This window comes from Pseudoalteromonas sp. P1-9 (assembly GCF_001399975.1).
In the GTDB taxonomy this organism is placed as follows: Bacteria; Pseudomonadota; Gammaproteobacteria; order Enterobacterales; family Alteromonadaceae; genus Pseudoalteromonas.
This window is the reverse complement of record NZ_LKBD01000021.1, coordinates 1-57,671: the sequence shown is the minus strand read 5'-3', so window position 1 is coordinate 57,671 and position 57,671 is coordinate 1. Positions and strand designations below refer to the sequence as shown.

General features: G+C 41.1%; 48 protein-coding genes. 27 read left to right on the top strand and 21 right to left on the bottom strand.

Annotated elements, in window-relative coordinates:
• Positions 1-490 precede the first annotated feature (490 nt).
• The 4 genes from AN214_RS13530 (at position 491) to AN214_RS13515 (ending at position 4,893) form a co-directional block, all read left to right on the top strand.
• Complete coding sequence (locus AN214_RS13530; RefSeq protein WP_054980197.1) at positions 491-2,626, top strand: TonB-dependent siderophore receptor; 2,136 nt, start codon at positions 491-493, stop codon at positions 2,624-2,626.
• 69 nt (positions 2,627-2,695) lie between these two features.
• Entirely contained in the window at positions 2,696-3,799 is a 1,104-nt protein-coding gene (locus AN214_RS13525) for a PepSY domain-containing protein (protein WP_054980196.1), read from the top strand.
• Positions 3,800-3,977: 178 nt separating this feature from the next.
• On the top strand, positions 3,978-4,253 hold the full coding sequence (locus AN214_RS13520; RefSeq protein WP_054980195.1) for a hypothetical protein: 276 nt from the start codon (positions 3,978-3,980) through the stop codon (positions 4,251-4,253).
• A 49-nt stretch (positions 4,254-4,302) separates the two neighbouring features.
• Positions 4,303-4,893: a CBS domain-containing protein gene (locus AN214_RS13515; RefSeq protein ID WP_054980194.1), complete on the top strand. Its 591-nt coding sequence runs from the start codon at positions 4,303-4,305 to the stop codon at positions 4,891-4,893.
• Positions 4,894-4,970: 77 nt separating this feature from the next.
• Here the strand turns inward: AN214_RS13515 and AN214_RS13510 are convergent, their stop codons facing one another.
• The 9 genes from AN214_RS13510 to AN214_RS13470 form a co-directional block, all read right to left on the bottom strand.
• Entirely contained in the window at positions 4,971-5,186 is a 216-nt protein-coding gene (locus AN214_RS13510; protein WP_054980193.1) for a DUF3955 domain-containing protein, read from the bottom strand.
• An 83-nt stretch (positions 5,187-5,269) separates the two neighbouring features.
• Positions 5,270-6,178 carry an SMP-30/gluconolactonase/LRE family protein gene (locus AN214_RS13505; protein WP_054980192.1) on the bottom strand — a complete coding sequence of 303 codons (909 nt, stop codon included), beginning with the start codon at positions 6,176-6,178 and terminating at the stop codon, positions 5,270-5,272.
• Positions 6,179-6,187: 9 nt separating this feature from the next.
• Positions 6,188-8,596 carry a beta-N-acetylhexosaminidase gene (locus tag AN214_RS13500; RefSeq protein WP_054980191.1) on the bottom strand — a complete coding sequence of 803 codons (2,409 nt, stop codon included), beginning with the start codon at positions 8,594-8,596 and terminating at the stop codon, positions 6,188-6,190.
• Positions 8,577-9,518 (bottom strand): sugar kinase, encoded by a 942-nt coding sequence (locus AN214_RS13495; RefSeq protein ID WP_235576757.1) that lies wholly within the window; start codon positions 9,516-9,518, stop codon positions 8,577-8,579. The genes AN214_RS13500 and AN214_RS13495 overlap by 20 nt, the downstream gene beginning before the upstream one ends.
• A 41-nt stretch (positions 9,519-9,559) precedes the next feature.
• Entirely contained in the window at positions 9,560-11,011 is a 1,452-nt protein-coding gene (locus AN214_RS13490) for a sodium:solute symporter family protein (RefSeq protein ID WP_054980189.1), read from the bottom strand.
• A gap of 43 nt (positions 11,012-11,054) precedes the next feature.
• Complete coding sequence (locus AN214_RS13485) at positions 11,055-11,441, bottom strand: RidA family protein (protein ID WP_054980188.1); 387 nt, start codon at positions 11,439-11,441, stop codon at positions 11,055-11,057.
• A 74-nt stretch (positions 11,442-11,515) separates the two neighbouring features.
• A complete protein-coding gene (locus AN214_RS13480) occupies positions 11,516-12,976 on the bottom strand; it encodes an amidohydrolase family protein (RefSeq protein ID WP_054980187.1) in 1,461 nt (486 codons plus the stop codon).
• Position 12,977: 1 nt separating this feature from the next.
• A complete protein-coding gene (locus tag AN214_RS13475) occupies positions 12,978-13,850 on the bottom strand; it encodes a MurR/RpiR family transcriptional regulator (RefSeq protein ID WP_054980186.1) in 873 nt (290 codons plus the stop codon).
• Positions 13,851-13,867: 17 nt separating this feature from the next.
• Positions 13,868-15,094 (bottom strand): amino acid deaminase, encoded by a 1,227-nt coding sequence (locus tag AN214_RS13470; RefSeq protein ID WP_054980185.1) that lies wholly within the window; start codon positions 15,092-15,094, stop codon positions 13,868-13,870.
• Positions 15,095-15,508: 414 nt separating this feature from the next.
• Between AN214_RS13470 and AN214_RS13465 the strand changes: the two genes are divergently transcribed.
• From AN214_RS13465 to AN214_RS13420, 10 genes are all read left to right on the top strand, one after another.
• Complete coding sequence (locus AN214_RS13465; protein WP_054980184.1) at positions 15,509-18,541, top strand: TonB-dependent receptor; 3,033 nt, start codon at positions 15,509-15,511, stop codon at positions 18,539-18,541.
• Between the two features lie 189 nt (positions 18,542-18,730).
• Positions 18,731-20,269: a tryptophan halogenase family protein gene (locus AN214_RS13460; RefSeq protein WP_054980183.1), complete on the top strand. Its 1,539-nt coding sequence runs from the start codon at positions 18,731-18,733 to the stop codon at positions 20,267-20,269.
• Positions 20,260-21,783 (top strand): tryptophan halogenase family protein, encoded by a 1,524-nt coding sequence (locus AN214_RS13455; RefSeq protein WP_054980182.1) that lies wholly within the window; start codon positions 20,260-20,262, stop codon positions 21,781-21,783. Before AN214_RS13460 ends, AN214_RS13455 begins: the two co-directional genes overlap by 10 nt.
• A gap of 136 nt (positions 21,784-21,919) precedes the next feature.
• Complete coding sequence (locus tag AN214_RS13450) at positions 21,920-22,330, top strand: DUF2170 family protein (protein WP_054980181.1); 411 nt, start codon at positions 21,920-21,922, stop codon at positions 22,328-22,330.
• Between the two features lie 18 nt (positions 22,331-22,348).
• Complete coding sequence (locus AN214_RS13445; RefSeq protein WP_054980180.1) at positions 22,349-23,038, top strand: PspA/IM30 family protein; 690 nt, start codon at positions 22,349-22,351, stop codon at positions 23,036-23,038.
• 177 nt (positions 23,039-23,215) lie between these two features.
• Complete coding sequence (locus tag AN214_RS13440) at positions 23,216-23,533, top strand: hypothetical protein (protein ID WP_054980220.1); 318 nt, start codon at positions 23,216-23,218, stop codon at positions 23,531-23,533.
• Between the two features lie 27 nt (positions 23,534-23,560).
• Positions 23,561-24,184, top strand: coding sequence for an OB-fold-containig protein (locus AN214_RS13435; protein ID WP_054980179.1), 624 nt, complete (start codon positions 23,561-23,563; stop codon positions 24,182-24,184).
• Between the two features lie 38 nt (positions 24,185-24,222).
• The gene (locus AN214_RS13430) at positions 24,223-26,313 is read left to right on the top strand and encodes a flotillin family protein (RefSeq protein ID WP_054980178.1); all 2,091 of its coding nucleotides are present in this window, start codon (positions 24,223-24,225) and stop codon (positions 26,311-26,313) included.
• Positions 26,314-26,386: 73 nt separating this feature from the next.
• The gene (locus AN214_RS13425) at positions 26,387-32,482 is read left to right on the top strand and encodes a DNA repair ATPase (RefSeq protein ID WP_082428574.1); all 6,096 of its coding nucleotides are present in this window, start codon (positions 26,387-26,389) and stop codon (positions 32,480-32,482) included.
• 56 nt (positions 32,483-32,538) lie between these two features.
• Positions 32,539-33,000: a histidine phosphatase family protein gene (locus AN214_RS13420; protein WP_082428573.1), complete on the top strand. Its 462-nt coding sequence runs from the start codon at positions 32,539-32,541 to the stop codon at positions 32,998-33,000.
• A 157-nt stretch (positions 33,001-33,157) separates the two neighbouring features.
• On the opposite strand, the gene AN214_RS13415 is transcribed toward AN214_RS13420, so the two are convergent.
• From AN214_RS13415 to AN214_RS13400, 4 genes are all read right to left on the bottom strand, one after another.
• Entirely contained in the window at positions 33,158-33,769 is a 612-nt protein-coding gene (locus tag AN214_RS13415; protein ID WP_054980177.1) for a DsbA family protein, read from the bottom strand.
• A gap of 9 nt (positions 33,770-33,778) precedes the next feature.
• Positions 33,779-34,399, bottom strand: coding sequence for a hypothetical protein (locus tag AN214_RS13410; protein ID WP_054980176.1), 621 nt, complete (start codon positions 34,397-34,399; stop codon positions 33,779-33,781).
• Positions 34,392-34,949, bottom strand: a complete 558-nt coding sequence (locus tag AN214_RS13405; RefSeq protein WP_235576755.1) for a sigma-70 family RNA polymerase sigma factor — start codon at positions 34,947-34,949, stop codon at positions 34,392-34,394. Before AN214_RS13405 ends, AN214_RS13410 begins: the two co-directional genes overlap by 8 nt.
• Before the next feature lie 155 nt (positions 34,950-35,104).
• Positions 35,105-35,746: an energy transducer TonB gene (locus AN214_RS13400; protein WP_054980175.1), complete on the bottom strand. Its 642-nt coding sequence runs from the start codon at positions 35,744-35,746 to the stop codon at positions 35,105-35,107.
• Positions 35,747-36,021: 275 nt separating this feature from the next.
• Between AN214_RS13400 and AN214_RS22720 the strand changes: the two genes are divergently transcribed.
• On the top strand, positions 36,022-36,162 hold the full coding sequence (locus tag AN214_RS22720; protein ID WP_161805685.1) for a hypothetical protein: 141 nt from the start codon (positions 36,022-36,024) through the stop codon (positions 36,160-36,162).
• Between the two features lie 189 nt (positions 36,163-36,351).
• Here AN214_RS22720 and AN214_RS13395 read toward each other — a convergent pair whose 3' ends face one another.
• The gene (locus AN214_RS13395) at positions 36,352-37,812 is read right to left on the bottom strand and encodes an aerolysin family beta-barrel pore-forming toxin (RefSeq protein ID WP_054980174.1); all 1,461 of its coding nucleotides are present in this window, start codon (positions 37,810-37,812) and stop codon (positions 36,352-36,354) included.
• A 187-nt stretch (positions 37,813-37,999) separates the two neighbouring features.
• The gene (locus AN214_RS13390) at positions 38,000-38,881 is read right to left on the bottom strand and encodes a LysR family transcriptional regulator (RefSeq protein ID WP_054980173.1); all 882 of its coding nucleotides are present in this window, start codon (positions 38,879-38,881) and stop codon (positions 38,000-38,002) included.
• A 622-nt stretch (positions 38,882-39,503) separates the two neighbouring features.
• On the opposite strand from AN214_RS13390, the gene AN214_RS13385 reads away from it, so the two are divergent.
• Together AN214_RS13385 and AN214_RS13380 are read left to right on the top strand one after the other, a co-directional pair.
• Positions 39,504-40,568 carry a hypothetical protein gene (locus tag AN214_RS13385; protein ID WP_054980217.1) on the top strand — a complete coding sequence of 355 codons (1,065 nt, stop codon included), beginning with the start codon at positions 39,504-39,506 and terminating at the stop codon, positions 40,566-40,568.
• Between the two features lie 55 nt (positions 40,569-40,623).
• Positions 40,624-41,682: a hypothetical protein gene (locus tag AN214_RS13380; protein WP_054980172.1), complete on the top strand. Its 1,059-nt coding sequence runs from the start codon at positions 40,624-40,626 to the stop codon at positions 41,680-41,682.
• 81 nt (positions 41,683-41,763) lie between these two features.
• Here the strand turns inward: AN214_RS13380 and AN214_RS13375 are convergent, their stop codons facing one another.
• Both AN214_RS13375 and AN214_RS13370 read right to left on the bottom strand, forming a co-directional pair.
• Positions 41,764-43,506 (bottom strand): amidohydrolase, encoded by a 1,743-nt coding sequence (locus AN214_RS13375; RefSeq protein WP_054980171.1) that lies wholly within the window; start codon positions 43,504-43,506, stop codon positions 41,764-41,766.
• 143 nt (positions 43,507-43,649) lie between these two features.
• A complete protein-coding gene (locus AN214_RS13370; RefSeq protein WP_054980170.1) occupies positions 43,650-44,543 on the bottom strand; it encodes a LysR family transcriptional regulator in 894 nt (297 codons plus the stop codon).
• Between the two features lie 112 nt (positions 44,544-44,655).
• On the opposite strand from AN214_RS13370, the gene AN214_RS13365 reads away from it, so the two are divergent.
• The 7 genes from AN214_RS13365 (at position 44,656) to AN214_RS13335 (ending at position 48,944) form a co-directional block, all read left to right on the top strand.
• Positions 44,656-45,177, top strand: a complete 522-nt coding sequence (locus AN214_RS13365) for an NADPH-dependent FMN reductase (RefSeq protein WP_054980169.1) — start codon at positions 44,656-44,658, stop codon at positions 45,175-45,177.
• Positions 45,178-45,441: 264 nt separating this feature from the next.
• The gene (locus tag AN214_RS13360; RefSeq protein WP_010558865.1) at positions 45,442-45,777 is read left to right on the top strand and encodes a PadR family transcriptional regulator; all 336 of its coding nucleotides are present in this window, start codon (positions 45,442-45,444) and stop codon (positions 45,775-45,777) included.
• Positions 45,778-45,789: 12 nt separating this feature from the next.
• The gene (locus AN214_RS13355) at positions 45,790-46,524 is read left to right on the top strand and encodes a hypothetical protein (RefSeq protein WP_054980168.1); all 735 of its coding nucleotides are present in this window, start codon (positions 45,790-45,792) and stop codon (positions 46,522-46,524) included.
• A gap of 20 nt (positions 46,525-46,544) precedes the next feature.
• Positions 46,545-47,369: a flagellar motor protein MotB gene (locus AN214_RS13350; protein WP_054980216.1), complete on the top strand. Its 825-nt coding sequence runs from the start codon at positions 46,545-46,547 to the stop codon at positions 47,367-47,369.
• An 8-nt stretch (positions 47,370-47,377) separates the two neighbouring features.
• Positions 47,378-48,166, top strand: a complete 789-nt coding sequence (locus AN214_RS13345) for a motility protein A (RefSeq protein WP_054980167.1) — start codon at positions 47,378-47,380, stop codon at positions 48,164-48,166.
• A gap of 54 nt (positions 48,167-48,220) precedes the next feature.
• Entirely contained in the window at positions 48,221-48,619 is a 399-nt protein-coding gene (gene fos, locus AN214_RS13340) for a fosfomycin resistance glutathione transferase (protein WP_054980166.1), read from the top strand.
• A gap of 25 nt (positions 48,620-48,644) precedes the next feature.
• Entirely contained in the window at positions 48,645-48,944 is a 300-nt protein-coding gene (locus tag AN214_RS13335) for a DUF3088 family protein (protein ID WP_054980165.1), read from the top strand.
• Between the two features lie 68 nt (positions 48,945-49,012).
• On the opposite strand, the gene AN214_RS13330 is transcribed toward AN214_RS13335, so the two are convergent.
• From AN214_RS13330 to AN214_RS13320, 3 genes are all read right to left on the bottom strand, one after another.
• Positions 49,013-49,363 carry a VOC family protein gene (locus AN214_RS13330; protein ID WP_054980164.1) on the bottom strand — a complete coding sequence of 117 codons (351 nt, stop codon included), beginning with the start codon at positions 49,361-49,363 and terminating at the stop codon, positions 49,013-49,015.
• A 131-nt stretch (positions 49,364-49,494) separates the two neighbouring features.
• Complete coding sequence (locus AN214_RS13325; RefSeq protein ID WP_054980163.1) at positions 49,495-50,853, bottom strand: Na+/H+ antiporter NhaC family protein; 1,359 nt, start codon at positions 50,851-50,853, stop codon at positions 49,495-49,497.
• 67 nt (positions 50,854-50,920) lie between these two features.
• Entirely contained in the window at positions 50,921-51,964 is a 1,044-nt protein-coding gene (locus tag AN214_RS13320; protein ID WP_152960768.1) for a PLP-dependent cysteine synthase family protein, read from the bottom strand.
• A gap of 132 nt (positions 51,965-52,096) precedes the next feature.
• Here AN214_RS13320 and AN214_RS13315 point away from each other — a divergent pair, with 132 nt between their 5' ends.
• Complete coding sequence (locus AN214_RS13315) at positions 52,097-52,660, top strand: DUF4136 domain-containing protein (protein WP_054980161.1); 564 nt, start codon at positions 52,097-52,099, stop codon at positions 52,658-52,660.
• 75 nt (positions 52,661-52,735) lie between these two features.
• On the opposite strand, the gene AN214_RS13310 is transcribed toward AN214_RS13315, so the two are convergent.
• Complete coding sequence (locus AN214_RS13310) at positions 52,736-53,026, bottom strand: YkgJ family cysteine cluster protein (protein ID WP_200911133.1); 291 nt, start codon at positions 53,024-53,026, stop codon at positions 52,736-52,738.
• A gap of 237 nt (positions 53,027-53,263) precedes the next feature.
• Between AN214_RS13310 and AN214_RS13305 the strand changes: the two genes are divergently transcribed.
• Both AN214_RS13305 and AN214_RS13300 read left to right on the top strand, forming a co-directional pair.
• Positions 53,264-54,463, top strand: coding sequence for an efflux RND transporter periplasmic adaptor subunit (locus AN214_RS13305; RefSeq protein ID WP_054980160.1), 1,200 nt, complete (start codon positions 53,264-53,266; stop codon positions 54,461-54,463).
• Between the two features lie 3 nt (positions 54,464-54,466).
• Positions 54,467-57,625, top strand: coding sequence for an efflux RND transporter permease subunit (locus AN214_RS13300; RefSeq protein WP_054980159.1), 3,159 nt, complete (start codon positions 54,467-54,469; stop codon positions 57,623-57,625).
• Positions 57,626-57,671 lie beyond the last annotated feature (46 nt).

Genomic DNA, 57,671 nt, shown 5'->3' with positions numbered 1-57,671 from the left:
ATTTTATTGTTTAAACTTTCTAGCTTGATAGTTTTTCTTAGTGCACGGCAAGTTTGAGCGCCAATAACTCGTCTATTGCAAACTAATTTAACGCAGTAATAAGTTAAAGTTGCAGCTAGAAAATAATTTATTATTCCGAATTCAGGTTATATACATACCCATGTTTAATTTCACTTCTAAATATGGGTAATAAATTATTATTCGCCATCTAACGATTGTTCAAAATGTGCTGACAACAAGCAAAAGTTTCCAGCACTCTACTCGACGATGTTACACCCCATTTCTAATTTCCCTGCTGGTGTAAAGACCCGCTCATAACAACGCTGCCTACCTTCCAACATCTGGATAATATCTTTTCTGTTTCGATAAAAACCAATTTAACAGTGTAAAAGCTACAAATGAAAAAAACACAACAATCTTATTGAGATCGATTATTATTTGGATTACGATACGCAACAACTTTAATTACTTGTGAATTTAGGTCCCTGTTATGAAATCGCGTGCTTTTAAACTAAGTACTTTATTTGTTGCCACTTCTTCAGTATTCGCCACCCCGCTTTTTGCTAACGATGAAACGGATAAAAGCATCGAAAAAATTGAGGTGTTAGGAAAGAACCATTCAAACTACCTTGCCGTTGAAGCAGAAACCGCTTCAAAACTTGGTATTTCGATTAAGGAAACGCCACAATCGGTACGCGTAATTACTCGTGCCCTTATGAACGACTTTTCACTTGATGATGTAAATCAAGTACTTGAAACAACTCCGGGCGTTTCGGTTGAAAAAATTGAAACCGATCGCACATACTACAAGGCACGCGGTTTTGATATCACCAACTTTCAAGTAGACGGGTTAGGCTTACCACAAGAAAGTGGCGCACTGCAAGGCACACTTGATACAGCCATTTATCAACGAATTGAAGTTGTTATGGGTGCAAACGGCATGATGACAGGTGCCGGCAACCCATCAGCTACGGTTAACTTTATTCGTAAGCGTCCAACCGATGATTTACGCGCCAATGTATCAATTACTGCAGGTTCTTGGTCAAATATGCGTTTGGATGCAGATGTATCAGGCCGCTTAAATGAATACGCAGCAGGACGTGCTGTAGTTGTTAAACAAAAACGTGATTCATACCTTGATCGCTACAGCGTTGAACGTGACGTATTTTATGGTATTACCGAGTTAAATCTAACTGATAGCACCACATTAACAACAAGCCTTACCTACCAGCAAAACGATGCTGATAGCCCACTTTGGGGTGCACTTGCATTATTTGATTCAGAGGGTAACCCTACAGATTACGATACCTCTACCTCTACTGCTGCTGACTGGGCGTACTGGAATAACACGTCAAAACAAGCTTTTGTAGAATTAGAACAACTTGTGGGTGATAACTGGAGTGTGATCGCACGTTATGCGCATACTCAAACCGAGCAAGATTCAAATCTATTTTATGTTTATGGTACGCCAGATGCGCAAACAGGTTTAGGTTTAACCGGTTATGCCAGCGATTATCAACTAACCGACCGCCTAAACTTATTTGATGTGTATGCCAAAGGAAGCTTTGAATTATTCGGACAAGAGCACTTAATTGCAGCGGGTGCGAGTGTTGCTGATATGGCGTATCAAGATAGCTCGCTGTACGATTACACGACCGGAAATGGTTTCCCAGCGATGCCAAATCTAAATGAATGGGATGGCGTAGCACCAGTACCGGTATTAAAAGACAGCTTAAATGGTTCTCATGTAGACAGTGAACAAGTTTCAGAATACGTATCTGCGCGTTTCTCGATTACAGATGATTTAAAACTACTTGCAGGTATTCGCCACACCGCTTGGGAAACTAACGGTTTGTCATACGGTAAAAACAAATCTCGTGATGTGAGCGACACGACATCTCACCTAGGCACTGTGTATCAAATCAACGACGATATTAATGTTTACGCATCGTACAGCGAAACCTTTGCTCCGCAAGCAGAACAAGATATTAACGGCCAAACGCTCGACCCAATTAGCGGCGATACAAAAGAAATTGGTATTAAAACAGAGTTATTTAACGATTTAATGATGTTAAATGTAGCGATTTTTGATGCTGAGCAAGAAAACATTGCTGTTGCTGATACTGCTAATTCAACCCCTGATAATACAGTGTATAGAGCTGCACCTGGTATTCAATCGCAAGGTTTTGAACTTGAATTAAGTGGTGAAGTTGGCTTTGGTGTGAGTGCAAACTTAGGCTACACCTACACTGATATTGACGTATCGGATACCTTTAATTCAGGTAATAAAGACGCGCAATTAGTAAAAGACTATACGCCAAAACAAGTTTTTAAACTAGCTGCTAAATACGATGCGACTTTTGCTGATGGCTTATCATTTGGCATGAACATGCGTTGGCAAGACGATATTAGCCGTGTGCAAAACGATACCCCACTTATTATTACAAAACAAAACGCCTACGCACTTGTGAATATGATGGCAAGCTACGAAATTAATTCGCAAGTAAGTGTTACAGCTAACGTAAACAACGTATTTGATAAAAAGTACGTGAATTCACTTTACTGGGCACAAGGTTTTTATGGTGCACCGCGTAACTACGCACTGTCACTTAACTGGTCACTATAACAAAACTCAAAACGTAAAGGTCGCGCTATGCGGCCTTTTGTTGTTTTTATAAACGGACGTCACCGAATTATGAAAAAGAAACTCCATCTTTGGCACCGCTACTGCGGTTTAGTCATTGCCCTGCCGCTTATTATAATTTCGCTTACGGGCAGTATTTTAGTTTTTAAAGAAGAAATTGATCACTTAATTATGCCCGAACTGGCAAGTGTGAATGCTTCACCTGGAACTCGGCTTAGCTACGATAACTTGCACACAACCATCAAACACAATTTGCCTAACTATGAAATTGGCAGCTGGGAAATATTTGATGATGGGCAAACCGCTGATCGGGTATACGTACTCAAGCACGGTACAGATGAGTGGTTTAAAGTCTATTTAGATCAATACCAAGGCATTGTTCGTTCAACGCCACAAGCGGTCGACCATTACCTTACAGACTGGCTGTTAGACCTACATTACAAATTTTTGATTGGCGAAACTGGCCTTTGGTTTACTGGCACTATTTCGCTTATTTTAATGTTTATGGGCATTTCAGGCTTTACTATTTACCGCCAGTTTTGGAAGAAATTTTTTACCTTACGCTTAAAAGTTAAGCGCATCGCTTTTTTTAGCGATCTACATAAACTAGTCGGAATTTGGTCTGCGCCAGTGCTGCTTATTTTAGGTTTTACAGGCGTATACTGGAATATTTCTGAAATTATTCATCATGAATTTGAGCACGCTGATGAGCCACCACATTTAGTTAAAGGCCCACTATACAACCACCAGCTTTCACTCGATAACTTAATGGTAACCGCAAAAACACAAATGGGCGGCTTTAGGGCGACTTATTTAATGTTTCCTTTTGAGCCCGATTTACCGATAACGTTTTTTGGCGATGTGGCAAATACCAGTTTTGTAACGAGTGAATACGCGTCAACGGTGAGCTTTGATAAAGAGACAGGTAAACAACTTCCCAATTACGATATTCGTGAAGCACCGTTCTTTTTAGTTGCGGTAGATAGCTTTCGCAAGCTACATTTTGGCTATTTTGCGGGGTTACCGAGCCGCATAATTTGGTGTTTAATCGGTTTAACACCGCTTATATTTGCGATTACCGGATGCTATTTGTGGCTTAAACGCAGAAAGCCTTCACGACGCAAGCAAACTAGAAGTGAATTTGCATCTACCTAACCAAGTATTTTTGCCGAATATAAATATATTCGGCAAAAATTAGTCTTAAAGAAACATAAAGTTAGAATCTTCCAACATTTAAAATTAAAAATAAAATAAATTTTTATTAAAATAAATATTGAATTATCTACCGAACAGACCCACTATTAAATTAACAGTAATTTTTAAGTTGTAAATTATGCTTCGTTGGTTGTTTGTCGTTACAGTAGTTGTTTTGGCGCTTAGCTTAAGCACCACGACAGCTATAGCAAGCGACAGCCAAGCAACCGTTATTTGCGTTGATAACGCTGAAGACTTAAACCCAAACCAACTTTATTTTGACGATGTCGCGTTAGACGTCAGCTCAAAAAACGCAATAGCGTTAAGTTTTTACCAACCCAACCAACTATCACAACCTACGATTCAATCACGCATCGCGATTAAACTAATAAGAGCACCACCTACAAGCTGTTAGCTTTTCATATTTATCTTAATTCTAACAGTTAATAAAAAAGGTGGTCGTTATGAACCAATTCACTTCATTTTCAACAAAACCGCTTCTAGAAGGCGCAAGCTTATTTGCACAAGTTCATGTAGACACTAGCGTGTCACTTTCAAGCCCTGCTTCATTTGTAATGCATGGCTTTCACCTTGAGCCTTTGCAGTATATTGATATCGATACTAATTTAGACGATGCAAACCGCATTTTGGAAAAAACCCATATGCGCACCAGCTTTGTGGTCGACGGGCAAAACCAACTTAAAGGCGTGATTTCAAAGGCGCGATTAGCAAGCAGTTATGTACTTAAAATAGCAAGTAAAAAAGGCTTAACACGAGCACAACTTACGATTGGTGACATCATGGTCAAATTAGAAGAGATTGATACTGTATCGGAAACAACACTTGCCAATGCCAAAGTAGGCGATGTGTTAAAAACCATGGAGAAAGCGAGCTACGAATATCTCCTGGTAACCGGTGCTAATCAAAACGAATTGCGCGGCTACGTTGATTTAATTGATATTGCAAAAATCACTAGCTATTCACTTAATCAGGCAAAAAGTGCCAAAACTTTCAGTCAATTAGTTGATTCGCTAGTCAATCACAGCGAAATTTAGATCAACAATCGCCCAGTATTTGCTGGGCGATAACTCAACGATTTTAACAACAAGGCGGCGGTTTACAATCAGCTAAGTTATGAACGTCTACCCGCTTTTATTTTTAAGGCAATAAAAACCACAAGTAATACACTGCCTAACATAAACAAGCTCAATGAAATGGGAATAAGAAAAAATGCCTCCCTTAAAAACCCATTTTCATCAACCGTAACTCCTGTAAATTGATAAGCAAAATACGCGATTAATGAGAAACTAAAACACACTATTGCAGGCCAAACTTTTTTAAACGACATTTTTATCTCTAATAATTGTATTCTTATCTGTAGAGCTTGTATGCGCTAAAAAGTTGCAATAATTCTCACGTATTCGTAACGAGTTACAAGTTAAAGGCTCTACCAGCAATATCCACATTAAAGGTTTCAATGGCGCCGCGTTTTTGCATGGTTACAAACACGGTTTTGCCATCTTTGCCACCAAACGCCATATTAGTTGGGAATTGCCCTTTTAGTGTTATTTCTCTTAGTAAATTACCTTTTGGAGAAACCACCGCAATAACACCTGCGCCATAGCGTGCAATATATAAGTTACCCGCTTTGTCTGTGCGCATACCATCAAGGCCAAAATCGTCAAATTCAATCAGCAATTGTTTATTAGAAACATTGCCTTGGCCGTCAAGGTTATAACGCCATACTTTACGCTGCACACTTTCATTCACATAAAGGGTTTTATTATCAGGGCTCACTTCCACACCATTGGTGGTGCCCATGTTAGCTTCTAATAAACTCGTTTCGCCTTGTTGATTAATACGCCATAAATTACCTGTGTTATTTTGCCAATTGGGGTCACTCGCAAATAAAATACCGTTATCCATAATGGCGAGATCATTTGGTTGATTCATTTTTGCATTATGGGCAAACACCTTCACTTTGTCTGTGAGCTCGCCGCATTGCGCTAAGTCTTTCGCAGTAATTGTCAGTACATTGTGATTAATGTAGTCAGCAATATACATGTTGCCTTTTTTATCAAAGCGAATGCCATTACCGATAGAGCCATTTTTAAGCGTAACGAGCGTCTCAACATTATCTTTACCAAGCACTTTACCGATAGTGCCTTGGTGTTTGTAATTCACTGCATATAACACACCTTGCGAGTCAACCGCAGGGCCCTCTACGCCATTGGTAAACGCGTTATCTTTCACCAAGTCACTGGTCTCGAATAACGTGTTACTGCTTGCATGGGCGGCAAATAATGCCAGAATTAGTGCACTTGCTATGTTTAATTTCATTGTAATTCCTTATTGTTCGGTGCAAGCAAGATAGAGATCTCGCATTGGATAAATACCCGCAATCACAAGTTCATCTGTGAGTTTTTGTAAATCAAGCAACTGCTCGTCTAACCCGGTGCCCTTTATTTCACCTTTACAACTACTTATCACCTGTTGTGAAAGCCCAATAAATTGCGATAGTGATATAAGCGTCGGTTTTAGCTCGCTTAATTTTTTACTTGATGAGAGGGTTTCAAGCCCCATTTCAAAGCCTTTTTGCCACTTTATTAATTGCTTATCTAATTGCGTAAGCGAGTCAGCATCGCCCGCGGTATAGGCTAACATCCAGCGTTTAATTTGACGTACTTGCTCGCTTTCAACATTTAAATAATCAACAAATAAATTAAGGGGCGCCTCTTGATGATATTCATCGTTTAAGTATTTAATATGGTGGCGCGTGTAGTAATGAGCAGGTTCTAATAACTCTGCCATCACATTCAATAATGCCAATGTGTGCGCTTTTTTATACTTATCAAATGACTTAGGAAGTAATGCGTTAAAACCAGCTTTCTGTTGGGCTAAATGGGCAGCGCCGATCACTTCAGCTGCATATGTATTAATAAACCTTAAACGCTGATACATATCGTTTGCGTCATTTATATGCTTGGTTGACCACAAGCGCTCGCTTATCACATACAAACGCGGCCAAATACGCAAATCAATATTGTCGTCGGTCACCATTTCGCTCCAAATGGTGGCTTCAGCACCTAAAATATTTGCTGCATTTTTGTTTTTTAATGGTCGCGATAGGGATATTTCTGAAGGCACATTGAGCGTTGATAACTTGATTGGGTAACGGCTATTACCAATCATCACAGCGCTAGTTTCGCCTTTTAAATCAAACTCAAAGGTCAATGGCCCCATCCAACTGTCCATTTTTGCTTTAAATGCATTTGTTGATTGATTTGGTGCTTTATTAACTAACGCCAACTGATGGTGGTTATTGTTAAGTTTAATTAAGACCTGCTCACCTAAAACAACCAGCTCACCTTTAACATCACTTCCTTTTAAGCGGTCAATCACAAACGACTTTGCCAATAACAGAGACTTTGATAAATCAACCTGTGGCAATTTGCGTAGTGGATCATTGCGGTAGTGATAGTCGCTATATTGCGGCTGATCAATATAAAACCCTGTCGATAAAATACCTAAATGACCGCTATTAGCTACTTCATTTAATGAGTCATGACCGCGCCATGATTGCACCACAATATCTTTCGGTAAATCTTGATGAAAAATCTCATCCCAGCCCATCATTATTCGCTGATGTTTTGCAATAATCGGTTGAATTTGAGTATTAAAATAATTCTGCAAATCATGGCCGTTTTTAAGGGAATGCTTGGCCATTAGCGCTTGAATATCCTTATTATTTAGCCATTGTTCCGGTTCAACTTCATCACCGCCAATGTGTAAATACTGATCAGGGAAAATACCTGTCATTTCCTCAATTAAACTATCTACAAACTGGTAAACCTCAGGTTTTGAAATATCAAGTAACGGCTTAAATACGCCCCAATGACGCTCCATTTCATAGGGCTTTACCTCTGCCATAAGCTCAGGGTATGCAACGGCAATGGCACTTGCATGACCCGGCATACCAAATTCAGGCACCACTCGAATACCTAAAAGAGCGGCATACTCAACGAAATCCTTCACCTCACTTTGCTTATAAAACAGGCCATCAGAGGCCATATCAGTGAGCCGAGGAAACCGTTTACTTTCAATGCGCCAGCCTTGATCGTCCGTTAAATGCCAGTGCAGCACATTTAATTTGGCTGAAGCCATGGTGTTTAGCTGACGTTTAATTGTTTCAATGGATAAAAAATGTCTCGCACTGTCAATTAATAATCCACGCCAAGCAAATCGTGGTGCATCAGTAATTATTGCATGAGGTAATATCAGTTGATTGTCACAATGGTTTGCCGCAAGTTGTGTGAGCGTTGTTAACCCATGCTGCGCGCCAAACACGGTATTGGCGTTTATTGTGATGCCATTTTGGTTAATCACTAATTGGTAACTTTCGTCGTTATTGAGCTGTGGCACCAGCAAATCGCTTTCCTTGTCGCGCACAATGACTTTAAGGGTTGCGTTATCTGGCGTCTGCTTTTTGTTATTCGCTAAGTCTATTAACGTAACTTTGTGCTTTGCTATGCGTGTTAAGTGCAATTCTAAACGCTTTGCTTGAAATTCTTTTCGCTGGTCACTAAATCCTTCAAATGAGAATTCAATTTGACTAGGTAATCGCAATTCACCCGTTTGCCTTTCAAAAGATTGTGGTAGTGGCATTAAGCTAGTTTCAGCAAAAAGTGATGAGCTAAACAGCAATAAACTACACAGCTTTACAAATACACATGCTTTATTAATAAAATGTATCGACACCTAAACACTCCTGGTTCGAAAGTTTGGGAAGAAAATGAGTTGGGACAAGCGCACCATGCTGCTGAATCACCGAAGCAGCTACCTTATGCGCAAAATGCGCGGTACTTTGCGTATCACGCCCAATTAACATTGCCGCTAAAAAACCTGCAGCAAATGAATCACCTGCGGCGCAGGTATCGACAACTTGCTTTTGGGCAAGCTGCTGTGCTGCCACATAAAGCAATGCGTCTTTGCCTACTTCTTGAATCACACAGGGCCCTGCACCTTGTCGAATAACAAGGGTTTGCCTAGAACTTTTCCCTTTGAAATGTAAGTCAATAATATCGCTCACCGATTGCGTGCCATAAACGGCATATTCATCGTCATTGGTTAAAAATGCGATGTCGGCAAGTGCCATTAACGAAAAATAGTCTTGAATCGGCGATATCGACTGCCAAAGCGCCGGGCGATAGTTATTATCAAAATAAATGATACCGCCCTTCGTTTTAAATTGCTGTAACGCGTTTATAAGCACACCTCGTTGCTTTTCATCTAAAATCGCAAGGCTTATGCCCGAAAGATAAATGGCATCCACCTGCTTTGTTTCAAGCGCTGTAAGTAAGTTGTTAGATAACAATAAATAATCTCGTGACGCACTGTTTTGCCTATCAAAACGAAAAGAACGCTCGCCACAATCACTCACGTCAACCCAATATTGCCCTAATGTTTTTGTTGGGTGGTGCGCCACAAAATCAAGCTGCACTCCAGATTGTGTCATTAACGCTTTTAGCATTTCACTTTGGTTATCATGACCTATTGCCGTTGCGTAATAAATTTGAATTGGCTTTTCGCTCTGCGAAGTTATGAGTTGACTCAGATAATAGGCGGTATTAAAGCTATCACCACCAAAAAACACATCGCCATCAGCGCGATGCTCAATCATACACTCGCCTAAAAACACAATAGAGTTAAATGGTTGTAACATCACATTAGCTCCACTTTATGCTTCTGCACTATTTTTGATGGCGTTTTTACTTGTGTAACTAGGCTCACAACAATGCCAAAAAACGCGCCACTTATTACCGCCGGTATTGAAGGGTTACCAAAAAACGCGAGCCACTTGGAGTTAAAACCTATTAGCGCAGCTGTTAATGTACTCGCTACTAAAATTGCAATACTGCCTTGCCATGTTAGCTTTCGCCAAAAACGACCAAGCAACCCCATGACAAACAAGCCACACAGTGCGAGCGAGATCATTTTAGTGATATAGGTGATGATATTATTTGATAAAAGGGCAAATAACAGCGCAATGGTCACGGTTAAAACCATGGCAAAACGTGACAATACAAGTTGCTGTTTATCTGTGAGAGGTCGCTTACTCAGTGATTTTTTAAAAAGCCACGCATAAATATCACTGACGAACACACTCACACCAGCGATAGCATCGGAGCTTGCGCTCGACAAGGTGGCGGAAATGCCCGCTAATAAAATAATCCCACCCAGTAACAGTGGCAGAGTATTAAGTGCAATATACGGAAACGCATACGCTGGATTATCTAAATCACCCTTAATTAAATAAGCGCAAATACCGATAATTGCAGGTACTAAAGAAAACCCCAAATACAATACTCCAGACATCACAAACGATTTACGAATACTGCTTACATTGTCACCTGAATAGATGCGCTGGCGAAATGAAGGTGTTGCCATTACCCCCACCAACACCGCAAAAGACATGGAAATAGCGGGTATAAGACCGATGTTTTGGTAGGAAAATAAACCTCTATCATTTACTAATTGGTTGTTTTGTACCGCTTGCCAACCACCAACAGAATCGATGGCAAAATAAGCCATTAGTAAAAAACCGACGAATAAAATTACCGCTTGAATCGCATCAGTCCACACCACCGCTGAATAACCGCCTAAGGTGACATAAATGGCAAGCCCAATGCCAATTATTAACTTCGCAGTTGTATCATCAATACCCGTAAGCCAAGCTAGATACATGCCACCACCAATTAAATGCGCACCTAACCAGCCAATACTTGCGGCATAAATAATCACAGCGAGGATTTTTTTTACAAGTGCGTTATTGCCAACATAGCTCGCAAGCTCTTCACTCATGGTAGCGAATTGTTGTTTGCGCACAGGTGCAAATACCCACGCCAATAACAGTATTCCCACTGCACCACCTATGCCATAGAGCGCACCAGCCCACGCATTTTGATAGGCAAAGCCGACAGCCCCCATCGAAGAGCCGGTGCCGACCATAGTTGCAACAGTGGTGCCGAGCGTTAAAAGTAGTGGCACTTTTCGCCCCGCTAACAAAAAGTCGCTACCCGATTTTTGCCAGCGAGAAACAAACCAACTAATTGCAATCATGGCAAGCAAATAGGCAAAAAATGCAGCCAGAAACGTCATTTGTTGTGATGTCATAAGTGCCCCTATTTTTTATTATTCTTTTAAGGTTTTAGTTCCCTTATTGACCTTTGTAGCAGGTCACATCCACTTCCACTTTACAGTCGACAACCAGGTCTGCCACCATGCAAATGCGCGCAGGCGGGTGCTCACCAAATACTTCTGCAAACACTTTATTAAATGACTGAAAATAACGAGAGTCAGTTAATACCACAGATACATGGGTTACTGTTTCAAGGCCATATCCTGCCTCGGTCATAATGTCGATACAGTTTTGTATGGCTAAGCGCGATTGCTCAATAATGCCACCTTCGACCACTTCGCCATCGCGCATAGGGGTTTGCCCCGATACTTTTAACCAACCGCCCGCTTCTACTGCGCGTGAAAAAGGTAAATGTTGGCCACCTGTGCCTGTGCCGCCTTCTGCGCCAATGCGTCTAATTGTCATAATTTCCTCTTTTAAATGCTGCGTTGAGAACCGTCTCTCAACATTTCAAAGTTTTTATTTAGTTGGCGTTAATATTAAGTGCGCGCTAAAAATCGCCCGGCTCTGCCATATTGCGTAATGCTTTGCGCATCGAGACCCTCAACATAACTTACTTTGCCGTTGACCCATACACACTTAATGCCGTCAGCTTGTGCTTGAGGGTTTTGATAGCTGGCGTTATCGATAATCGCCTTTGCATCAAATAACACTAAATCTGCAAAGCTATCTTTCGCAATTTTGCCGCGATTGTTTAGCTTAAATCGCGATGATGGCAGCGCTGTCATTTTATGAATAGCTAATGCCAGAGACAGCGTTTGCTGCTCTCTTGCGTAATGCCCTAATACTCTTGGGAACGTACCCCATAATCTCGGATGCGGATGTGGATCGCACGGTAAACCATCCGAGCCAATCATGCTGTTCTCATAGCTTAAAAACTGTTTTACATCATCTTCTAACATGCAGTGATAAACCGCACCGGCAGGCATTAATTTTTTAGCAGTGTCCATTAATGATAGTTGCCAGTTATTTGCTATATCACGCAAACTTTTTTCAGCCATTTCAGGATGGGTTTCAGACCACGTTATGTAAATCTCAGTGCTGTCAGTGACCTGATTTAAATCAAGCGTGCTTGAGCTCGCAGCATACGGATAACAATCGCAGCAAGCGAGTTGTGATTGTCGTTTATCTTCTAGATGCGCTAATACTTCTTCTGCTCGGCCCCAATTATCTATGCCGGCGCATTTTAAGTGGGAAATAACCAGCGGAAGCTTTGCTTGTTTCGCGGTTGCAAATGCTTCATCCATAGCATCAATAATGCCTTGAAATTCAGTGCGTAAATGTGTGGTATACACACCATCAAATGGCGTTACGCATTTGGCAAGACGATTCACTTCTTCACGATTTGATGCTTTAGCATTCGGATAAGCAAGCCCAGTACTTAACCCTAATGCACCCTGCTCCAACTGAGTACACAGTAACGACTGCATTTGGGTAATTTCTTGTTCCGAAGCCGCTTTTGATAAATCATCCATTACTTGCGCACGAAGGCTAGTATGGCCAATTAATTGGGCAAGATTAACGCTTGGCTTTATGTTGTCGAAAGCACTTCTAAAGTCCGCTAAATTGGGATATTTGAAATCTGCTTTCTGCCCCAATAAATTAATTGGGTCTACCGGCTCAATATCTGCAACATAGGGCACACTACTAATACCACAGTTTCCTGCAATTACCGTAGTTACACCTTGGCTTACTTTGCTGAGCATGTGGGGATTACGAAGTACTTCTAAGTCATCGTGGGTGTGTACATCAATAAAGCCAGGTGCAAGCGTTAACCCCGTAGCATCAATATCTTGCTCTGAATACAAGTGAGTACATTCGCCAAGCGCAATAATGCGGTCGTCACTTATGGCAACATCGCCAACAAAACATTCATTTAGCTCGCCCGTGTAAACAGTCGCATTACGAATAACAGTGATATTAAGGTTATTATCACTCATATTAATCGCCTAGGGGAAAGCGAGTGTCAGCAGGTGGCGCGTCGCTATTTTGATTACGATGCTGATCTAATTGAATTTTTAAGCGACGCAGCTTTTCTTTTGAGCGACGCTGATTTTTAGTTGCCACTTCACTCGATAAAATATCAATCGCAGCCATCATTGCATAACGGGCGGCACTTGGTTTAAAGATATAATCACTTTCTTGCGTTTTAATCGGCAAATGCACATCTGCAATATTGGCAAGTTCACCTAGTGGGCAAATAGCAATGATATTTGCACCGTACTCTTTTGCGATACGTGCCGCATCAATCACATCTGGCGAAACACCACTTAACGATAAACACAGCACCACATCATTTTTGTTGATGGTTGATGCGGTCATACGCATCATCATGGGATCAGAGTGGGCGTTACATAACACATCTAAGCGAAATAAACGGTTTTGACATTCCATCGCCAGCATACTGCTGCCGCCACCTACGCCAAAAATCAAACAATGGCGTGTGTCACAGATTGATTCTGCGGCGGTCATGACAGCTTCTTCACTAATTAATCCGTCATTAAGCGCTAAAATTTCTTGAATTGATGAGTAAACATGAAAGATATCTTTCTTTTCGATTGGTTCTGAAGTAGTGAAGCGCTCACCGATCGCAGCCGATTGCGTGATCTGAAACTTTAAATCGCGCACGTTTTCGCAACCTAAACTTTTGGCAAGGCGCGTAATACTCGCGTGACTCACACTCGCTTTGTCTGCCAGCTCATTAATTGAAGCAGTCGCTGCAAATTCAAGATCACTCAAAATTAGATGAGCAACCTTGTCTTCCGCTGGGCTAAAGTGCCCTAACCCTTCTTTTATTTTATTAATAATATCCATATGTTACTGCTTCCTAACTAAAAAAAGGTTGAAATAGTTTTGCGAATTACCCAATCATCATCGGCGATTGCTACCTGACGCCATTTATCAAACGTTAAACACGGGTGAGACGTCGAAAAACACACCATATCACCCACTTTCAGATTGCAGTTGTCAGGCAAGGTTAGCATGGCATGCTGATCCATAATTTTAACGGTTTCAATTAAGGCATCAGCCGCTTTTAACGTATGAGAATCTACATGGTATATAAGCTCTGCTTTTGGTAAACCGGCGTCAAATGCCACATCACGTTTACCCAAACCAACAATGGCAAGTCCTGCCTCGGGGCGTGATACAACATAGGCCCACACTGTTAGGCTAGATGCTAAATCACCTGTCACATCACAAGCCAATTGACTACGTGCCATCACCACATTTTGTGCATCTTGATAAATGCCAGTGTCATGAATTAAGTAGCAACCAGGACGAATCACTAAGTTAAAGTTTTCTTGGTGATTATGCTTGGCTAACGTCTTTGCGACGACGTCATACCAAGCAGAGCCTGCGCCAGTAATAATGGGGTTATCTAAACTAAACACATTTTGCTTTTTAAGTGTGCTTGCGAGTTGATAGATTTCCTCTACGAAATTGGTGACTTTTTCAAGGGCATTACTACCGCCAATCACCCCTTCATAAAAACCAATTCCTGCGAGTTTTAAACTTGGGTGCGCTTTACATGCAGCTAAAAATGCATCGGTATTACTCAAATCACGCCAACCACAGCGGCCGCCTTGTGCACCAATTTCTAATAGAATGTTAATTGATACTTTTCGCACATCAAAAAAGCGGCCTATTTGCGTGGCGTTTTCCACCGAATCTACAAAACAGTAAAATTCTACATCGGTGCTTTCAATTAAATTAGCTATTTGTTCAAAGTGATATTTTCCAACTAATTGGTTTGCAAGAATAATTCGTTTAACACCGTGATTTACTGCGTTAAGTACTTGCGCCACCGTTGCAAGGGTGATGGCCCAGGCACCGTGCTCAAGCTGCATGTTAAAAAGCTCGGGTGCCATAGTGGTTTTACCGTGGGGGGCTAAGTTTACTTCTGCCTTTTGACAAAAATCGCTCATCCACTTTGCATTGTTATTGATGGCTGATTGCGATAACACAGCAACCGGAAAACTCACTTCTTCACGCAATATATGCCAGCCACCATGTGCTAAAGATTGTGGATTTCCCGCACCTTTAATTACTTCATTCATAAACTTGTTACCAAATTGCTAACAGCAAAACACCCAACTAATACAATTCTATTCAATCTAGATGCATTTCAAACAAATTTGTTATCAAAGTGTTGCTTTTTCAATTATGTTAATGTTAAAAAGTAACAAGTTCAAGATTTTTGTTTGTTACTTTTTAACATTGCGAAGTATCAAACATTCACATTTGAACTAGGTGAGTCAACTTTCAAGTATCAGCTAAACTGGGCTGTTGTTAAGAGTTTAGTGTTGCGTGTATTAAGCAGTAAAACGCATAAATTACTGTCGAAGTTACGACCTTTTTAATATTTTTTTGACAGCAAATGACAACGCTGTCAAGAATTATACAAGTTATCACAACAATAAGGTTTCTCAGAATTATTTTCTGATAGAACTAAACACTAATAGGGGAAAACTGTGTCCAACAGAACATTTAAACGAAGCGTGTTGTCTTCAACCATAGCGGTAGCTCTCTCTGCCGGTTTCGCACAAAACGTTATAGCTGAAGAAAAATCATCGGCTGACGCTGAAATGGAAGTAATTCAGGTTAAAGGTATTCGTGCCAGTACAGTTAAAGCAATTAACGTAAAGCGTTTTGCACCTTCACAAGTTGACGGCATCGCGTCTGAAGATATCGGTAAATTACCCGATGTTACCATTTCAGATTCTCTGCAACGTATCACCGGTGTACAAGTAGAGCGTACCGCAGGTGAAGGTGGTCCAGTACAAATCCGTGGTCTGCCTCAAGTAGATAGCACACTTAATGGCGAAGTATTTTTAAGTGCAACGACCATAGATTCATCAGGCGCTGATTTTGGTGACTTACCAGCACAGCTTTTCTCAGGCGTTGATGTTTATAAAACCAGTGAATCTAAGCGTTCTGCTGCGGGTATTTCAGGCTCTATTGATTTAAAAACGCGCCGTCCATTTGATATGAGCGAAGGTTGGACAACTAACGTTAGCGCCGATGTGACACAGGGCTCGATTAGTGATGAAGCCGATCCAAATATTAACGGCCTTGTAAGCTACAACGCTGATAAATGGGGTGTTTTATTCTCAGCGGTTACACAAGAAGCAACCCTTGCTACCGATTATAATGGTTATTTTGATACCTCTGAAAATGGCGGTATCGGTGCAGCAAATAACAACTTCACATGGGGTCAAAATCCTCAAGGTAACGACATTCGTCACGTTGTACCGCAAGGTTTTGCTGCATTTAACAAACAAGAAAAACGTGAGCGTCAAGGTTTCCAGTTTGCTTTTCAAGCGGATTTAAGTGAAGGCTTTGAACTTGTGTTCGAAGCATTCTACACCGACCAAGAACGTTTTAACGAGCGTCAAGGTCTATCACAAAACAACCGTTGGTATTCATTTAACGACTATGCATTTCCAACTGAATCTGGTTGGACAGGCGATACATTTACCGATGAAAATGGCGATACTTGGGGCGGCGTAAATGATTTCTACTTACAGCCATGGCGCCTGCAAACCTTCACTCAGGTCAACAATAATTACGAAACGTCAACCAACTTAAATTTAGAACTTAACTTTAATAACGGTGGCCCACTTTCAGGTCAAGTGCGTGTAACACGTGCACGCGCTGATGCAAGCATGCGTCACGGCTATGGCGAAGGCGACTTATTGAGCATCGACCAAGGGACTCGTGTAACTGGCCCAGGTCAATTCGCTCCATCTGAATACTGTTCAGGTGAAAATGCTGTTGGTGACCAAGGCGGTTGTTACGCACAATTTTCACCAGGCGGTATTGAAGACGATTCGTTCCTTCTACGTTATGACGCCCGTGGCGAGTCTCCTGTATTTAGTGGTTTTGACCAACTGGTAAATGGCGGACAAGGCTTAATGAGCGTTGCTGATTACATGGGCAGCTTAGATTCATATCATATTGGTGCATTCTCATCAGAAGGTAATACAGACGATGAAGGTGAAATCAACACCTTCAGTACGAAATGGAATTATCAATTTGACGATATGCCATTCGTGACAAGTGTTGATTTTGGTGTGCGCTTTATGGAACGTAAAGTGGATCACGACCAATTCACATACACGTCTGAATTTGGTGACGGCTGTGATATTGCACAGTGGAAAGCGGTTGACCAATATCACACTGTTGATACTTGTGAAGGCAATCCTGCAGCAGGTGAATACCTAACAGAAGACGTAGGAGATTTAACTGCGGGTACTTGGGTACCGTATACATTACTTAACCCAACTCGCCTTGATACGCATACTACAGTTAGCCAGATTTCTAACTTCGGAAGTGTAAAAGGCATTCCAACAATGTGGGCGATTGATCCGAGTAACTTCCGCGATCCACGTCAGTTCCACCTAAACACATTTGGTAATGTACAGCGCACTGAAAACGCAGGTGCTTCTTTTGATGTTAAATTGAACGAATTCAGCTATTTTGCACAAGCCAACTTTGAGTGGGAAATGATCCGCGGTAACTTTGGTGTTAAAGTGGTTGAAACTGACCTATACGTGAAGCAAAACCTAGCTGGCTCTAACTTACCTCACTCAGGTCTAGGTCCGGATATTGGCGACGTAGTAACAGAGCGCAGCTATACAGATTACCTACCATCATTAAACGTGTCAGCTGATGTAACAGAAGATGTGATTGTACGTGGTGCATACGCTAAAAACATGCAAGCACTTGACCTTGCAAGTTGGGGCGGTGGTAAAACGGTTGGTAAAGCAATTAACGGTGAGTGTGACTGTTTACGTGTAGTAAATGGTAACCTAACAGGTAACCCGGCACTTAACCCATGGCGTTCAGATAACTACTCACTATCAGCTGAGTGGTATAATGGCGAAGCGTCAATGATGTTCTTATCACTTTACCGCATCGAAATTGAAAGCTTCACAGAAAGCGGTACCGTTTGGATTGATGAGCCAGATGATGATGGTATCAGCCGTGGTCCATGGCCTTTCAGTACGCAAGTACAAGGTAAAGGTGGTGATGTAAGCGGTCTAGAAGTGGGTATTCGTGCTGCAATGAGCGACTACACAGATATCGCAATCCTTAATAACTTCGGTATCGATGCTAACTACACATACAGTGATAGCTCACAGCAGAATAAAGACGTAAATGGCGACGACTTACCATTTGTTGGTATGTCAAAAGACACATACAACTTTGTACTTTGGTATGAGCAAGAAGAGTTCTCAACGCGTTTAGCATGGAACTCACGTAGCCCGCGCTTAATCACACAAGGTTCAAGCGCTGTAGGTGGACAGTCACTATACCAAGATACGTATTCACAGCTTGATTTCAGTGCAACCTACCACGCAACTGATTATCTCGATATTTACTTACACGGTTCGAACATCACTGAAGAAGTTCAACAAACTTATCTTGAATTCTCTTCACAAAAAGCGTTCCGTAACGAGTATGAATCGCGTTGGACCCTTGGTGTTAGGGCAACATTTTAATCCTTAGAATTATTAGGATTTAGGTTGAATTAACACTTACTGCCCAAGACTGCCGTCATTTGGCGGCAGTCTTTTCTTTTGGTTTCATCACGATACAATGCAAATACCCATTTGATTAACTAATTGCCTATTTACTTAATCACGTTACTTAATCAAATTGGTATTGAAGTATAAGCACGAGTGTGAACCATGACAGAAACGACAAAAACAATAAATTCCATCGTCATAGTCGGCGGAGGTACGTCTGGCTGGATGACAGCTGCAGCCCTTGCTAATCATGCCCCGCTAAAACACTGTAAAATTACCCTGATTGAATCAAGCAAACTTGGCACCATAGGTGTGGGTGAAGCGACTATTCCAACCCTTCGCCGCTTTTATCAAAACTTAGGTCTTAGCGATATTGAGGTACTAAAAGCCACCAAAGGTAGCTGCAAACTTGGCATTGAATTTCAGGGTTGGGCAGGTGAAAACTCGCGCTTTATTCACCCATTTGGCATTTATGGACAAAGCACACCAAGTACCCCATTTCATCATTATTGGCTTCGCGCCGAACAAGCAGGTACACACAGCGATTTAACCGACTACTCTCTTGGCGTGCAAATGGCAAAACACAATAAATTTGTGCCGCCAAAAATTACACCGCAAAACCAGTTAGAAATTTTTGATTGGGCGCTGCATTTTGATGCCAGCTTGTTTGCCAAACTGATGTTCGATTATTCAACCAGTAAAGGTGTTCAGCACATTGATAACACCATTTGCAGCATTGATAATCACCCTGATGGCAGCATTCGCCAATTACATTTTGAAGATGGTTCAAGCATCGCGGCGGATTTGTTTATTGATTGTTCAGGCTTTAAAGCGCTGTTAATTGGCGAAAACCAAGCTGTTGATTATGAGAATTGGAGCCATTGGCTACTCAATGACAGCGCTGTTGCAGTGCAAACAAGCGCAACGGCTGAGCCAATCACCCGTACACTTGCTATCGCGAAAAAAGGCGGCTGGCAATGGCGTATTCCACTTCAGCACCGTGTTGGTAATGGCTATGTTTACAGCAGCAAATACCTATCCCATGAAGAAGCAGAGCAAAGTTTGCTTGCATCAATCAATGGCGACATTTTACAGCCACCACGTAAATTTAGTTTTACCCCAGGCAGGCGTAAAACAGCGTGGCATAACAACTGTGTCGCCATTGGTTTAAGCTCTGGCTTTTTAGAGCCATTAGAGAGCACTAGCATTGCACTGGTTGAAACGGCCATCGAAAAACTCTTACTTACTTTCAATAGCAATCAATATTCAATAAACGATGTCGCTAAATTTAATGATGTAAATGCACAAGAATATGAGCGCGTACGCGACTTTATTATTTTGCACTATAAGTTAAACGGCCGCAGCGACAGCCCGATGTGGCAGTATTATCGTGATATGGCGATTCCGGCATCACTCGAAGAGAAAATGCTAACCTTCGCTAAAACCGGCGAGTTAAAACGCCTGCCTTGGGAAATGTTTGGCCCTGACAGTTGGCTGGCAATTTATCATGGCTTAAATTTTTTACCCGAAAACTACCAAGCAAGCGCAGATAATATGCCGCTCAATTACTTAAATGAACATTTAGCTAAAATGCGTGAAATGGTAGCTAATCAAGTTAAAAACGCCCCAACCCATAGCGAATTTCTACAGCAACACTGTGGCTATCAACCAATCAAGCAACAGGAAGCGGTATGCAGTTAAACCAAAATCCCATTGAAAAATTCGTTATTGTTGGTGGTGGCACCGCAGGCTGGCTCGCTGCAGCAACACTTGGCAACATTTTTAAAGACAGCAACACCCAAGTTGAGCTGATTGAATCAGACGAGGTTAATATTATAGGTGTCGGTGAAGCCACTATTCCACCGCTTATTGATACCCTTGAAAGCCTCGGCATTGATTTAGTTGAATTTATAAAAGCCACTCAAGCCAGTTTTAAATGGGGCATTCAGTTTGAAAACTGGTATCAAGAATCACACAGCTATTTTCACCCCTTTGGCGAAGTTGGCCAAAAAATTGATGGTCACGAGTTTTACCAATGCTGGCTTAAACAAAAAGCCGAAGGCGACAACACACCGTTAATGGCCTATTCGCCAGAAGCGGTATTATCTGAAAAGAATCGTTTTTTTGTACCGCACCAAGCGATGAATACACCACTTGCAGGTGCTCGCTTTGCACTGCACCTTGATGCTGTGCTCGCAGGGCAATATTTACGTAAATTCTCTGAAAATATTGGTGTAAAACGCACCGTTGGCCACGTTGAATCCATAAGCAAAACCATTGACGGTAATATTGCCTCTGTCACATTAAAATCAGGCGACACAATTAACGGTGATTTTTTTATTGATTGTACGGGCTTTAAGGGTTTATTGATTGGTAATGCGCTTAATACCGAGTATCAAGATTGGTCTGAACATTTACCCTGTAACCGCGCTGTTGCAGTACAAACTAAACTCACCGGTGATACCAAGCCTTATACTATTTCCCGCGGGCAAAAAGCGGGTTGGAGCTGGCATATTCCACTGCAACACCGCACTGGCAATGGTTATGTATTTTGCGACAAATACATCTCCGATGAAGAGGCAATACAAACCTTACTTGATAATGTTGACGGCGAGCCGCTAAACGAGCCAAGAGTAATCCCCTTTGTTACCGGTGTGCGGGATAAAGTATGGAATAAAAACTGCCTATCGCTTGGCCTTGCTCAAGGCTTTTTAGAGCCACTTGAGTCCACAGCAATTCATTTAGTATCTAAATCGCTGGCACTGTTTGTACGCATGTTTCCAACCAAAACGCCAAATGCGGTATTACAAAATGAGTTTAACCGCCGCATTATTGGTGACTATCAAGAAATTCGTGACTTTTTGGTGCTGCATTACTGCACCACACAACGCGATGATTCGCCGTTTTGGCGCGACTGGCAACAAAAAGAAATTCCAGCAAGCTTATCTGAGCGTATCGCATTTTTTAAACAAAGCGGCGGATTGATCCCTGGTGTTGAAGAACTGTTTCAACCCACCAGCTGGTATGCGGTGTTTGATGGCATGGGGTTGACTCCAAATGGCTACAACCCGACCCTAGATGCCCTTAACAGCGAAACCCTTGCAAAAAGTCTTGCGGCTGGCAGAAATGCACTTGACAAATGCGCTGAAGCACAGCCCTTACACGATGAATTTTTACAAAGATACTGTCCTGCCAATGAGGCTATATTTGTTTAAGTGCGTAATAATTTCACAGAAGTAAAGCTTATGTAATATTTATTTAAATTTTAAATATTGAGTTGACAGATTAAATGGTCTGTGTAATTATGTTTCAGCAAGACATACTATGTCAAGGGAGAAAGAACGTAACTATATGGATTTAAACGAGCTATCAATTCAATTGGCTGTCGCTAGCTCTAAAAGCAATGAATTCGAATCATTCATTATCTCAAGTAATTCTCAAGACGTACTACAGGTAATCGTCGACGGTAACGATGAACTTCCTATTTTTGTAACGCGCACAGATGAACAAGTATTGTGCATTTGTTATCTGTTTAAAGAGAACGAAATTAAAGCGGTACAACAGGTTGAACTCAATGATTTACTGCTGCAATTAAATGTACCTATGCCTTTAAGTGCATTTGCCAAAATAGATGACAGGTACGCAACTTTTGGCGCGTTATCTACCACATCAACATTTGATCAGATTGAACATGAAATTGTGACACTCGCAGCTAATAGTATCGATGCGCTTGAGGCTATTTCAAATTATTTAACCGACTAATTTTCAATGGAGTGAATTATGAGTATCTTTCAAAAATTATTTACAGCCCTCAAGGGCGGCGCTCGTGAAGTTGGTGAAGGGTTGATTGATGCAAATGCCATTCGTATTTTCGAGCAAGAAATTGTTGATGCTAAAAATGCACTAACCCAAGCGAAGAAAGGCCTAACTCAAGTAATGGCAAAAGAAATGCAATCTAATCGTGCAATCAAAGCCATTGATAACAAAATAAGCGAACACGAGAATTACGCTGCGCATGCACTTGCTCAAGATAATGAGCCTCTTGCGTTAGAAATTGCACAAAAAATTGCGGAGTTTGAACAGGAAAAAGTACATCAAGTTGAGGTGTTACAAAGCTTTCAAAACCACATTGCCGCATTAAAGCAACAGATTAAAAAAGCTGAAAAAATCATTCAGGAAAACCAACGTCAGTTGAGTATGGTCAAAACAACTGAAAGCGTGCAAAAAGCAACCTTGGCTGTTAACGACACTTTAATAAACAATAACTCTTCAATGGCATCAGCAAAAGAGTCGCTCGAGCGCATAAAACAACGCCAGGCTGACAAGCAAGACCAAATTAATGCCGCTGAAATATTAGAAGCCGAAACAAACAACTGCGACCTTGCGAACAAATTGCATGAGGCTGGCATTGGCAAAGATGCTTCTCGCACTCAAGCGATATTGGCGCGCATAAAAGCAAAACAGGGCTAAGTAACATAAAATATTTTGTTTTATTGTTTACACTGCATAAATTTTAAACGTGCTTTTTAACTTTATGCAAGGTGAATAACAACAATACAATTGTAATATTAATAAAACTACTTGTTACTTAAACTTAATTTTTGGCATTAAAAATTCTGCAACTGCAAGCGTAAAGGATTACACGTGATTAAAAACAAGCATACCTGGCAAAAACAAGAACAAGCTGTACGCGCAACTCAGCTCGCTTTTGATTTAAGTTCAGAAGCGCAAAAATACATAAAAAAGCAAGCAATTGATGCCGAATTAACGCCATCCGATATGATCAGGCGAATCCTAAACCTAGAAGTAAAATCAAAAAAAACACGTCAACGTTTAAGCTTCAATCTAAACGATGATGAATTGCACTTGCTTGCAAAGCGTTTTGACGTAGAGCCTCTCGATAAACGCCTAGTTAAGCAAAAAGTCGCAGAATTATTAATTCAATACGCACAACAAAAAAACTAATCCACCCATTTTATTGAGACAAAAAGTATGGAATTTCTAAATATCGCATTTAGTTTCCCGAGCAGTGTTTTTACATTGTTAATGGTAATTGTAATTTTATTCTGGCTTATTACCCTTATCGGCTTTGCCGACATAGATATGTTCGAAGGAGAAGTCGACCTGGACCTAGATGCGGATGCAGACGTAAACGTCGATTCTGGTTGGTTCCAAGCCGCGTTTGGCGGTGTGCCACTCACCATATCTTTGAGCATCGTTATTATGCTCAGCTGGGTATTCAGTATTTACTGCCAAATGTTTTTTAGCTTTTTGCTAGGTAACGGCATCTTATTTTATGTATTTGGCACATTTATGCTGCTCGCCTGCTTTATTGCAGCAATTCCACTTACCGTACTTTTTATCAAACCATTAAAACAATTATTTAAGAGTCAAAATGCAACCTCTCGCGACGATCTTCTCGGTTTAGAGTGCACAATTGCAACAGGAAAAGTCACCCAAACTTTTGGCCAAGCACGTGTTTATTTTAATGGCGCAGAGCATCTAATAGAGGTTAGATGTGAACAGGACAACCAATTTAAATCAGGTGATCAAGCAGTATTAATTGATCATCTCGCTACTCAACACAGTTACATTATCGCTGATAAGCCTTGGTAACAACATATTTAAATAACTAGGAAATTCAGGAAAACAACATGGAATTTTTAGACAACATAATGCCAATCCTGACGATTGCAGGCATTGCAGTTGCTATTATTTTTAGCATCTTACTTATTATTGGCAAGTTCTACCGAAAAGTTGAGCAAGGCCAAGCTCTTATCATCAATAAAATGAAAAACGAACCAGATGTCACAACAACTGGTGGTATTGTCTATCCTGTCATCCATAAAATGGAAGCCATGGATATTTCCACAAAACGCATGGTATTAGATCGCCGTGAAAGCAGCGGTCTAATTTGTAAAGATAACATTCGTGCAGATATCGCCATTACCTTTTATATTCGCGTTAATGAAAGTAAAGAAGACATTCTACGCGTAGCAAAACAAGTAGGCTGTTCTCGAGCCTCACAGCCTGAAACACTGCAAGAATTGTTTGAAGCCAAATTTTCAGAAGCACTCAAAACAGTTGGTAAGCAACTAGAATTTGAAGAACTGTTTACTCAACGTGATATGTTCCGCGATAAAATTAAAGAAGTTATCGGCCAAGACTTATCTGGCTACACGCTTGAAGATGTCGCAATTGATTATTTAGAGCAAACTAAAATTGAAATGCTCGACCCAAATAATATTCTCGATTCAGAGGGTATTCGCCGCATCACGGAAAAAACAGCACAACAAAATGTTGAAACTAACCAACTAAAATGTGATGAAAAAATCCGTATTGAGCACCAAAACCAGGCTGCACTTGAAAAATCGAAAGAAATTGAGCGCCAACGCGAAGATGTGCTCGCAAAACAACAGCGTGAAATCGAAACCGTGCGTGCACGTGAAACTGCTGAAGTTGAGCGTGTTAAACATGAAGAACGCATCAAAGCGGAAGAAGCTCGCGTTGCGGCAGATGAGCAAATCGCCATTGCGGAGCAAAATAAGCAGCGTGAGATTGATATCGCAGAGCAAAACCGCCTACGTGTTCTTGCTATTGAAGAAGAAAAAGTAACTCGTGCGCGTCAAGTTGAAGAAATTGATCGCGAGAAAGAAATAGAAATTTTGCGCATCAATAAAGAAAAAGCGCTCGAAGTTGAACGTAAAGAGATAGCCGAAGTACAACGCGATCGCGTCGCAGTAGAAAAAACCGTAGCTGAAGAGCAAGAACGGATCAGAGATGTACAAACTATCGCCGCAGCAGAGCGAGAAAAAGAAGCAATCGTGATCCGCGCTAAAGCGGAGGCCGAAGAGGCATTAGTAAAGGACATTGAGTCAGCGAAAGCAAAAGAGCAAGCCGCTGAATACAAAGTGCGTGAGCTTGAAAAAATGGCAGAGGCGGACCTTCGAGTTGCACACCAAAAAGCTGAATCAATTAAGATTATGGCGGAAGCTGAGCAAACTGAAATCGCTGCCAAAGGCCTTGCTGAAGCAGATGTTATTAAGGCAAAAGCAGAAGCAGAAGCGATCCAAGGTGAAGTTGATGCAACTAAGTTAAGACAACAATTCGAGGCTGAAGCACAAGGTAAACGCGAAATTGGTAACGCCGAGGCTGAAGTGCAAACAGCAATGGCAGAGGCAGTGAAACAGCAGGGACAAGCTGAGGCCGACACCCTTGAACTTAAAATGACGGCAGAAGCTAAAGGCTTACAAGAGAAGTTAGAAGCGCTAAATGCAATGAATCAAGAAGCGCGCGATTATGAGACCTTCTCATTGCAACTAGCACAACAAAAAGAACTAACACTTGCAAAGATTGATGCGAGTAAAGATATCGCAGCACATCAAGCCGAAGTATTAGCGCAAACATTGGGTAATGCAGATATCAATATTATGGGTGGCGACGGTCAGTTCTTTAATCAATTTATGAAAGCCATCACCCTTGGTAAATCAATTGATGGCCTAGTTGACGAGAGTCAGGTAGTCCAAACCGTATTTAAAGACCATTTAACCGGTGAACGTAACTTAGTAGAAGATTTAAAAGGGGTACTTGCCGGTGCCAATGAATCATCTGAAACCCTAAAAAACATTAATATGAGTAAGTTATTAAGCCAATTATCAAACTCAAGCGATGCACAAAAATCTCAGTTGCTCTCGCTACTAGGCGTTGATTTAAAGCAAACTCAAAAACTCGAAACACAAGACTAGTAAAGCACTATAAATAAGGCGCGCATCTGCGCGCCTCGCACTCTAAGGCAATTTTTTCAGGACACATTGGTAAATGACGGAACAAACACAACAATCCGCTTTAGAACAAGGATCATACGATCTTATTAAGCGCCGCCTAAGCAACCTAGGAAGTGATTTAAAATCATCAGTTAATGCCATTAATCATCAACGTATTGATAGCTTTGGCAGTACCGAGCTACAGGTTAAAGGCCGCGTACGCGTACGTACCGAAAATAACTGTGTTCCTCGAGACATTGTGATCATTGGCGACAAATTAATATTCGCTTACAACGTGTTCATCGGTTTGAAGAAACAAACCAGTATTCACGATGTATTTAGCGTACAAAAGCTAACCATAGTGGATGACCATTTTGAGGTCGATAACTACCCAAGCGATACCCGTTTTTTAACGGATAGCCGTTTTATTCGTGACTTTGAGGAACTTTATACTTATTACAAAGAAGCAAAGCTACAACATTTGTTTGTCCAACATGGCAAACTCTATGCCCTATTCCAAATCGGTGACAAGCTCAGCGACGTTAGAGTGTTTCGTTGGCAAATCGAAAACGATAACACCTTAAACTATATCGACAACCGCGGCGAAAGAGACATTCAAAATCGCCAAGACTACGATTTTGAATGGGAAAAAACCTCGCGTGAAAACCATATTGAAGGCACTCACCCGCATATAAACGTGCGTGATAAAATCTTCATCGATACCAAAGGTGGAGCGCTTACTTTCAAAGTTGAAAACAACACTAATTCTGGCCAGGGTATCTACCAAGAGTCCCTCGAAGACAAAAATCAGTCATTAGCTGATTGCAATTTAGACTATGCCATTGTTGGTGATCTCGTGCTGCTAAGAATATTGCCTTATCGCGAAAAAATCGTTCGTTACTATATTTACAATACACGTAGCCAATCGATTGTGCGGCAAGATGCCCTGGCGCATGCCTGCGTGTCTTTACCAGAAGACCATGGGATTATTTATCCCGGTGGTTATTACCTGCAATCAGGACAATCACGCTACTTCGAAGATAAACTAAACGACTTAGAGTTTCATAAACAGTTGCGCTCACCTAATGGTGAAGATGTACTGTATATATTTTATGAGCCAAGCGAGGGCCGTTATGCCCTATTCGCTTATAATATCATTGAAAAAAATCTGCAAAACCCTATTTATTGTCACGGCTATGGCGTTTACCAAGATGGCTTAACTGTTACTTTTAAAGCCGAAAAAGACGAAGCTGAACGTGTACATCCATTGCAAATTTGGCAAAGCCCCTTCGTATCGGCTGAGTATGCAGCGAGCGCGCCTGCACCAACAGGTACCTTTGGTAAGATTGGTAACCCCGATTTGGTGCGTGGTATTTCAGATTTATTCAGTGTCTGTAGAGCTATCCAAGAACAGAGCGCAACACAAAATCACTATGAAGATCTTATTGCCTTAGCACGTGCCATTTTCGACCGTTATCATTGGTTAAGCAAAAAAGAGTTCGAAAAACTAAACAGCAAACTGCACAACGTACTTGAAACTGCAGAACAAGTGCTCGATGAGTTTGAGAAAATCACTCAAATTCAAAACAAAGCCAAAGAAGCGCTTAATGACATCGAACTACAAATAAACAATGCACTAAAAGAAATTCGCCCTGATAGTTTTAAATTCGCGAATCAATTTGTTGCAAGCCTTGCGACACTCAAGCAGCTAAGCGGTAAAGTTATCAGTCTTGAAGATGTGAAATACATTGATATCGCTGCGCTCACCCAGCTGCAAAACAACATCACAGCGCAAGAAACACAGCTAAGCAATGCTACCGCATCGTTCTTACAAAAAGCAGAAGCGCTAGCGCCTTATCATAAACAACTTGATGAAATTTCCGAGTTAAGTGAAAAAAGTGAGGGAGTAACTGAGCTTAATGACTTCCTTGGCAAACTAGATGCATTGGCTGCAGAGCTTGATTTACTCAATCACACGATGCTTGACCTAGAGATTGATGATAGCCGTGTGCGCACTCAAATTTTAGAAGATATAAGCAGTGTTTATGCGCTCGTAAATCGCGCAAAAGCCAGTATTGAAATAAGACGTAAAAGCTTAGGTTCAGTCGAAGCAAAAGCAGAATTTGCCGCGCGTTTTAAACTCTTTTCGCAAAGTATCACAGGCGCATTAAATAGCGCCAATACACCACAAGAATGTGATGAGCAGTTATCTCGTTTACTGATCCAATTAGAAGAGCTTGAATCACTTTTCAGTGATCATGATGAATATTTAGCTGAAATTATCGCAAAACGCGATGACGTTTATGAAAGCTTTGAAGCACATAAACAAAAGCTACTTGATGAACAACAACGTCGCGCCCTATCACTGACTAATGCCGCAGAACGTATCTTACAAGGCGTAACTCGTAGGCTATCTAGTTTTAATGAGCTCGACGCGCTAAACAGTTATTTCGCTGGCGACCCAATGATAGGCAAGCTGCGTAAACTAATAAAAGAACTGCAATCTCTCGGCGACGAAATTCGTGCAGATGATCTAGAAGCCAAGCTCAAAGCCACGCGCGACCAAGGTATTCGCACGCTGCGAGACAAACAAGACATTTATACAGACGGTGGTAATACTGTAAGTATTGGTAAACACGTATTCAGTGTTAACAATCAAGTACTCGATTTAACGCTGCTACCACGTGACGATGCACTTATGTTCCACCTCACTGGAACAGATTACTTTGAACCAATTACCGACCCCGACACGTCAATAAAAATGCTCGCTTGCCAAGAAATATGGCAACAGTCTTTAATTTCTGAAAATAGCCAAGTTTATCGCGCAGAGTATTTGGCATATCAGATCCTTAGCGCAGCGAGAAAGCAACATCAGGGGCTCACATTAGAACGCTTAGTTTCAGCGCAACAAGAATCTCAGTTATTACCGTTAGTTCAAAAATTTGCCGAGCCAAGATATCAAGAAAGCTACGACAAAGGCATTCATGATCATGATGCAGCTATTATCTTGCACAATTTATTATCTCAACAACAGAGTTTAGGCTTGCTGACATTTCCAGTTTCAGCCCGCTTTTTAGCGCAATCATTGTTTATCTCTTTGACTGAAATTGAACGTGATACGCTTAAAAGCCAAGCGCAAAATAGCCAGCTAATGAGTGACGAATTTGGCAATGATCAATTTAAGCTTTCACTGGCAAATCAACTAACAGAACAGCTTGAACAATTTAGTGAAAATTTAGTAACTGCCACACCATTGCTTGGGGAGACCTCTTATGCTCTTGCTGCAGACTACTTGATAGCTGAGCTTGCTAGCATGCCAAATGAGTCTCTACAGTTTACTATCACCACACAGGCAAAAACGGCAGCTGAGCAATTTATTGGTTCAGCTAAAAGCAAACTTTTTTGGCATACATTAGCTGACACTGTTAGCAAACTAAACACTTTTGATGACCAAGCGGCACTAATAATTAATTGGTTGAATGCGTACTGTAAAGCAAACGAAGTCGATACTCACACTGCGATTGAAGCTGCAAGTTACGTATTATTTAGCCACCAATACCAAGCAACGTTTGTTAAAATCGACAGCAAAATCGAAACTCGAGTAACGGGCCTAATGGGACAGCATGCACGGGTTAAAGAACAAATCATGTTGCTCGATTATGCTGAGTTTAATCAACGCTTAAGCCATTATAGTAGCGATGTAGTGCCACGTTTCGAGCAATACCATGCGCTTAGAAAGGAAGTCATTACGTTACAAAAAGATAAGTTACAATTAGATGAGTTTAAGGCTAAGCCACTCAGTTCGTTTGTTCGTAACCAGCTAATAGATCAAGTTTATTTTCCAATTATCGGTGATAATTTAGCAAAGCAGATTGGCGCGTCTGGTAAAAATAAACGCACTGATTTAATGGGCATGTTACTGCTTATTTCGCCACCGGGTTACGGTAAAACCACCTTGATCGAATACATTGCCAACCGCTTAGGTTTAACATTCGTTAAAGTAAACTGCCCGTCAATTGGGCACGACCAAGTATCACTTGATCCCGCACAAGCAATTAACGCCACAGCTGCAAAAGAAATCGAAAAGATAAATCAAAGCTTTGAAATGGGTAATAACGTGATGTTGTATCTCGATGATATTCAACATACAAATCCTGAATTTTTGCAAAAATTTATCTCCTTGTGTGATGGTTCTAGACGAATAGATGGCGTTTGGAATGGCAAAAGTAAAACCTATGATCTGCGCGGCAAAAAGTTCTCCATTGTGATGGCGGGTAACCCATACACAGAATCAGGTGAATCATTTAAAATTCCAGACATGCTTGCAAACCGTGCGGACATTTATAATTTAGGTGACACCTTAGCTGGTTGTGAACAAGAATTTGCCATGAGTTTTATTGAAAACTCACTGACCTCAAACGCTGTACTTGCGCCACTTGCTAACCGTAATATGCAAGACCTGTATAAATTTGTGCGTATTTGCCAAGGTGAAGACATCTCTCTAAACGAGCTAGAATATGGATATTCACAAGCAGAAGCGAATGAAATTACCGCAGTACTAGACAAGCTAATGCACGTAAGAAATACCGTGTTGAAAGTGAATGCCCAATACATCGCGTCTGCAGCACAAGATGATAGCTATCGCACCGAACCGCCATTTAAACTGCAAGGCAGCTACCGAAATATGAACAAAATGGCAGAGAAAATCGTAGCGGCAATGAATGATGAAGAGCTAGAAAATTTAATTCAAGATCATTACCGCGGTGAAGCTCAAACATTGAGTAAAGGCAGCGAAGAAAACCTGCTGAAACTCGCTGAATTGCGTGGCACACTGAGTGAACAAGACAATCAGCGTTGGCTGCAGATAAAAAAAGATTACAGCAGTAAAAACAAACTTGACCAAGCTGGAAGCGCTGAAATGATGGCTGTTGAGCAGCTCGCTAATGTGCATAGTTCACTCGAGCAAATAGGCGAGAAATTAAATGCAAACACCCTAATGCATAACTACGCTGAACAATTTACGGCGCTAAGTGACTCACTCGCAAAGCTTGATAGTTCGCAATCATTTGAAACGCTAGCATCTGCTTTATCTGAACAATTAGCAAACACACCGTATCAAGATTCACTTGCTCTGATTGCTAAAAATATTGCTAAAAATAACAACGACGATACGCTTGATAACATTGCAAACATTCTCACTCAGCGCAATGAGCACAGTGCAGAATATCCTGATATGTTCGCAAACCTCACTAGCGCGATTGCTAAACCTAGACTTGAAAATGTAGAGCAATTACTTGCCAAGTTGGCCTTAGCACAAGACAATACAGCACATTCAGTCAATCAGCAAAATGACATATTACTTGAAACGTTGACACGCAATAACAGTAATGACTCGCTATCACAAATCGCAGTCGAGTTAAGTCAAAGCAATGAAAGTAAAGGCCACCATCTTGAAAAGCTGCAAAGTCTAATTGAAACGCTCAAGACACCAAAATTAAGCGAAATAGAAAATCAGCTTGCAAAACTTGCTGAATCACACGAAAACATGCTTAACAACTTGAGCAAACAAAACGAAGTTGCATCAACGCGTAACACCCTGCTAGATAAAATCACTCAGCAAAACCAAGAACAGTTAACGTGCAGTCAACAAACACAGCAAAATGCAAGTGCGCTTGCGCTAACATTGAAAAACCTTGCTGACGTGCAGCAACAAAGTTTGGAAAGGGATGCAACGAATGATGTTAACGAATCATTACTAACGCAATTGCAAACCATTGTGCAAAATAGCCAAACTCAAAGCGATGATATCAACCAACAATTAGCCACAATAAGCAAGGCAATAGAAACGCAGCAAACCTTATCACAACAGACCCTTGAGCAATTAATTGTGGCACTTTCAACTATTTCGCCAAAAGTCACTGTCGATAATCATACCGATCCTAAAGTGGCTGAAGCAGTAGCGGCCGTGGCCCAAACAATTGACGCTTCACTACTACCTGTGCTTAAAGTTATGCAACACAAAGTAAGGCTCGACCATGATGTTTGGAATAAAGTTGACGCTGTTTCAAAGCAATTAAAGTCGATTGATGACTCCTTTGAAGAGCCAAAAACTGTATTAACAGAAGATGATAAAGACATCATTGTGTCTTAATTTAATATAAAGGGCTCAATTAATTGAGCCCGTCAAACAACATAAGTAGTAACGCTATGCGAACTTTATTTTTTCTAATTGTTATCCTATTTTCATCGGCAACATTTGCAACACCTGATACCCTCTTTTTGCTACGCCATGCTGAAAAGCGCGATGGCATTAATCCGAACCTGTCTGACGCGGGTAAATCTCGTGCAGAGCACCTTGTTAGCATGTTAAAAGACAAAGAAATTGAGCATATTTTTAGCACTAATTACAACCGCACCTTAGAAACCGTAAAACCGCTTAGTCAAAAATTGGGCATTGTGGTTACACATTATAACCCGCGTCAGTTAACGGCCTTGGTTAAACAACTCAAAACATTAAAAGGCAATACCGTGATTGTTGGGCACAGCAACACCACACCACAACTTGTAAAGTTATTAACCGAACAAGATGTCACCATTAATGAAGATCAGTTTGATAAGCTGTTTGTAATTGAAGGCGGTGCGTTAACTCAGCTTAGTTCTAACAATTAAACGATAGCTTTGGGGAAACACCACCCATTGGGGTTTGTTCATAAATACGGGTAACTCATTATTGAAAGCCCGTATTAATTAGCTTATTGAATACAAAACTATACGTTTCGCACTTTTCGATAACCCGGCCACCAACACACAGCGCAAATACCACCAATTATTTTGAAATACGGTTAAATCGCTGTGCTAATTCGCTAAATGTGCAAAAGCCAAGGGCCAATGGGTAAGCTTGATTACTCTCATCAAGGTAAAACAAGGCGGGAAAACCGGTTACGTGTAATTGCTGTGTCATAGCAAGATGCTGTGTAAGCGTTTTTTGCGTTTGCTCCGAATTAAGGGCGTGAACAAACTCATCTTTATCTATTCCAACCTCAATGGCACATTCAATTAACGTGTTTTCTAACGATGGGTTTTGCGCTTTTTGGTAATACGCAATTTGAATTGCATTGACCATTTTTTCAGCCCCATTTTCCAGTAAATCATTCGCCACAATCACCGCGCGACACGCTAAATAAGTTGAGCGATACGGCGTATTGCAGTGCCAATAATCATGATTAAATGTAACCTGTGTTTTCACTTCAATTTGCTGCCAATAAGCGGCAATTGTCTCGCGCATTTGCTCACTCATCGGCTGGTTATTATCAGGGGCAAGTCCGCCCATCACCCATTCAATATCGATATTTGAATGTACTTGCAAAAACGCATCTAGCTCAGGTTTAAACCCGTAACACCAAGCACACATTGGATCCATTACATAAATAAACCGCATATTTTCACCTTAACTACACACACTAGCTTTACCTGCTTTTCGCAGCGCATAAGGACCACCCTGCTCATCTAATACCAACGCTAACCACTGACCCGTGTGCGTACTATCAAATAAGTTCGAAGACGCCATTAATTCAGCAACAACCTCGCGTTTTATTTTTATTAAAGTCGAACCATCACAGCTCTCTAAATGCCAATCTAATTGCGTATTAAGCACCTTAACGGTCATTATATTTGTATTACCTGATGCGTTGTTAAAGCGTCGATTTAAGTTCGCGATTTGCGCATTACGGTCATTTTCTAACGCATTTTTTTGAGTCGTAATCGACCAGCTTAGTGTTTCTGATTGACGTTCTACTACAGCAACTTGATAGTAATTCGCTTCATTAATCTGACTATATTGAGGCGTAGCCTCACGCTGCACTTGGTTAAACACAACAAATCCGAGCATCGTTAACGCAGCAATGCTCATGGCAAATTGAAGGCGATAAAAAAGTTTAGATTTTGGTTTTTTTGTCGACTGGGCAATAATGTTATCGCTAAATTCACGCCTGTGCTTTACGCTTGAGTGCAGTTGTTGTTTGCGCTTTTTATAGAGCGAATCAATTAGTTCGTCTGCTTTGTTACTCATCTGCATACCCTTTCAGCATATTGCGTAAATTTTGTTTTGCGTAGCGTAGTCGTGATTTTATTGTCTCAAACTCGCACCCTGTAATATGTGCAATTTCATCAACCGAAAACCCTTCTTTTTGTAGAATAAACGCTTCTCGTTGGTAAAAATTGAGTGCGTTAAGCGCACTATCAAGCACCGCCAACATCTCATCGCCACTCACTTCGTGTGATTGGCCGCATACTAGCTGCACATCATCTAGCTGAGTGAGTTTGTTTTGGCTACGAAATTCATCAATCAGTAAACGCCTTGCAATCATAAACAACCAAGATTTAAACGAAATTGATGTTTTAAATAACGCTTTTTTTTCAATCACTTTAAGCCATGTTTTTTGACTAACATCTTGCGCAAGCACTTGATCTGACTGACTTACCAAAAAATGATACAAATCGTCATAATAAGTATCTACCAATTGATTTAAATACCGCTTTTTCCCAGAATCACGGTAACGCACCATGATTTCCTCTGCGCTGAGGTCTGCACTAAGCCAAGTAGTCAAAGTTAACAACATCTATAACGACTCCTTTTGCTCGTTGATCCAACTTTTGCGTAGACGCTGTGTTAGGGGTTAAGCGTATTTACGAAAAATACGCCCATAGAATTTTTTAAAACAACACAATCAGTCATTTACATTCGCAAAAACAATCCCCTAAACATAACAGCACTTTATTCTTGCGCTAATTTAAATTCAAGCAACACTGACTGGTTTGTCTGAATATGTGCCACCCCGTTATCAATAGAGGGTTTATACTTCCAGCGTTTTAACGCCTTTAGTGCAGCAGTATTAAAAACACGTTTGGGTTCAGCAGCAATCACTTGCGCATCGATAACACGGCCGGTTTTATCAATACTAAACGTCAACTCCACCCAGCCCTCAATGCCATCGCGAGCTGCTCCTACAGGATACTTAGGTGGCACACGCACAATTGGGCTTGCCTGCCCACTTTGCGACATAAGGCTAGGCGCACTGCTTGGCATACTACCAATAGACACATTTAAGTTGGGTGCAAATGTTAACGGAGCATTGCTCGACGCATTTGCTGGTGCTTCCAAAACACGTTTCGGAGGCTCCGTTAACTTTGGTGGTGGTTGAATTTTAGTTTTCTGCTTAACCTCTGAAATTTCGCGCGCTTGGTATAACGCAATATCAATAATTGGTTTGGGCGCATCAACAACTCGATTTGGTGATTTTATTAAAAACTGCATAAACGCGAACAAACTAAATGTCACAGCCAACGCAGCAATAAAGCAAAGTGTTAGTTTTAGTATCGGAATTTGTGGCTCGAAAGTATCAAGTTGCAATAACATAGGCTTTCCCTTTTTTTAATTGAGTTACCTATAAAACGCAGCGCCATACTAAAAGGGGTAAAAATTTTTTAATAATTTTGAGTTTAAACCTCAACCTTTCAAATTATAAACAGTTATCAACGTATTACGGCCCGTTCTGGTGCAATAAAATCAATCAAAAATCGTTTACTTAAGTTAACACCCATTTCTTTTCTAAACCTTTTTAAGCCCTGCTACGACTTAATAAATAACCAAAGCGTTAAATGCTTTACTTAACAAACAATAGGAATACAGATATGAACACGTCAAATGCGTTTGATTTATTATTTACAGCAGGTTTAACTACATTTGTTGTTGCAAGCCTGATTACGGCAGGTATGACATTAGCACTTGTAACAGGGTCATTAATTGGTGCTACTTACTTAGTGTTTAAATAGCCAGATAAAGAGACAATCCCAGTAAACAAGGAGTTGCTTATGCACAAAAGTACAGGTTATTAAAAAGGCACTTAGTTTAAAACTGAGTGCCTTTTTTATTTAAGAATTTTCAAAAGTATTACTCGGGGATGGATTAAGTTTTAATTAATAAATAAAACTTGGCTAATACCACTCCCAAAGACCTTTTAATTAGATATCTACCATTTCAATTTTAACCACTACATTTTTAAAGCCTGCTTCTTCTAGTTGCTGCTTTAAAAGTGCCTGATGGCTGCTAGCATCGTAAGCACGCGATGTATTAAACGTACGTGCGCCATTATTAAGAGGTGCCTCATCACCAAAGTAAACATTACCGGCAAATTGGCTTTGCGCATAAAAGTGGCCTGTTAGCGTTGTTTTCTTTGGTCTAAGTACACGGCTTAGCCAGTATTGCATAGTTGTTAAGCTTGTTTGCTCTATCATCCAAGGCCAATCCCACTTTTTGTTCTCACCTGGAATATTGCGATGCTCCCATTGATACGGAATACTTTTCTCTTGCCCAGACCATCGACCAATGACAAAATTAGCCGTTTCATTTGGACGGTTATCAGGGTGCGTTAATAAACCATTACCGCTCCAACGCATAAATCCGTTGACTGTTAAGTCATACGTAATGTCAGCATCAAATTCATAAGGGTATGAAATTGAGGATTTAAAAAGATCAACTTTGGCATTTAAACGTGTGAATGGTGGCACATTCGTACGCGCCTGCACAACAACACGTTCGCTCTCAGAACCACCATTACTTTCACCCCACGCTTGGTTTGCCGAAATTGTGATCGACAGCGACGTATCCGATCCTCCTGTCACCGATGGTGATTTCCAAGTATTTGATAATGTCACCGATTCAGAAATGCTATAGTCGTTGGTCTTAGACCAATTTGTTGAGGTATCGTACTCTATGGTTACAACCGACATCTGATCTGCTGAAGTATTGTTAATTGCTGGCACAGAGACCGTTCTAATTAACTCTTTCTCAGTCGCAATCACATCACCAGTAATCTTATAAGAATCAGTATCCATTACGTATTCGAAGTTAGATACATTAATGGTACTTTTCTCACCACAGCGATAACCAGAACAACTGCCCCCATTATAACCTCGGATATTCCAGCCATCACCTGCCCGCGTAACCTCCATATCCTCACCAACATAATTAGAGCGATTACCTCCCACCCAAGCAAAACCCATATAATGAGCAAGATAGGAAAGCGGCTTAATAAAAGCTTCTTTTTGGTTTACCAATTGCCACTCAATTTGACTTTGGCTGCCAGGAGCTACATTAATAGCGCTTAATGTTGGGATTTCAGTCATCGGATTTTTCGGGTAACACCATGAGTTTGACGCTGTACCACGTTTAATTTCACCTGAATATCCCGGTCCCATAATTACCCAACCATCGGCAAGACCCGTGATTTGCCATTTACCCATTTTTTTAACAATATCATTACGGTAAATCTCAGCTTCACTTTTGGTGATCAGCCTATTCTGACTAGAACAAACACCTTCACCTAGCGCCTCATATTGAATTTGATCTAAATAAATCACCGAAGAGTTTGCATGGGTAAGGCCTGCTTGGCCAATGAGCATTAACGCGAATAATTTTTTCATTTACTACTTCCTTTTTAGTCATATATAAATTCAGTCCATGTATTTATAAGCATCAGAAATAATGGACTGTTGAGAATAGTAAAAATCGCTAAAGCAGATTAATAGAGGCATCAATGAAAGTTAAATTTTCAAAAATGTTAGTTGTATTTTAGCTTTTTGGTTGGCTAATCAAACACGGCTGACGGTGTTATATATCGATACCACTTAACGAACAGGTCAAAAAGTCAATTAAATAACGCGTGCTTTTAGGGATCAGTTTATCAGGCCAAATTAAATTAATGTCCCGCTTAATTGGCTTAACATGGTCAAGTACATTTACTAGGCGATTGGCATTTAAGAATGGTTTTACACAATAAGCCGGACCGTAATAAATACCGCGCCCCTCAACTGCAGCTAATGCGCACATTTCGATGTCATTTGAGACAAAATCTGGATGTGGTTGGAACACATGGCGCTCACCTGTGAGCGTGATAAAACCCCAATTGTCAAAAGGTGAGCAACAAATATGTGGAAAATGAGCCAGGTCATCAAAGTTTGCAGGCTTGCCATACTTCACAATAAGAGTTGAAGAACATGCCATAACGAAATGCATTTGGTTTATCACCTTACAGATATTTTGCGAATTCTCGAGCTGGCCAATTCGAATGGCCAGATCAAACTCGGTTGATTTTAAATCTAATCGTTCATCAGAGAGCAGCATATGTATTTTAATATTAGGGTGTAAGGTGTTGAATCGGTTAATCAAACCTGTAAAGTAAACACTTTTAATAAAGTTCTGTGGTGCAATCAATTTAATTGTGCTTACCTTGTCTTCACCAATATTTTTAAAATCGCACAAAATACTTTGTAAATCTTCAACATGATTTAAACAATGCGCGTAAAAACTTTTACCCGGTTCGGTTAATCGTAAATTACCTCGCTCTCGATAAAACAAGGCTAATGATAAATCGTCTTCAAGTTTTTTAATGCGCCTTTGTAACGTTGGCAACGGGATATTAAGTTTGACCGAAGCTTCGTGAAAGGTTTTAAATTGATTTGTTTTGATGAACAGTGCCACTATATCTAGCAAGGTATACCTCCTGTAACAATTGAAGATAACTGCTCAGCCATATTTGGAAAAACGACTTACTTAGCGCATTTATCAACCGAGTATTTATTCAAACTACTTAAGTGTACCCATTTAGGCAACGAATTTTTATTAATGCTATGTGTTGAATTGCTATCAAGCCAGATATTTCAATGGCAGCTACCTAATTTGGCTTTGTTAACAAATGAAAACAATGGTGTGATGCGTTGTAAAAATTAAAAAATTCGCTCGCGAACCAAGCTAACAGACTAAATAAGGATTTCAAATATAGAACGATACCGTTACTTAAAAAGTATCAAGCTTTTAAAACTAATTTACTTACTTCTTAAATAACGCCAGGTTTAACTGTTTTACTACTGCTTTCCACCCAGTAAAACCTCGTTGTTTACACCCATTAACAAATTAAAGGAAAATCATATCACAATGAAATAGTTGAAATAATTACTCTTAAATCACATTTCACCACCCCCAGCTGCTATTTTTAAGTCATTTTTTGCACAAAAACCATTGAATTGTTAATTTTTAGTAACAATACTGAGTTGACCTCTGAGCTCTGACAACTCAGAAGGAACACACAATGACAACAATTAGCTTGGAAGTTGATATGAATAAAAATAAAAGCAGTATCACATTAAGCAGTATCTTTGTATGCGCAGTAGCGCTTTCAACCAGCTTTGCAGCAGCAAGTAAAGAATATAAAACAATTCTGATCCATGGGTTTCAACCCGTACAATTAATTAATGCAGCAGGCACGGATGTTACAGCTGATGGTGCTAACTATTGGTCATCTTACTGGGATCAACTGGCAGATGAACGCATAGATTGGCCGTCTTATGAACGTATTGAAGGTAAAATTGCATCCGATTGGGTTTGGCCCAAACTAAAGCAATTCTCACAATCAGGGTTATGTGACGCTGGCTGTGTTTTTGTCACCCACTCAACGGGAGACTTAGTTGCTCGCTATATTATCGATAACCAAGCAAATTGGTTGCAAAATGCCGGATTAAAGCCGCTGAATATTGTTGCAACCTTTGATATAGCTGGCGCCGGCGGTGGTAGCGAGTTGGCAGATATTGCTGTAAGTGCATTATCAGGGGCTGCCTCGTGGAACCCACTTGTTGATGCTGCGCTCGAGTGGTGGTTAGGCAATAATATTAATGAAGCTGTGGGTGTATTACACGACTTAAAAGTAAACAACGCGCGCAACCTTGCTCCCATGCCCGATAGCAGAGCTCCCCGCTTACGCTTTGTTGCCGATGGTGATGACTTTTTTGGCGCAACCTCGTTATTTATTCGTGGCAATGATGATGGCGTTGTAGCCACTCATTCAGCATGTGGTGCAAGTAATGTTGCAGCTTATGGCAGCTGCAGTACAGATGTTGACACAAACGGTCGAATTAAAACTCAAAACAACGCGGTATCAGGTTTTATGCCTTATCACTATCCAATGTTAATGTCTGACAACTACAGTCATAACAATATTCGTGAAGGCAGACATCGTGGTGAAGTCACCGTTGCGATTAATCGTGTTGGGATTGCTGCAAATACAGTGTCATTTGATAGCTATGATAAAACAACCGGCGCGTGGTTTTGGAAAAAAGAGTATCGCCTTGTTAATCAATCTGATGAGCTGAGTGCATCAGAATTAATTTATAACGCGATCCCTTAACCCCTGGGCCCTGTTAACTTGCGGTTGGCAGGGCTATTTCTAGATGTGATATTTTATGAAAAAATCCATTATTGCACTTGCACTTACTACGGTATTTGGTCTTTTAATATGGCTGTTTTTCTCTGATAAAAGCGTTGCACAACCTAATACATTTAAAACACTTCCAGCAAAAGCATCTGTTATAACAACAGCTGTTCAACCAGAAGCTTCAAACGTTACCCAACAAACTTTGACGATTGCACAAGCAAAAAAGCACTTTGATGAATCCATTAAATCTGCGGCAAAACAGGTATCCCACCACTATGCTGCCGCACTGAGCTTTCCTCCTTATTCGCAACCACTGACTTCGCTTGATACAGACAGGTTAGAACCCAACAAGTTTAACCCTGTCGCCGTACCTATTAACAACGATGGCGCTTACTTGGTATTAAGTTTAAGTAAATATCGCTTTGCATACCCAGAGCCAATAGCTGTGCGTGTAGAAGGCGAAAATATCGGCGCGGTAAAGTTGAGTTTAATGGATGTCGACAGCAAACAAGTGTTGGCATCACAACGTGTTAATAATGCTAAACAAAACTATGACTTTTCATTCCCAGCTCGCGAAGATTACCCTAGAAATTTACAAATCTTAGCTGAGGCGCAAATTAATACGAATCAAGTACCTATCGTGGCGCACCTACAATATATGAATCCGAGTGCCGTGTTGACAGGGTTTGATAATGCTTTTCCTAACAGCGATAAAATGACCATTCCCGCCAAGCTAAAAGTTCACAAAGCAGGTATGTACCGCATTAGAGCCAACTTGTATATCGGTGAGCAACCCATTGCGCATTTAGTCTCGCGGGAACGCCTAGAAACTGGAAACCAAACTATCGCATTAGATGCCCATTGGTCGGTGTTAAAAGTCACTGATCAACCGATGCATTTGCATGGTTTTGTCATTGAATTAATGTCACCCGCACCTGGTGAGCCGAGTGTTTTTGGCCATAGCGAAATTAAATCATTTACGATTAGTGAGTTTCCAATTGATAGTTTAAATAAAACCCCATATCACCCCACACATGCTGAACGCCAAAGTTTGCAGTTTCTAAAAAGCTTAGACTCATCGAGCTAAACGATTAGATGAAATAAGAATAGGGATCACAATCGATCCCCATTTGATTTAATAGACATCTATTTTGAATTGTCTAACAACTTAGCGTGAATAAACTGTTTTTCCTCGACTAATTGTTTGTTCAACGTATAAATCTTTTAATGTTTCAGGTGCTACTTTAAGCGGGTTTTTATTCAAAATAATCAAATCAGCTTGTTTACCGACTTTTAAACTACCTTTACTATTCTCTTCAAAGTGTTGATAAGCAGGCCAAAGGGTCATTGATTTTAAGCCTGTGTAGGCATCTACTCGCTGATCTGGGCCAAGTACTTTGTTTGTGCGTGTAGTGCGATTTACTGTAGCGTCAAGTACTCTAAAAGAGTTTGGTAATGCGACAGGCGCATCGTGATGGCTACTGAAAATCATTCCTGCATCAAGTATGGCTTTGGTCGGAGAGATAAAATCAGCTCGCGGTTCACCTAACACCGAGTCGCGATGCCAATCGCCCCAATAAAAGGTATGCATTGGGAAAAGCGCCGGGAAAACACCTGCATCTTTTAATCGTGCAATTTGATCTTGGCGAATGGTTTGGCCATGAATAAGCACTGGGCGTCTATCTTTCTTGCCAAGTGTTGTATTCGCCTTTTCTACCGCTGTGATAAATTGCTCAATTGCCGCATCACCATTGGCATGGGTCAATACTTGCCAATCGTTTTTAAATGCGGTCTCAACATAGTTATAGGCGACTTCATCTTTAAATGTTGGGTAGCCTGCGTAGGCTTTATTCTGGCCATGTGGCGGATGAAAATAGGGCTGTGTTAGCCAAGCAGTTTTGCCCTGTGGTGAGCCATCAAAATTGAGTTTTACCCCACCAATACGGAATTGATTCGTGTACGTTGGCGCATTATAAAGCGAATTCATAAAGTCTCTGCTCGAAACCATGTCAGCGTACGCAACGACATCAATTAGCAACTGCCCTTTTGTTGATGCGCGTTTGAGCGCTTCATATCCATCGGTAGTAGCACGGCCCTCTTGCGCTGTAGTGTAGCCAAATTTCGCATACATTTTTTGTGATGCTGCCAACATTTTATCTTGTAAGTTTTGGTCAATTAATTTGGTTAATGCAAAGAGCACGGCAAAGTGCGCATTTTCTTCAAGCACGCCATTCGGCTCTTGACTGCCTTCAACACGGCGAATAACGCCACCCTCAGGGTTGGGTGAATCTGCGTTAATTCCGCTTAGTTCGAGTGCTTTACTATTTGCCACACTTAAATGACCAGAGGTATGAATAATAACTACTGGCTTTTCATTACTTACTTTGTCTAAATCTTCTTTGGTTGGGTAACGATCAAGCTGCGCATCATCATAGCCAAAGCCTAAAATCCACCCTGTTTTGTCGATAAACTCTGCGTTATCAGGGGTGTCAGCTGATGCTTTTAATATTTGAATAATGCTATCTACTGTACTGGCTTTTCCATCAGGCGGCGGTAAAACATTAGCAACGACTGCTTGCAAGCCAACACCATAAACATGGCTGTGTGGGTCAACAAATCCTGGTAGCAACGCCTTGCCTTTTAAATCAGTCAGCGTTGTTTTACCAAATTTATGCGCCATGGCACTTTTTTTATCGCCGACAAAAATGATTTTTTCGCCAAGGGTTGCGATTGCTTCTGCGTATTCAGGTTCATCACCTTCCATAGTTAATATGTCACCACCAAAGTAAATTCTGTCGGCCGCTGTTACTGCAAGCGGTTTTGACACAGCCTCACTTTGTGTGGGTTTTTCTGAAAAACAGCCAGTTAGTGTAAGCCCAACAGCGCTTGCTATCACCCAATGCCATTTCATAACGTACTCTCCTTTACTAAAGTTTGTGAACTCGCTTTATCGATAGCACTCACTAAAACCAGTAAACCGCATCTCATTAAAAAAGGGAACAAATTATTTAAGCGATTGTTATTTCAGATCAAAGATTAGGGTGTGTCGTTCCCTCAAGTTAACTTTTTTTGTAATAATTCGACAAACTTTCTGACTTTGGGCGATAAATGCTTACGACTTGGGTAGACCGCATACACATGGACTTCAGTCGTTGGAAAATCGGCAAACAGCACTTCAATATCGTCATTCTGCAACACCTCAGTTAAGAAAAATTCAGGCAGGCGCACTATGCCATGCCCATCTAACGCCATTGCCAATTCCATATGGCCATTATTACTTCGAATACGTTCTTTCACTGATACCGTAAACGCACTGCCATTTTTATCAATAAAGTCCCATTTATCGGCCTTTTTTAAGTTGCTGTAACAAATGCAGTGATGATTAGACAGCTCACGCGGGTGATGCGGTTTACCATAACGTTCAATGTATTTTTTACTGATCACCGTATACGTTGGAACACTAGTAAGCCGTTTACAAATTAAGGTGGAATCATCCAGTGCGGGCGTGGCACGAATAGCTAGGTCGTAGCCTTCGTTGATTAAATCGACTTTCTCATCACTGATATTCCATACTAAACTGACGTTGGGATACAGCGACAAATACTCTGACAATGCTGGCTGCAACAGCCCCTTGCTTAAACCAAGCGGACAACTCACTTTTAAACTGCCTTTGGGTTTTTCATCACTTGGCGAGATCGATTGCAGTGCCTGCTCAGTGTCATTCACCAGCTGCTCGCAGTGATTAAAAAACACTTGCCCCTCAGGCGTAAGTGAAATAGAGCGTGTGGTTCGATTTAATAGGCGCACGCCTACTCGCTCTTCTAACTTACTGATTACTTTACTAACATGCGAGTTTGAGTGATTCATCGCCTCAGCAGCCGCAGCAAAACCACCCAGTTTTACCACTTGTACAAAAATGGGAATACCATCAAATATATTATTAGCCATATGGAAACAGTATTTTAATTTTATAAGTATTAATATCGTAAAGGAATTAATATAACCTTATATTCAACAAGTCAAGGTAACTACTTAATTAGAATTCGTGTCGGAGAGCATTATGAAATTATTAGCATTCGCAGCAACAAACAATAGCCAGTCAATTAACAAGCAACTAGTACAATACGCATCATCATTAGTAGATGCAGAAGTTGAGGTTTTAGATTTAAACGACTTTGAAATGCCAATTTACAGTCAAGACCGTGAACAACAAGGTGGCATCCCAGAGCAAGCACAAACCTTTTACAAAAAAATCGGTGATGCAGATGCGGTTGTAATTTCGTTTGCGGAGCATAACGGCTCTTACACAGCGGCTTATAAAAACCTATTCGATTGGACATCTCGCATTAATATGAAAGTGTACCAAGATAAGCCTGTGGTATTAATGGCATCATCACCGGGTCCAGGTGGTGCACAAAGTGTATTAGGCGCAGCAACAGGCTCAGCAGGTTTCTTTGCGATGGACGTTAAAGGCAGTTTTTCACTACCAAGCTTTTTCGACAACTTTGATGTAGAAAAAGGTCAAATTACCAACAGTGAACTCGCCGATAAATTATCTACCATTATGGCGCAGCTTGGTTAATTAAAACGTAACACTTACGTTTTATTGTGAGGTTAAAACACCCTCCCCTTCAACAGGTGCATTGCACCTGTTTTTTTATGGTTAGCGTTTGATAATTAACAGTACTTTTTAAAGCACTCACCCAAACTTGACGTTACTTTTAAAACCACGCTTTTAGCTTGCCTGCCATTTTTTTACTACAAAATAGTAAAAACCATTTGCATCTTTCAGTTTAAAAAACTATTTTGTAGTAAATTAAGCCTTGATAGTGTCCATAGGTGGTTTGTGGGTAAAAGTGATAAATTTTTAGGTGAGTTTGAGCAAATGGTTTTACTCGCCTTATTACAACTAAAAGAAAACGCTTATGGCGCGGCTATTCGTCAACTTTTAGACCAACAAATTAAACGCACTGTTGCTCTGGGTGCACTTTACGCCACCCTTGAACGGCTAGAGAAAAAGGGCCTAGTGTCATCAAAACTAGGAGAAGCAACACCTGAGCGCGGCGGTCGCCCGAAGCGTTTTTTTAAAGTAACTAATGATGGATTAAAAGCGTTACAGCGGGCAAAAGATGCCATGGATACCCTTTGGCAACACGTGCCAAATCAGCCTTTTGAAGTATAAACGGTGAACACCATGGCTAAAAACAATGTAAATCCACCTAAGCTCGCTGCTTGGCTAATTGCGCGCTTTACACCAAAACACCATCAAAATGCCCTTTTAGGCGACTTGTGCGAAGAGTATTTTCTACTTAAAACGCAAAACCCATCAATTGCAAATTGCTGGTTTTGGCATCAAACCTATCTTTCCGGTCAAACGGCATTTCATCGCCTTCTTACTAATGCGAATGTTATTAAAGGCGTTATTTTTAGTATCGGACTTAGCATTTTTACAATTATCGCCCTCTTGGTAATGTGGTTAAGTAGCATGGATAATGTCGATGGCTTTAGTGACGGTTTTTGGCACTCACTGTTAAATGGCAATATACACCTCGCCTTGCTCGAAGGGGCATTTTGGGCAGGCGCACCCGAATATGTGATGAAAAGTGTCGATGATGGCATTTTGTCGTTTATAAAACTGTTTATTGATGTTCCCGCTGTGATGATGGCGACGGCATCCCTCTTTGCAATGCGTTATTTAAGTAACACCGCATCAATGAGACTACTTTGCATCGCGTCTTTATTAATGGTGTGTGCGCCCTACTTGTACGGTTTGTATTTACTTAGCAATCACGATTACGCGGCAACGCAAACTGGCCCAGTACTCGCTTGTATGTTGCTCAATGTGTTCTATTTAGTACTGCCAAGCTGTTATTTTATTGCGAAACGCTTACGCGTCGAACGCAGCAAAGTGTGGCAATCCAACAGTTAAATAACGCAAGAAGTATCGCAATGGAAAACCACGAATTTGTAGATGAAAAAGCCAAAGGTGCGCCAAATTGGATGACGACATTTGCTGATTTAATGTCGCTCCTGATGTGCTTTTTTGTGTTGCTGTTATCTTATTCAGTGATGGATGTCGAAAAGTTTAAACACATTGCAGGCTCAATGAAAAAAGCCTTTGGTGTGCAATCAGAAGTAATGTTAGAGGATATACCTAAAGGCACGTCGATTATCGCTACCGAGTTTTCGCCTGGAAAACCAGAACCCACGCCAATACAGTCTGTGCAACAGCTTACAACTGAAACTGAACAACGTGACTTACAAACGCAAAAAGCTGAAAGTGATGCAGCTAAAATCAATCTAAAGCTAAAAGAAACCTTAGAGCACTTACTTAAAAGCGAAATTGACAACGAACTAATTGAACTTGAAATGCTCGGGCAACAACTGATTATTCGATTAAACGAACGCGGCAGTTTTCCGTCTGGTTCAAGCTTTTTGCAACCGCGATTCAAACCCGTTTTAACGACTATAGCCGAGCAACTTGCGCGTATTCCGGGGCAAATTTCCGTTTCTGGCCACAGTGATGACTTGCACGTAAGTAATGAACTGCATGCCAATAATTGGGAATTATCATCAAAGCGAGCGAATGCCGTGCTACAAACGTTATTAAGCGCAAACCAGCTTGAAAGCAATCGCTTACATATAGCGGCTTATGCAGATACTAAGCCTTTGCTGCCCAACACATCGCAGCAAAACAGAGCTAAAAATCGCCGCGTTGAAATTGCAATTTCACAAGGCAACGCGGTCGAACTTCAACCTTCTCACTCTTTTTAGGAAAATCCATGGATTCAGCAAGTGGCTTTGGCCTTTCAATCATCATTTTAGCATTGATTTTTGGCATTTTTGCCAGCGGTGCAGCACCGGAAGCTTACGCGAATTTATCCTCTATTTGCATTGTGCTAGGAGGCACCTTAGGTGCCGTAATGCTAAGTTATCGCTTATCTAAATTTATCGCTGCTATAAAACACATTAAATGGGTATTTTCTAAAACCACGCCCGATCTCTTTAACACCATGGATGAACTCGTTGAACTAGCTGAAATTGCACGTAAAAGTGGCTTTTTAGGGTTAGAAGAAAAACAGATAAACGACCCGTTTATGGCTAAAGCAATTAACTTATTGGTCGATGGTCATAACCCTGAAGCCATTGAATTTACAATGAATCGCGATATTTTGCATACTCGCCAAAATAATAACGATGCCATAAAAGTAATGAACAGTTTTACCGAACTTGCACCTGCTATGGGCATGATAGGGACATTAATTGGCTTAGTGGCAATGCTAATTGCAATGGACGACCCAAAAACCATCGGGCCGCAAATGTCAGTCGCGTTGTTAACAACCCTTTATGGCGCACTAATTGCCAATGGCATTACAGGACCTTTTGCCAACAAACTTGGCGAGCGCGCAGAAGAGATAAAGCATCATATGTGCTTAGTACGCGATGGTGTAATGCATATTGCCAAAGGGGATAACCCAAAAACCATGATGAATTTACTAGCTGGCTACTTAGGTGAAGATCTAACATCTAATGCACACTTTGTTGATGAAAAAACTAGCGCCAGCCAATAATCATTTTGTTATAGTAAATCGCTGATAACAAAACCAGTTATAGGTTGGCCAACAATGATTTTAGGCTTAAATCATATCACTATTGCGGTGAGCGATTTAGCTCGCTCCCTTGAATTTTACATCGATGTACTCGGTTTCAAAGGGCATGTGAAATGGCAACACGGCGCATACTTATCTGTAGGCGATTTATGGTTTTGCTTAAGTGTTGATACACCCTCAACCCGAACTGACTATTCGCACATTGCATTTGATATTGCTAAAGCGGACTTTGATAAGTTTAAAACGCGAATAGCGGAGCACAATATTCCCCTTTGGAAGAATAATAAAAGCGAAGGCGACTCGCTTTACTTTTTAGACCCCGATGGTCACCAATTAGAAGTGCATATCGGCTCGTTAAACACACGCCTGCAAGCACTCAAACTACGCCCTTACGATAACCTTGAATGGTTATAAACGTTCAGATTTAATGGAGTAAACAATGAAACCAATTTTATTTATTTTAACTATGCCATTTGAAGATGGACCTGGAAAAATGTGGGTATGCTCTCATTGTGCGATGATAGAGGGTGCACTACAGTTTAATCCACATTGGCAAGAACACCTAGATATTCGCCGCATTGATTTTGCTAAACCAAGACAGCAAGTGGTTGAATTACTTGGCGAAGAAAATCAGTGGTTGCCAGTACTTATTCTAGAAAACAAGCGTACCATCACCGATCCAGTAGCTATTATCAACCATCTAGCGAGCGAGTTTGGTGGCGCTGCGGCGCATCCATAAATAAGATACAAAAACGAGGCACACTTTATTTGATTTAAGTATGCCTCGTTATTTATGGAGTTAGTGTGTTATTTGTCGCTCCACACAGCAAATTCGTTGCCACAAGGATCGCTAAAGTGAAAACGTTTTCCGCCTGGAAACTCAAATGTTTCCACTACAATTTTGCCGCCAGCTGCGGTAATTTTGTCTTGGGTTTCAGCCAAATTTGCACTGTAAAACACAACTAATGCTGAGCCTTTAGCTACCGCCATAGCGTTGTCACTTAAATAAAAGCCACCATCAATACCGGCATTATTAAACGCGGTATATTCTGGCCCGTAGTCGGTAAATTCAAAGGCAAAAACCGCATTAAAAAAGGCTTTTATCCGTGATAAATCGCTGGCTGGAAACTCAAGATAATTTATTTTTTCGTGTTGCATACGGCCTCCGTGTCTTCGCTAAAAATACTAAATAACCTGAACTTGGCTTTATACGTTAACTACCAATTTGTCATAGATAGATTTATTGGTTTAAACCTTCTCACTTGATAATTTGTTATGCCAAATCCAGATCAAATTATAAAACTGCCTACCACAACGTACAGTAATAAACTGATTGCAGCAATCACCAAACAATACGGTAACTGGGTTTTCACATGCTCAATATGATCGCACCCACTGGCGATAGACGCCACTATGGTCGAATCTGAAATAGGTGAAGCGTGATCGCCAAATACCCCGCCGCCCAAAACGGCTGCTAATAAAAACGCCGGTTCAATGCCTGTTTGTAATGCAATAGGTAAGGCAATTGGAAATAAAATGGCAAAGGTTCCCCACGATGTACCCGTGGCAAATGCCATAATACCTGCAGTAATAAACAGTAACGGTGCAATCCAAAGCATTGATACTTCAGAGCTCATGAGGCCGCTAACGTAAGTGCCTGTGCCAAAGGCTTTTACCGCATCGCCAAAGGCAAACGACAACACTAACACCGCAACCGCTGGCACTAAGTTTTTAATACCTTTAAGGCTGTGCGATACCACATTTTTGATTGAAAATACTTTATCAAGTAACAACATCAAAACAAGCACCAGATAACTTGTCACCACGGCCCAAAGCACCGAGAACGAACCGCTGCCGCGGCGTAAGTCTCCGTCACCTGTGTAATAGAGTAAACCTAAGGTAATAAAAATAATGCCAAGCATCGGAATAATAAGGTATCGCGATTTGCCAATGGTATCATTTTGCTCAAACTTTGATTCGACCTTGCTGCTGGCCGCTTTTAAAGGGCCAAACACGCGCCCGCTTAACGCCGTGTAATACACCACACAAATTACAATAATTGGATAAAAGTTATAACCTATGGTACTTAGTAAAACGCCCAGTTCATCCGATAAATTATATCCATCAAGCAAGCCTAAAATATATGCGCCCCAGCCATTAATCAGCAATAAAATACTAATTGGCGAACAGGTAGAATCGAGAATAAAGGCAAGGCGCGCACGCGATAATTTATATTTATCGAAGATGTTCTGCGACGCAAGCCCAGCGGTAAACATACTTAAATTAGTATCAGTAAAAATAGACGAACCGATTAAAGTCGGAACCATCGCGGCTTTTCTATCGTTATCAACCCAATGCTTTTTATTAAGCGCATTAATAAAACCAGCCACACCACCACTGGCATTTACCAGCGCAAGCACCGCACCAATCAATAAACTAAATATAATAATGCGTTGATTATAGGTGGATGTTGCGACATCAATCACCCCTGTAGTCATCGCGCTTACACTTGTTAATGGCGCAAAATTTGATGACATAAAGTATGTAAGTACTAACCCAACTACTAAGGCTTGAATGGCACTTTTACGCCAAATGGCAACTAATATCGCCACAATCGGCGGGATAATGGTATAAATTGAATCGTTCATTATTATTCTCAGCACGCAATAAGCGGCTTATTTTGAACAGTTAAAAACATAATTGCAAAAAAATGCACTAAACCAAGGTACTGATCCAATTTTGATAGTCAGCATCTATCGGAATATGCGCTTGTTGCCAATCGTTATCGTAATAAGTGTTTAAATAACGCTCGCCACTATCACAAATCAAACTTACGATAGAGCCCGACTTCCCTGCTTGATGCATTTGTTTTGCTAGGTGTAACATGCCTACAAGATTAGTGCCTGTTGAAGGGCCAACTTTTCGACCGAGTAACTTGGTTAGCCACATCATCGCTGCAATACTTTGTCCGTCAGGCACTTTTAACATATCGTCAATCACACCAGGTACAAATGAAGGCTCTACTCGCGGGCGACCAATGCCTTCAATGCGACTACCCGTTTGATTTGTCAGCGTGTTATCACCATTTTTATAAAAGTCATAAAATACCGAGTTATCTGGGTCTACTACCAACAACTGTGTATCAACACCTTGATAGCGCACGTAACGACCAATTGTTGCCGATGTACCGCCGGTACCTGGACTCATCACTATCCAGCGTGGAATAGGGTTTGGCTCTTTAGCCATTTGTGAAAAAATACTCTCAGCAATATTATTATTACCACGCCAATCGGTTGCCCGCTCCGCATAGGTAAATTGGTCCATATAATGGCCACCAAGGTCATCTGCTAAACGTTGTGATTCGGCATAAATCTGTGTGGTATTTTCAACTAAATGGCATTTTCCACCATAAAACTCAATTTGCTTTATTTTCTCTTTCGCAGTGGTTTTTGCCATAACTGCAATAAAGGGTAAACCTAGTAATTTTGCGAAATAAGCCTCAGAAACCGCCGTTGAACCGCTTGAGGATTCAATTACCGGCGTATTTTCATTGATCCAACCATTGCTAAGCGCATACAAAAACAATGAACGTGCTAAACGATGCTTTAGTGAACCTGTTGGGTGTGTACTTTCATCTTTAAGATAAAACTCAATATTAGGAAATGCCGTTAAATTAAATGGAATTAAATGGGTATCCGCTGAGCGGGTATAATCGGCGGCAATTTTAGCAAATGCCTGTTTTGTCCAATTGTTATTCATTTTATCCCTATTCATTGTCTATTAAGATAAAAACTGTAGTCTTACCATTAGCATAGAGATTACAGTTCCTAAAATCTATGTTATCTTTCTTAAACAAAACACAACTTCGTTAGCTGGCCAAGGAGCTTGATTATGAAAAACCTACTAATCGCATGTGGCGTGTTACTGTTAGCTGCCTGTGCAAAAACCCCTGATTGGGACTATGACCGCACAGCAAATTTTGCAAACTATAAAACATTTGCCTTTGTTGATAACGCCGATCTTGCTAAAAACACCACTAATTACCAAATTAGTCCGCTAATGGAACAACGTGTGCGTGCAGCAGTTGCACGAGAATTAAAAGCGAAAGGCTTTACCCAAACAGCAACCGACTCAGCTGACGTACTGATTAACTACCACGCATCAGTTGAAAAGAAAATTAGTACCGACACCATTTCATACAATACCGGTATGGGTTACCCGTACAGCGCGCGTTGGGGTTACTGGGGCGTAGGAATGGAAACCCATACATCAACTCGCGAATATGAAGTAGGTACGCTGGTGTTAGATGTTATTGATCGCAACGAAAAAGCCCTTGTTTGGCGCGGCGCAAAAGGCGGTAAGTTAACTAAAAACCAATCGCCAGAACAGCGTACAAAAGCAGCTAACGAGCTGATTGCCGAAATTCTTTCAAACTTCCCCCCTGAATTAATGTAGGGTAAGCGGATACAAAAAAGCCATCAATGATGGCTTTTTTGTTATTAAGGGCAAGTTCAATTGGTGAAAGCGAGATTAGGTTGCCCCTTCAAGATAACTAATAATTTTCATTGCATCGTCATTGGTATCACCACACACATCATGTGTTGGCTTAAAGTCTAAACAGACTTTAGGGCGGGTTTTATCTCCAAATAATCGACATAAGTTATTGTCGTCCAGCTGCACACAACGCACACCCGCGGGTTTACCCATTGGCATACCCGGTATTGATGATGAAATACTTGGCGCAATGCAGCACGCACCACATCCTAATCGACACTCCACGTTTAAAACCCCTTTTGTTTCTCGGCTCGCATTATAAAACATTCTGTCATGGCTTGCGATAGCGTCACTTCAAGTGCCGACGGCCTGATTAAATGTAACAAAATATGTTTTTAGGTTATCTTTAGACAACATTTAGAAACCATGTATTTCATATAGTTATGAGCGTATTAAAAATCATTATCAAAAATCACACATAGTTTGTTACATCTAGCTCATCTTCGTAAACATTCTCTTCTCTATAGTAACGTCGTCATCAATAGAAAAATGTAGGAATTTACAATGGCGAGCAAATTAAAACTCACCGGGATCACCCTAGCTGTTTTGCTAGGGTCAGTTGGCGTTGCAGCAGGTTTAAGTGCAATGAAAAAGCCACCGGAAAAAAAAGAAGAAAAAGACTCAATTCCAGTTGTTGTAGTTGAAGATAACAGTGTTGAAACCATCACACTAAACGTTAACTCTTACGGGTTAGTTAATCCTAAGTATCACACCTCACTTACTGCGCAAGTAACCGGTCAAGTAACTGAAATTTCAGATGCCTTTGTTAAAGGTGGCTTTGTTCAGCAAGGCGAAGTGATTGCCCGTATCGATCCAAACGATTACGAAGCAGCGCTGACAGAAGCAGAAGCAAGTCTCGCGCAGGCGCGCGCAGCACTTGAATTAGAACGAGCACAAAAACGCGTTGCCGAATCCGAATGGGAACGTATTAAAGAAAGTGCCAAAAACGAATTTGTGCCAACCGAACTTTATCTGCGTAAACCACAACTTGCTGAAAAGGTAGCGCGCTACCGTGCGGCAGAAGCCGGTGTTAAACGTGCAAAACGCAACCTTGAGCGGACTTACATCAAAGCGCCTTACGACGCTATTATTACCGCGCGCTCAGTAGCACTTGGCTCAGTAGTAAATTCAGGTAGCCCAATTGGCGAATTAAGTAGTACTGACTTTGCCGAAGTACGCCTGCCTGTAGCGGATAAAGAATTACAGTTCTTAATGCAAGGCGGTTTAAACGCAGAAGTTGACCTTGTTACAAATTACCAAGGCAAACTGCACCATTGGCAAGCAAAAATTGTACGCAGCGAAGGCCAAGTAGATAACAAAAGCCGTATGTCTTATTTAGTAGCAGAAATTAAAGACCCGTATGGTTTAGATTCTAACAATACACCACTGCGTTATGGTTCTTATGTAAATGCAGCAATTTCAGGCTTATCAATTGAAGGCGTAAGCCGTGTTAAGTCACACCTCGTTAAAGACGGTAAAGTTGCTGTGTTAGAAGACGGTGTGCTGGCATATCGTAGTGTTGAAATACTACGTGAAGAAGGCCGTGATTTAATTGTTAAAGGCGACTTAGGCGATAATGAACAAATTATTGCGTCTAATATTAAGCGCCCTAAAGCAGGGATGAAACTTGCCAATGCGGCACTGGCAAGCGATATAAAGCCTGCAAAACCTGTTGCAGAACTTGCGATGAAAAACGAGGACTAAACCATGATTGATACAAATAAAGGTATCATTGCATGGTTTACTCGCAACCCTGTTGCTGCAAACCTGCTAATGATCATTATTTTGGTCGGTGGCTTATTTACCGCTATGACCATTCGTAAACAAATGTTCCCGCAATTTGAAAGCAGTTGGATGTCAGTTCAAGTTGCCTACCCTGGCGCTGCCGCGCAAGAGGTAGAAGAAGGCATAACCATGAAAATTGAAGAAGCATTAGAGGGTATGCAAGGCATTGAACGCCTTATCACTTACTCTAACCGTGGCTTCTCACAATCGTGGATCCGAATTGACGAAAGTTACGATGCCAAAGAAGTACTTGATGAAGTTAAGATGCAAATTGACTCCATCTCAACCTTCCCTGATGGTATGGAACGTCCTATTGTTGCAAAAGAAAAGTACCGTCAAGAAGTGATGTTTTTATCGCTACATGGTCCGCTTTCGCAACGCGAGTTAAAAGATTTAGGCTACAAAATTCATGATGAACTATTAGCATTACCGGGCATTAATATTGCCGAATACTACAGTGGCTTAAACTATGAAATTGGCATAGAAATTAGCCCTGACAAACTGCGTGAATACGGACTAACGTTTAGAGATGTTGCCAATGCAGTACGTGCATCGTCAGCTAATATGTCGGCAGGTCAAATTCGTGCTGAAAACGGCTACATTTCAATGCGTGTTGAAAACCAAGCCTATCGCGGCAAAGAGTTTGAAAAACTCCCGCTTGTTAGCTTAGCCGACGGCAGCCAGATTTTACTTGGTGACGTTGCAACAGTTAACGATGGCTTTCAAGAAGGCATTCAATTTTCTAAATTTAATGGCGACAACTCACGTACCTTCTTTATTGGTGCGTCAGAAGATCAAGACATCACTAAAGTTGCTGCAACAATTAACACCTACTTAGAAAAGAAAGCAAAAGAGCTGCCTGAAGGCGTAACGTTAGAATCATTTGTTGATATGACCTATTACCTTGAAGGTCGTTTAAACATGATGATTGAAAATATGGCATGGGGTGGCTTGTTGGTTATCCTGAGCTTAGCATTATTCCTTCGCATTAAACTGGCGTTTTGGGTAATGATGGGGTTACCTGTGTCGTTCTTAGGTGCATTGTTAGTTATGCCACTTGGCGGCCTTGATATCACCATTAATATTATGTCGCTGTTTGCCTTTATTCTGGTACTCGGCATAGTAGTGGATGACGCCATTGTCATTGGGGAATCAGCACACAGTGAAATTGAAAAACACGGCCACTCAACCGACAACGTCATTCGCGGGGTAAAACGCGTGGCAGTGCCTGCAACCTTTGGTGTACTCACCACGATTGCAGCATTCTTACCGATGATGCTAGATAGCGGCCCAGAAGCTGCGGTATCAAAATCCATTGGTGGTGTAATCATTTTATGTTTAATCTTTTCACTGATTGAATCAAAGCTGATATTGCCTGCTCACTTAGCAAAAATGAAATTAAAGCCACACAACCCTAAAAACCCATTACACCGTATGCGTGAAGGGTTAGATGGTGGTTTAAAACGCTTTATCGATAACAGCTACCGTCCAATGATTGTTAAATTTATTGAGTTCCGCTACCCGGTTATTTTCGCTTTCGTTGGCTTAATGATTATTAGTGGTGGTCTATTTGCAGGTGGCTTTGTTAAGTTTGTTGCCAATCCTAAAGTGCCGCACGATTTCGCTAATATCAACATTGAGATGGAACAAGCTACTGCCGAGCGCACAACACTTGATACGGCGTTAAAAATTGAGCAATTAATTTTGAACGAAGACAAGCTAATTGAGCAAGAGCACGGTCAGAAAATGATTGAAGCAATCTCTGTGCGATTAGAAGGCCGTACCAATGCCGAGGTCATGGCAAAACTAGTTGACCCTGAACTGCGCCCAATGGATACCTTTGAACTTGCCGATCGCTGGCGTAGCAAAATGCCTGACTTTGCCGCGGTTAAAAACCTAAATATTCGCGACAGCATTGGTGGTAACCAACGTGACGACGGCGATATTAGTTTCCGCCTTGAAGGCAAAGATATGGAAGAACTGCGTTTAGCTGCCGCTGAGTTAAAAACACATCTAAATACCATTAAAGGTGTGGGTGATGTAAATGATTCAATGCAAACAGCGACCGATGAAGTGCAGTTTGAACTAAAACCAGTTGCCTACAGCTTAGGCTTAACCTTAGCGGATGTTGCATCGCAAGTAAGCTTTAGTTTTTACGGCTTAGAAGCACAACGTATTTTACGTGACGGCGAAGAAGTTCGCGTAATGATCCGCTACCCAGAGCAAGAACGTAACGCAATCAGCCGTATTCACGATGTACGCATTATCACGCCGCAAGGTGCTGAGGTACTGCTATCAGAAGTGGCTGAAGTAAAACTGGTTGAAGGTGTAAGCCGTATTCGCCGTGAAAATGCGCGCCGTACAATTAATGTATGGGCCAGCATTGATGCAGAGCAGGTTGAACCCTTTAAAGTCGCAGAAGATATTCGTGAAGAGTACATCCCAACATTACTTGAGAAGTTCCCAGGTATTAGCACCAACTTAACGGGTCGCGTGCAAGAAGAAATGGACTCAATGATGGAGCAAATTAAGAACTTCATTATTTCATTAATGGTAATTTACAGCCTACTGGCTATTCCACTGCGCTCTTACTCGCAACCGCTGTTAATTATGTCGGTTATTCCATTTGGCATCATTGGCGCAATGTTCGGCCATATGGTACTTGGCATGACCATGAGTGCCCTGTCGATGTTCGGTATTATTGCCGCAGCAGGTGTGGTAGTAAATGACTCGCTGGTTATGGTGGACTTTGTTAACAACGCTCGTAAGCAAGGTGTTGCCATTAAAGATGCGGTGGTTGACGCTGGTTGTAAACGCTTCCGCGCTATCTTACTGACTTCAGCAACGACATTTATCGGTCTTATTCCAATTTTGAGTGAAACCAGCTTACAGGCACAACTTGTGGTGCCAATGGCTGTATCACTCGCATTTGGTGTGTTATTCGCAACGGTGATCACCCTGGTGCTGATCCCATGCCAATACGTTGCACTTGAAGATATAAAAGGTCTTTTTAGACGAGACAAAGAGAAAAAGGACATTTCTCAATCAGACATTGATGACGACGCTACTGTAAAAATCTGATTACTTGTCTAACCTACCAAAGCCCACACTCTGTTGTGGGCTTTTT

Coding starts and splice junctions, on each gene's coding strand:
- AN214_RS13330 (WP_054980164.1), bottom strand. CDS start 49,363: ATGCAACACGAAAAAATAAATTATCTTGAGTTTCCAGCCAGCGATTTA.
- AN214_RS13415 (WP_054980177.1), bottom strand. CDS start 33,769: ATGCGGTTTATTTATGTAATGGATCCAATGTGTGCTTGGTGTTACGGG.
- AN214_RS13310 (WP_200911133.1), bottom strand. CDS start 53,026: ATGTTTTATAATGCGAGCCGAGAAACAAAAGGGGTTTTAAACGTGGAG.
- AN214_RS13385 (WP_054980217.1), top strand. CDS start 39,504: ATGAATAAAAATAAAAGCAGTATCACATTAAGCAGTATCTTTGTATGC.
- AN214_RS13525 (WP_054980196.1), top strand. CDS start 2,696: ATGAAAAAGAAACTCCATCTTTGGCACCGCTACTGCGGTTTAGTCATT.
- AN214_RS13365 (WP_054980169.1), top strand. CDS start 44,656: ATGAAATTATTAGCATTCGCAGCAACAAACAATAGCCAGTCAATTAAC.
- AN214_RS13520 (WP_054980195.1), top strand. CDS start 3,978: ATGCTTCGTTGGTTGTTTGTCGTTACAGTAGTTGTTTTGGCGCTTAGC.
- AN214_RS13345 (WP_054980167.1), top strand. CDS start 47,378: ATGGATTCAGCAAGTGGCTTTGGCCTTTCAATCATCATTTTAGCATTG.
- AN214_RS13425 (WP_082428574.1), top strand. CDS start 26,387: ATGACGGAACAAACACAACAATCCGCTTTAGAACAAGGATCATACGAT.
- AN214_RS13375 (WP_054980171.1), bottom strand. CDS start 43,506: ATGAAATGGCATTGGGTGATAGCAAGCGCTGTTGGGCTTACACTAACT.
- AN214_RS13355 (WP_054980168.1), top strand. CDS start 45,790: ATGGCTAAAAACAATGTAAATCCACCTAAGCTCGCTGCTTGGCTAATT.
- AN214_RS13515 (WP_054980194.1), top strand. CDS start 4,303: ATGAACCAATTCACTTCATTTTCAACAAAACCGCTTCTAGAAGGCGCA.
- AN214_RS13320 (WP_152960768.1), bottom strand. CDS start 51,964: ATGAATAACAATTGGACAAAACAGGCATTTGCTAAAATTGCCGCCGAT.
- AN214_RS13455 (WP_054980182.1), top strand. CDS start 20,260: ATGCAGTTAAACCAAAATCCCATTGAAAAATTCGTTATTGTTGGTGGT.
- AN214_RS13370 (WP_054980170.1), bottom strand. CDS start 44,543: ATGGCTAATAATATATTTGATGGTATTCCCATTTTTGTACAAGTGGTA.
- AN214_RS13485 (WP_054980188.1), bottom strand. CDS start 11,441: ATGACAATTAGACGCATTGGCGCAGAAGGCGGCACAGGCACAGGTGGC.
- AN214_RS13430 (WP_054980178.1), top strand. CDS start 24,223: ATGGAATTTTTAGACAACATAATGCCAATCCTGACGATTGCAGGCATT.
- AN214_RS13530 (WP_054980197.1), top strand. CDS start 491: ATGAAATCGCGTGCTTTTAAACTAAGTACTTTATTTGTTGCCACTTCT.
- AN214_RS13305 (WP_054980160.1), top strand. CDS start 53,264: ATGGCGAGCAAATTAAAACTCACCGGGATCACCCTAGCTGTTTTGCTA.
- AN214_RS13325 (WP_054980163.1), bottom strand. CDS start 50,853: ATGAACGATTCAATTTATACCATTATCCCGCCGATTGTGGCGATATTA.
- fos (WP_054980166.1), top strand. CDS start 48,221: ATGATTTTAGGCTTAAATCATATCACTATTGCGGTGAGCGATTTAGCT.
- AN214_RS13395 (WP_054980174.1), bottom strand. CDS start 37,812: ATGAAAAAATTATTCGCGTTAATGCTCATTGGCCAAGCAGGCCTTACC.
- AN214_RS13510 (WP_054980193.1), bottom strand. CDS start 5,186: ATGTCGTTTAAAAAAGTTTGGCCTGCAATAGTGTGTTTTAGTTTCTCA.
- AN214_RS13410 (WP_054980176.1), bottom strand. CDS start 34,399: ATGAGTAACAAAGCAGACGAACTAATTGATTCGCTCTATAAAAAGCGC.
- AN214_RS13435 (WP_054980179.1), top strand. CDS start 23,561: ATGGAATTTCTAAATATCGCATTTAGTTTCCCGAGCAGTGTTTTTACA.
- AN214_RS13450 (WP_054980181.1), top strand. CDS start 21,920: ATGGATTTAAACGAGCTATCAATTCAATTGGCTGTCGCTAGCTCTAAA.
- AN214_RS13405 (WP_235576755.1), bottom strand. CDS start 34,949: ATGTTGTTAACTTTGACTACTTGGCTTAGTGCAGACCTCAGCGCAGAG.
- AN214_RS13400 (WP_054980175.1), bottom strand. CDS start 35,746: ATGTTATTGCAACTTGATACTTTCGAGCCACAAATTCCGATACTAAAA.
- AN214_RS13335 (WP_054980165.1), top strand. CDS start 48,645: ATGAAACCAATTTTATTTATTTTAACTATGCCATTTGAAGATGGACCT.
- AN214_RS13475 (WP_054980186.1), bottom strand. CDS start 13,850: ATGGATATTATTAATAAAATAAAAGAAGGGTTAGGGCACTTTAGCCCA.
- AN214_RS13350 (WP_054980216.1), top strand. CDS start 46,545: ATGGAAAACCACGAATTTGTAGATGAAAAAGCCAAAGGTGCGCCAAAT.
- AN214_RS13505 (WP_054980192.1), bottom strand. CDS start 6,178: ATGAAATTAAACATAGCAAGTGCACTAATTCTGGCATTATTTGCCGCC.
- AN214_RS13420 (WP_082428573.1), top strand. CDS start 32,539: ATGCGAACTTTATTTTTTCTAATTGTTATCCTATTTTCATCGGCAACA.
- AN214_RS13495 (WP_235576757.1), bottom strand. CDS start 9,518: ATGATTGAGCATCGCGCTGATGGCGATGTGTTTTTTGGTGGTGATAGC.
- AN214_RS13480 (WP_054980187.1), bottom strand. CDS start 12,976: ATGAGTGATAATAACCTTAATATCACTGTTATTCGTAATGCGACTGTT.
- AN214_RS13315 (WP_054980161.1), top strand. CDS start 52,097: ATGAAAAACCTACTAATCGCATGTGGCGTGTTACTGTTAGCTGCCTGT.
- AN214_RS13445 (WP_054980180.1), top strand. CDS start 22,349: ATGAGTATCTTTCAAAAATTATTTACAGCCCTCAAGGGCGGCGCTCGT.
- AN214_RS13460 (WP_054980183.1), top strand. CDS start 18,731: ATGACAGAAACGACAAAAACAATAAATTCCATCGTCATAGTCGGCGGA.
- AN214_RS13380 (WP_054980172.1), top strand. CDS start 40,624: ATGAAAAAATCCATTATTGCACTTGCACTTACTACGGTATTTGGTCTT.
- AN214_RS13470 (WP_054980185.1), bottom strand. CDS start 15,094: ATGAATGAAGTAATTAAAGGTGCGGGAAATCCACAATCTTTAGCACAT.
- AN214_RS22720 (WP_161805685.1), top strand. CDS start 36,022: ATGAACACGTCAAATGCGTTTGATTTATTATTTACAGCAGGTTTAACT.
- AN214_RS13300 (WP_054980159.1), top strand. CDS start 54,467: ATGATTGATACAAATAAAGGTATCATTGCATGGTTTACTCGCAACCCT.
- AN214_RS13490 (WP_054980189.1), bottom strand. CDS start 11,011: ATGACATCACAACAAATGACGTTTCTGGCTGCATTTTTTGCCTATTTG.